This window comes from Neorhizobium galegae (assembly GCF_017877055.1).
Classification (GTDB): domain Bacteria; phylum Pseudomonadota; class Alphaproteobacteria; order Rhizobiales; family Rhizobiaceae; genus Neorhizobium; species Neorhizobium galegae_D.
Map to the genome: position 1 here is coordinate 1 of NZ_JAGIPG010000006.1, position 57,671 is coordinate 57,671.

The window sequence follows — 57,671 nt, forward strand, 5'->3', positions numbered from 1 at the left end:
TGATTTCTGAAGAACGAAAGTCGTCGTCGCCAGCAGCGCCGCCGCCCTCGTTCAGTGAGCGGGTTATAGAAGGAACCCCTCTTTCAAGTCAACAGCCTTGTTTTCGATTTTTCGAGAAATCGAACAAACTTCTGTTTTTAAACGATAATCTCCGAATTTCTGGGATCCTGGGGCGTTAATATTCGTTAACTGCTCTCCTTAAGGGGCTCTTCATCGACCGTGGAACCGGTTCCCCGGTGGAAACCGTCATTCCTTCCATTCTTGTGCCGCCGCGGCAAAACATGCGATACCACAATGCCCCCGAAACTCTCTGGAAAGTGGTCCCCGTGCGCGTTCTCTCCGATGCCTTCATTCCCGAATTGCCGAACCCCTATCGCGGCAAGGTACGCGAGAACTACGATCTGCCGGACGGCAGCCGCATCATCATCGCAACCGATCGCCTCAGCGCCTTCGACCGCATCCTGACCGCGATCCCCGACAAGGGACATGTCCTGACCCAGACCGCGCGTTACTGGTTCGAGGCGACAAAGGACATCTGCCCCAACCATGTGATCGCCTATCCGGACCCGAATGTGGTGATCGGCAAGCGGCTCGACATCCTGCCCGTCGAGATCGTCGTGCGCGGTTATCTCGCCGGCACGACCGGCACGTCGCTGCTCACCCTCTATAAGAAGGGAGAGCGGACCATGTACGGGCTCGATCTTCCCGATGGCCTCAAGGACAACGAAATCCTGCCCGCACCGGTGATCACCCCGACCAGCAAGGCCTTCGACGGCGGCCACGACGAACCCCTGACACCGAGAGAGATTGTCGAGCAGGGACTTCTGACCGCCGAACAATGGACAACCCTCTCCCGTTATGCGCTCGCGCTTTTTGCGCGCGGCCAGGAGCTGGCGGCGAAACGCGGCCTGATCCTCGTCGACACCAAATACGAATTCGGCACGGATGCCGACGGCACTATCATTCTCGCCGACGAGATCCACACGCCGGACAGCAGCCGCTACTGGATCGCCGACAGCTACGACGAGGCCTTCCGAAACGGCACGCGGCCGAAGAGTTTCGACAAGGATTTCATCCGCGCCTGGGTGGTCGAGCGCTGCGACCCCTATAAGGATGAGATCCCGGCGATCCCGGCCGAGCTCGTCGAGGAGACCGCCAAGGTCTATCGCACGGCCTACGAGACGATCACCGGCGAGACTTTCGTGCCCGATACCCGCGGCGCGACCGTGCTCGACCGTATCCGCCAAAATCTGGCACCCTATTTCAGCACACGTTGAACAATTGGCCGGGAAAACCGGTCCGGCATTATGGCGAGGACAAAGTGCGCAGACCGAGACGCAAGGCGGAAGAAACGCGGGAAGATATCCTCAACACGGCTGAATCTCTGTTCCGTGAACGGGGGATCGCCAAATGCTCGATCGCCGACATCGCCCACGCACTGCATATGTCGCCCGCCAACATCTTCAAGCACTTTCATTCCAAGGCCTCGCTGGCGGATGCGATCTGCGACCGGCATATCAGCCGCATGATTGGCCGGTTCGAAACGCTCGACGAGCCGGCACCGGCGCCCGAGCGGCTGACAATCTTCGTTCGCAAGCTGATGGAGGCGCATCTCCAGGATCTTCGCGACACTCCCTTCCTGTTCGAGATGATCTTCCTGATGTCGGAGGCGGATCTTCCGAGCGGCCAGCATTACAAGCAGCTGATCGAGAACCTGTTCACCGATCTCATCCGGCAAGGGGTTGAGAGCGGCGTCTACCAATGTCCGGACCCGCAGGCGATCAGCCCGCACGTGGCGGCCGCCTTTGCCGGCGTGCTCCATCCGGTCCTTCTGGCCAAGACCGACGAGGCGGAATTGCACGATCGTTGCGATGGCCTTGCCAGACTTGTGAATGCTGCGCTGCAAAATCCCCTTGCAAAGTGACGATTATATATTTACGTCACTTTCCTGACTGCGACCCAGCCGTGGAATATTTGGTTAATCTCCATTTCGACCACCACTGTTGCGACCGCTTGAGACGGGCTAGTCTCCCGACTTGCGCCCCGGCACATCTTGTCTGTCGTGGCGATTACCCAGACGCTTGCTTGGATGACGCCATGACCGGACGCAAACTGATACTCTCCCTGCTCCTTTCCGCAGCGCTCGCTGCCTGCAGCGATTCGGGCCAGACGCCGGCAGGCAACGGTGCGGCAGGCGGCGCTCCGCAGCGTCCGCCGCAGCCGGTCAGCGTGGTGATCATGAAGAAGTCCGAGCAGCCGATCACGGCTGTCCTTCCTGGCCGGGCTACACCATTCCAGATCGCCGACATCCGCCCGCGCGTCACCGGGGAGATCAATCAGATCGCCTTCAAACAGGGCAACGAGGTCAAGGCCGGAGACCTTCTCTACAAGATCGAGGACAGCACCTATGCAGCCGAGGTCGCCCAGGCGAAGGCGACCGTCTCGAAGGCGCAAGCCAGCATTCCGAGCGCCCAGGCGAACCTTTCCCGCTATGAGCGGCTGGTCAACAGCGGTGCGACGCAGATCGAATATGAGAGTGCGCGGGTGACCCTTCTCCAGGCACAGGCGGATGTCGAACAGGCGAATGCCGCGCTCAACGCCGCCCAGATCAATCTGGACCTGACCGAGATCCGCGCGCCCTTCGACGGCGTCACGTCGATCTCCAATGTCAGCATCGGCAATATCGTCACCGCCAACCAGACGACGGCGCTGACGACGCTCCGCCGCCTCGATCCGATCTACATCGACCTGATCGATTCCAGCACGAACCTACTGGAACTGCGCTCGGCCATGGCCTCCGGCCGCTTGAGCGGCGATCCGCGCAAGGCGGATATCAGGCTGACCCTGGAAGACGGAACGGACTACCCCCTGACCGGCAAGCTCGACATGGCCGATATGGCCGTCAGTGAAACGACCGGCACCTACCAGATCCGCGCGCTCTTCGATAACCCCGAGGACATGATCCTGCCGGGCACCTATGTGCGCGCCACCGTCACCCTCGGCAACGAGAGCGGCTATCTGATCCCTCAGCGCGCCGCGACGCGCAATGCCCGCGGCGAGCTTTCCGCCAAGTTTGTCACAACCGACGGCAAGGTGGAGACCCGCATCTTCCCGACCAGCAGCGTCTCCGGCAACAGCTGGCTTGTCACCCAGGGTGTAACCGACGGCGATCGCCTGGTCGTCGACGGCTTCCAGTGGATCGCCGATGGCGCCACTGTCCAGCCGGTCGAGGCGACGGTTGACGACAAGGGTTTCGTCGTCGAGGCGCCGAAACCGGCCGCGGCAAAGCCGTGAAGGTCCCGGCAGAAACGATCATGACGAAACGCGGCAAGGAATAATCTGAATGGCCAAGTTCTTTATCCGGCGACCGGTCTTCGCCTGGGTCATCGCGATCGTCATCATGCTCGGCGGCGCGCTCGCCATCGCGACGCTCTCGATTTCGCAATATCCCGACATCGCGCCGACCACGGTCAGGATAACGGCAAGCTACAACGGTGCAAGCGCCGAGACCGTCGAGAAATCGGTGACGACGATCATCGAGGACGGCATGACCGGCCTCGACGACCTCACCTATATGACGTCGTCCTCCTCGACCGGCCGCGCGACAGTCACGCTGACCTTCGGCAGCAGCGTCCTTCCGGACATTGCCCAGGTGCAGGTGCAGAACAAGCTGCAGCTCGTGCAATCCCAGCTGCCCGACGTGGTTCAGCAGGCGGGCATCGAGGTTTCCCGGTCGACATCGAGCATCCTGATGGTCGGCGCCCTGGTTTCGACGGACAAGAAGCGAAGCTCCGTGGATCTCGGCGACCTGTTTTCCACGCAGATCGAGGATCAGGTCAAGCGCCTGGAAGGCGTCGGCAGCATCGACATCTTCGGGTCCGGCTACGCGATGCGTGTCTGGCTCGATCCCTACAAGCTTCAGAAATACCAGCTGACGCCCGCGGATGTGACGTCCGCGATCCAGTCCCAGAACACGCAGGTTTCCGTTGGCGCCCTGGGTGGCCTTCCGGCCAAGGCGGAGCAACAGCTGACGGTCACCATGACCGCGCAAAGCCAGCTGACGACGGTGGACGATTTCGAGCGGATCATCCTGAAGGTTGAACAGGACGGCGCGACTGTGCGCCTCAGCGATGTCGCCCGCGTCGAGATCGGTGAAGAGAGTTATGGCGGCGGTTCCCGCCAGAACGGTCTGCCGTCCACGGGTTTCGCGGTGAACCTCGCGACCGGCGCCAATGCTCTCGACACCGCCGCACGCGTCAGGGAAGCGCTGACCGCCATTGGACCCCATCTTCCGGATGGTGTGGAGATCACCTATCCCTACGACACGACGCCCTTTGTGCAGCTTTCGATCGAGAAGGTCGTCCACACGCTCATTGAAGCGATCATCCTGGTTTTCGTCGTCCTGCTCATCTTCCTGCAAAATCTGCGTGCAACGCTGATCCCGATGATTGCGGTGCCCGTCGTCCTGCTCGGCACGTTCGGGGTGCTGGCGATAACCGGCTATTCCATCAACACACTGACGATGTTCGCGATGGTTCTGGCCATCGGCCTTCTCGTCGACGATGCCATCGTCGTCGTCGAAAACGTCGAACGCATCATGGACGAAGAGGGGCTGAGCCCGCTCGAAGCGACCGAAAAATCCATGGGCGAGATCACCGGCGCCATCATCGGTATCGCGCTCGTCCTGACGGCCGTGTTCATCCCGATGGCCTTTTTCGGCGGCTCGACCGGCATCATCTACCGGCAGTTCTCGATTACCATCGTATCGGCCATGCTGCTCTCGGCACTGGTCGCCATCGTGCTGACGCCGGCGCTTTGCGCCACCATGCTGAAGCCGATCGATCACCACAAGAAACGTCGCGGCATCGGCGCCCTGTTCAATCGTGGTTTCGACCGCTCGACCCGGGGTTATGTCAGCACCATCGGATATCTTCTGAAGCGCCCGTTCCGTGTGATGCTGGTGTTCCTGCTGGTGATCGGCGGCTGCGCCTGGCTTTTCACGAAGCTTCCGAATTCGTTCCTTCCGCAGGAAGACCAGGGCGTTCTGCTGACCATTATCCAGACGCCCGTCGGCGCCACCACGCCGCGCACCGACGAGGCGGTCAAGAAGGTCGAGGCCTATTTCCTCGAAAAGGAAAAGGACAATGTGGATGCCGTGTTCGGCGTCCTCGGCTTCAGCTTCAGCGGAAGCGGCCAGAACAACGCGATCGTCTTCACCAAGCTCAAGGATTTCGCCGAGCGAACCAGGCCGGAGCAGTCCGCCGCAGCCATCGTCCGGCGGGCGAGCGGGTATTTCTTCAGCATCCGCGATGCGCAGGTCTTCGCGCTTCTGCCGCCGGCCATCCAGGGGCTGGGCACGTCGAGCGGCTTCTCCATGTATCTGGTGGACAGCGGCAACAACGGCAACGCGGCGCTGACCACGGCATCGCAGCAGCTCATTCAGGCCGGCACCGGCAATCCGAACATCAGTTCGCTGCGCAGCAGCACCCAGCGATCCGAAACCCAGCTCAAGATCCTGCTCGACCAGGAAAAGCTGGGCGCGATGGGGGTCGATCTCGCCTCCGTCAACTCGATGCTGGCCACCATCTTCGCCGGGCGCGACGTCAACGACTTCACCCTCAACAACGAGCTGAAGCCGGTCTATGTCCAGGGCGATGCGCCCTACCGCATGCAGCCGGACGACCTGAAGCACTGGTTCGCCCGTAACAATAGCGGCGAGATGGTTCCCTTCTCTGCCTTCAGCACCGCCCAGTGGATCAATGGCACGCCCCAACTTGCCCGCTTCAACGGCACCAGCGCCATTCCGTTCGACGGAGCGGCCGGTCCGGGAGTGAGTACCGGCCAGGCGATGGACGAGATGCAGAGGCTGACGGCCGCACTGCCGGGCGGCTACTCGGTGGCCTGGCAGGGTATTTCATATCAGGAACGGCTGTCCGGCTCCCAGGCGCCGATGCTTTATGGACTGTCGGTCCTGATTGTCTTCCTCTGCCTTGCGGCACTCTATGAAAGCTGGTCGATCCCGTTCTCAGTCATATTGGCGGTCCCGATCGGCGTTCTCGGCGCGCTTACAGCAGCGTATTTCTTCGGCCAGGCAAACGACGTCTACTTCAAGGTCGGGCTTCTGACGACGATCGGCCTCGCGGCGAAGAACGCCATTCTGATCGTCGAATTCGCCAAGGAACGTCAGGCCGGCGGGATGAAAATGATCGAGGCAACCCTTGAGGCTGCACGCCTGCGCCTAAGGCCGATCGTCATGACATCACTCGCTTTCATCCTCGGCGTCGTGCCGCTGGCGATCGCTACCGGCGCCGGATCGGCCGCTCAGAACGCCATCGGCACCGGGGTGCTGGGTGGTATGCTTTCTGCAACACTTCTCGGAATTTTCTTCGTTCCGTCCTTCTTTGTTGTCGTTAGACGGTTATCAAAGCGTGAAAAAGAGTAGGATGGTGATTACGTTCGTTAACGTATTCGACCTTTAATGCCGTCAGAAGCTGTACGAATCGCTGCTGGCGGGACAATCGGAAGAGGCATGAGTGCTGACCTTCCACGCGTTGTAGGGCACTGGGACAGAAAAATGTTATCCATTCGTGTTGTTGCTCCTCTCACTATGCTGCTGCTTTCGGGCTGCGTCGTCGGTCCAGATCACAAGGCGCCGGAAATTGCTCTTCCGGGTAAATTTGCCGAAGCCGGCAAGACCAGCAACGGCGATGTTTCGCAGGTTGCCTGGTGGACCGCATTTAATGACAGCCGTCTGAACGGCTATGTAAATCAGGGGATCGGCCAGAACCTCGATATCCTCCAGGCCATGGAGCGGATCACGTCCGCCCAGGCCAACGTTACCGTCGCCGGCGCGGGAGCTCTCCCGTCCCTCGATCTCTCGGCCGCCAGCACGACCACCGGCACTCGTACCGACCCGGGTTCGTTCTCGCGGACGACCGTGTCGGCGGGTACTGCCGATGCGTCTTGGTTCCTTGATCTTTTCGGCCTCTACAGGCGTTCCAAGGAAAGTGCGCTCGCAAGCCTCGATGCTGCCTATGCCAGCGAGGACGTCGCACGTCTCTCGTTCCTGTCTCAGGTGGTCGCGGCTTATATCGACGTACGCTACTTCCAGGAGCGCATTGCGATTGCTCACCGGAACCTCGATTCGCGACGTGAAACGCTGAGCCTCACCAAGCTCCAGCTGGATGCCGGCGCTGCTTCTCGTCTCGATGTCGTCCAGTCGGAAGGCTTGGTGAACTCGACGATCGCAGAAATCCCGGGCCTGGAGACGAGTTTCCGGGGCGCGGCGCATCGTGTCGCCACGCTTCTCGCCATGCCTGCATCGACGCTCGTTCCTGAACTGCAGAGAGGTGCCCGCCAGCCGGTCGCCCGCTTCAGCACCAAGGCCGGCATTCCGGCGGACCTGATCCGCAACCGTCCGGACATCCGTGCCGCGGAACGCCAACTCGCATCGGCCGTCGCGCAAATCGGCGTCGCCGAGGCCCAGCTCTATCCGGCAATTACGCTCGGCGGCTCCATTTCTCCGAGATACAACGCCATTGCCGGCAGCCTCGATACCCGGGCCCTGACCTGGTCTTTCGGGCCACAGCTGAGCTTGCCGATCTTCGACGGCGGTCGCCTGCGCGGCAACGTCAAGATCGCCGAATCCAGCGCCCGCGGGCAGTATCTTGCCTGGAAGCAGACGGTTCTGAACGCAGTCGAAGAAGTGGAAAATGCGCTGGCCGCAGTTTCCCGCGACAGCCGCACGGTCTCCTCTCTTCAGGCAACCGTGAAGTCCTACGAAGAAGCTCTGCAGCTTGGCACCGCAAGCTATCGTGACGGCGCTTCTTCGCTGCTCGACGTTCTCGACGCTCAGCGCGAGGTCTCGACCGCTCAGTCGAACCTCGCAGCCGCCGTGCGCCAGATGGCGCTGGACTACGTCTCGCTCAACGTGGCGGTCGGCGGCGGTTACGCCTTCGGCAAGACCGATACCAAGGTCGCGTCGGTGGTCGTCAAAAAGTAGCCTCCGCCCCAAACATAACGACAATAAAAAACCTCCGGAGCCAGCGCTTCGGAGGTTTTTTCATGCCGGGAGAAAGCCGGGAACGATCAGTTGCTGATCAGTTCTTGGCGCGCTCCACGTAGGAATTGTCTTCGGTGGCGATCACCACGCGGGTGCCTGCATCGATATGCGGCGGAACCGCGGTGCGGATGCCGTTCGACAGCATGGCCGGCTTGTAGGACGAGGAAGCCGTCTGGCCCTTGACGACCGGTTCGGTCTCGACGATCTCGAGGGTCACATGGCGCGGCAGCTGAAGAGCCAGTGCAATGCCTTCATGCATGGAGAGGACGCAGGTCATGCCTTCCTGCAGATAGGCCTTCTGGTCGCCCATCGTATCCGCGTCCACCACGACCTGGTCGTAGTTTTCAGGGTTCATGAAGTGGAAACCTTCGCCATCCTCATAGAGGAACTGATGGTTGACATCCTCGACGAAGGCACGCTCGACCTGTTCGGTCGTCCGCCAGCGTTCGGACACCTTCACGCCGTCGACGATGCGGCGCATATTGACCTGCGTGACAGGCGTGCCCTTGCCAGGATGAAAGTTCTCGGCGGTGAGAACGACGTAAAGCTTGCCGTCCACATCGATGACGTTGCCCTTGCGGACGGAAGAGGCGATGACCTTGACCATAGGATTCCTTGTGTAGCGAACCGGCTTGTAACTGCCGAAAATGCGTCGTAGAGGACCGGGCGATAACCGGCCCGAAGGACGGATCGTCTGTTTTCCGGCCGGAACTACTCTAAAACCGCGCAAAGTGGAAGCCTTGCCGGGGAGAACCGGCGAAGAAAGCCGCAAATGAGCTCGTCGCGACCTGCCATATCCCGCTCGCCCTGGTGGACGCCGGCAAACCATGCCGACCGCCGACCCCTCCTGAAGGGTCGCAATGCGGTCCAAACAGCGTTGCGCGGTTTCTTTGGCGAGCACGATTTCATCGAGGTGGATACGGCGACGCTGCAGGTTTCCCCCGGCAACGAGACACATCTGCATGCTTTCGCAACGGAAGTGATCGCCATCGACGGTGGCAGGGCGCCGCTCTACCTGCACACATCGCCGGAATTCGCCGCCAAGAAACTGCTGGCCGCCGGCGAGAAGCGTATCTTCACCTTCGCGCATGTCTACCGCAACCGGGAACGCGGGCCTCTGCACCATCCGGAATTCACCATGCTCGAATGGTACCGCGTCGGCGAGAACTACGAACGGCTGATGGCCGATTGCGCCGACATGCTGGCGCTGGCCGCCGAAACCACCAGGACCAGACGCTTTGCCTTCCGCGATATGGAAGTCGATCCGTTCGCCGAACCGGAACGCCTGACGCTCGCCGAAGCCTTCGACCGGTTCGCCGGCATCGACCTGCTCGCCTCCGTCGCCACGAACGGCGATACCGACCGGGACCTGCTGGCGGCCGGCCTGAAAAAGGCCGTTATCCGCTTTGCCGAAGACGACACCTGGGCTGATCTGTTCAGCAAGGTGCTGGTCGAAAAGGTCGAGCCGTATCTCGGCAAGGACCGGGCGACGATCCTGCACGAATATCCGGTTTGCGAAGCCGCGCTCGCCCGGCCCTCCGCCCGCGACCCGCGCGTCGCCGAACGTTTCGAGCTTTATGCTTGCGGCGTCGAGCTTGCGAATGCCTTTGGCGAACTGACCGACGCCGACGAACAGCGCCGCCGTTTCAACCATGAAATGGCGGAAAAGGCCCGCATCTACGGCGAACGTTATCCGCTCGATGAAGATTTTCTCGACGCGCTTTCGATCATGCCCGACGCAAGCGGCGCGGCACTCGGCTTCGACCGGCTCGCCATGCTGGCAACGGGCGCGACGCGCATCGAACAGGTGATGTGGGCACCGGTCGCGGAGGTATTTTCGTGACGACGGCCCGCTCTCTGAAAACCCCGGAAGAGCTGGAGGCTGCCGACCTGATCGAGCCCGAAATGCTCGGCGGCATTCGCGCAGTCGCAGACCGCTACGCGATCACGCTGACGCCGACCGTGGTTTCGCTCATCGACAGAACTGATCAAAACGATCCGATCGCCCGGCAGTTCGTGCCCGATCGGAACGAATTGCTGACGACACCGGAAGAACGTGCCGACCCGATTGGCGATCAGGCCCACAGCCCGGTCAAAGGCGTCGTTCATCGCTATCCGGATCGCGTGCTCTTGAAGGCCGTGCATATTTGCCCTGTCTATTGCCGCTTCTGCTTCCGCCGCGAAATGGTCGGCCCCCAGGGCGACGGCACGCTGTCGCCCGAAGAGTTGGCCGCGGCGCTTGCCTATATCCGCGAACACACCGAAATCTGGGAAGTGATCCTGACCGGCGGCGACCCGCTGGTCCTCTCCCCGCGGCGGCTGGCAGCGATCATGCGCGGCCTTGCGGAGATCCCGCATGTAAAGATCGTCCGCTTTCACACCCGCGTGCCGGTGGTCGAGCCGGACCTCGTCGACGAGGCGATGATCGCGGCGCTGAAGGAAAGCCGCAAGGTCGTCTATGTGGCGCTGCATGCCAACCATCCGCGCGAAATGACGCAAGCCGCCCGAACCGCCTGCGGCCGGCTGATCGACGCCGGCTTTCCGATGGTGAGCCAGACGGTGCTTCTGCGCGGCATCAACGACGATCCCGCCGTGCTCGGCGATCTGATGAAGGCCTTTGTCGAAACCCGCGTGAAACCCTATTACCTTCATCACCCAGACCTCGCGCCCGGAACCAGCCATTTCCGGCTCGACATCGCCGAGGGCCAGAAGATCGCCGCGGCCCTGCGCGGCACCATTTCCGGCCTCTGCCAGCCGACCTACGTCCTGGATATTCCCGGCGGCCACGGCAAGGCCGTGATCGGCGAAAGCGCGGTACGGAGCGAAGGCGGCTGTTATTCGATCAGCGATTTCCGCGGCGGGCAACATATCTATCCACCGAAATGACAGGCCCGCTCCGCCCGCAAGCCCTTAGGCCGCCACGGCCCTCAGTGCCGTCACATCGCGGCGTGGCGGGGTGCCGAACATGCGGGCATATTCGCGACTGAACTGCGACGGGCTCTCATAACCGACCAGAAACGCCGCCGTTTCCACATTTGCCGCTTCGGCGACCATCAGCCGACGCGCCTCCAGGAGGCGAAGCTGCTTTTGGTATTGCAGCGGCGTCATCGACGTGATCGCCTTGAATTTCCGGTGGAAGGCAGACGGGCTCAAGCCGGCCTCGTCCGCCAGATCCTCGATGCGCGCGGGCTCGGCGAAATGATCGCGCAGGCTGTGAATGACGCTGACGATGCGATGGCTGTGGTCGTTGCCAAGCGCCATCCGCACCACATCGCCGCCATGCGGACCAGTGAGCAGCCAGTAGGAAATCTCCCGCATGATCGCCGGACGAAGCAGCGGGATCGCTGCCGGCGTATCGAGCAGCCGCACCAGACGCAGCGCGCACTCGGCAAGCGGGCCGTCAAAATTGCTGACGAAGACGCCGGATGACACGTCGCCGCTCGCCTCCGGCAACGCGGGCAAGGCCTCCATCACTTCGCGCATGATGCCGAGATCGAATTCGATGATCAGGCCGAGATAGGGCTCGGTCGGGCTCGCTTCTGCGACGCGGCCGAAGGCCGGCATTTCGACGCTGACCACCAGCGCCTGACCCGCCCGGTAATCCACACGGCGGTCGCCGAACACCGCCCATTTCGCCCCCTGCAGAACCACGCAGAGCGCCGGCTTGAAGATCAGATGATCCGGTCGCTTTTCATGGTCCGATCGCAGAATGGTCAGCCCCTCGATCGCGGTCGCGAACGGGCTCCTACCGGTTTGCACATCCGTGAACCGTCTGACGGTCTCGAGCAAAGCTGCCGACATGTCGTGCTCCCCAAGGTTCGAGACCTCAAGATAAGCTCGCGAGCAGGATTAGGCAAGAAGTGTGAGAGTTCCGGCATTCAAACCGCGTGGTGAGGAGGGGTACTTTGGCTCATCCAATCCAGACCAAGGAGCTTCGACATGACCACGACACCAGCAAGCAAGATCGCCATCGTCACCGGCGGCAACCGCGGCCTCGGACGCAATACCGTCCTCAATCTCGCCAGGCGCGGCACCGACGTGATCTTCACCTACAATTCCAATCAGGCGGAAGCCGAAGCCACCGCCAATGCCATAAGGGAGCTCGGACGCAAGGCGATCGCCCTGCAGCTCGACACCGGCGATACCGCGTCGTTCGACCTGTTCATCGGGCGCGTGCGGGAAGCCCTGGTCGAACTCGGCGCGGAAAAATTCGACTTTCTCGTCAACAACGCCGGGATCTCGCACCACGCCGATTTCGAAAAAACCACCGAAGCGGAGCTGGACGGCCTCTTCAACGTCCACTTCAAGGGTGTGTTCTTCCTGACCCAGAAACTGCTGCCGCTGATCCGCGATGGCGGCAGGATCGTCAACATTTCGACTGGCCTCACCCGCATCACCATCCCCGGAAGCAGCGCCTACGCCGCGATGAAGGGCGCAATCGAAATCCTGAGCCGCTATCTCGCCAAGGAACTCGGCGCACGCGGCATTGCCGTCAACACGGTAGCGCCTGGCGCCATCGCCACCGATTTCAGCGGCGGCATGGTGCGCGACAATCCGGACCTCAACCGCCGAGTCGCCGAGATGACCGCACTCGGCCGCGCCGGCGAACCGGATGACATCGGCCGGATGATCGCCTCGCTGTTGTCGGAGGATAATCGCTGGGTCAACGCCCAGCGCATCGAGGTTTCGGGGGGTATGGCGATTTGAGAAGGCTGCGCTCGAGTGCTCGGTGTGGGCTACCCCCTCACCCCGCCTCCGCTTTGCTCGGCGGACCTCTCCCCGAGGGGAGAGGATAACGGCAACGAGCGGCCCCCTCTTTTCTCGACGAGGGACCGAAGAACGGGCAAGTCACGTGGCTTGCCCTGGCAAAGGTGCCGGCAGCAACGCCCCGCGCCAAAGCCTCTCAGAGGACAAGGCTGTCATCCATTCTTCACCGGCATATAAAGGTCGCCGCCATCGCGATACTTGGCGGCCATCGCCTCCAGCCCTTCCTTCTGCGCCTCGGCGCGAATATCGTGAGAAATCCGCATCGAGCAGAACTTTGGGCCGCACATGGAGCAGAAATGCGCCACCTTGTGCGCCTCCTTCGGCAAGGTCTCATCGTGGAAGGAACGCGCCGTTTCCGGATCGAGCGAGAGGTTGAACTGGTCCTCCCAGCGGAACTCGAAGCGGGCGCGCGACAGCGCATCGTCGCGAACCTGTGCCGCCGGATGGCCCTTGGCGAGATCGGCGGCATGCGCCGCGATCTTGTAGGTGATGACCCCCACCTTGACGTCGTTGCGGTCCGGAAGGCCGAGATGTTCCTTGGGCGTTACGTAGCAGAGCATGGCGGTGCCGAACCAGCCGATCATGGCAGCGCCGATGCCCGACGTGATGTGGTCGTAGCCCGGCGCGATATCGGTGGTCAGCGGCCCGAGCGTATAGAACGGCGCCTCGCCGCAGACGGCCAGCTGCTTGTCCATGTTGGCCTTGATCTTGTGCATCGGCACATGGCCGGGGCCTTCGATCATCACCTGGCAATCCTTCGCCCAGGCGACTTTCGTCAGCTCGCCGAGCGTTTCCAGCTCCGCGAACTGCGCCGCATCGTTGGCATCGGCGATCGATCCCGGGCGCAGGCCGTCGCCGAGCGAGAACGACACATCGTAGGCGCGGCAGATATCGCAGATCTCCTCGAAATGCTCGTAGAGAAAACTCTCCCTGTGGTGATGCAGACACCACTTCGCCATGATCGAGCCGCCGCGGGAAACGATGCCGGTGACGCGGTTGACGGTCAGCGGGATATAGGAAAGCCGCACGCCCGCGTGGATGGTGAAATAGTCGACGCCCTGCTCGGCCTGCTCGATCAGCGTGTCGCGATAGACCTCCCAGGTGAGGTCCTCGGCAATGCCGTTCACCTTTTCGAGCGCCTGGTAGAGGGGCACGGTGCCGATCGGCACCGGCGAATTGCGGATGATCCATTCCCGGATATTGTGGATGTTGCGGCCGGTCGACAGATCCATGACGGTATCGGCGCCCCAGCGGATCGCCCACACCATCTTCTCAACCTCCTCCGCCATCGAGGAGGTGACGGCCGAATTGCCGATATTGGCGTTGATCTTCACCAGGAAATTCCGGCCGATGATCATCGGTTCGGATTCGGGATGGTTGATATTGGCGGGAATGATCGCCCGGCCTTCCGCGACTTCCCGGCGGACGAATTCCGGCGTCACGAAATCCGGGACATGGGCGCCGAAACTCTCGCCATCGCGGATGAGCGGCTCCTTGGCCGCCTGACGGCCGAGGTTTTCACGGATGGCGATGAATTCCATCTCCGGCGTGATGATGCCGGCCCGCGCGTAGGCGAGCTGGGTGACGGCTCTGCCCGCCTTCGCCTTGAACGGCTGGTTGCGGACCGGGAATTCCGGCGTCAGGTGGCTCCCGGACACGAAGCCGTTGTCCTCAGGCCTGACGATACGGCCCTCATAGGCCTCGACATCGCCGCGGGCAACAATCCAGCTTTCGCGCAGGCGTGGCAGGCCGGCATCGATGCTGATCGCCGTGCCTTCGGCGGTATAGGGACCGGATGAATCGTAGACGGTGACCGGCGGTTCGCCGGAGGTCGGATGCAGCGCGATCTGACGCATCGGCACGCGGATGTCCGGATGGATCGTTCCTGCTTTCAGGACCTTCGTGGAAGCGGGAAGCGGGCCGGTGGTGACGACCGGCGTGAGTTTGGGTGTGACGATATTCATGGCTCGAGGCTCCAAGGTTTGACGTTTGGAGACCCAGTTCCAGTGTTGGAATGATGGAAAAACACCTCGGAATTCGAAGGACGGTTTCCCGTCCTCGCTACCGCAGCGCCCGCACCGTCCCTACGCCAGTATGAACTGGATCAGGTTCAACGGGTCACTGCGCCTCGGCCGGCCAAAGCCGATCCGACCAGCAGTATCTCAGCCCCTTGACGGGACCCCCCTGGTGAATGGCGCCATCAGAAACCCGCGGGCCGTTCATGTCAAGCCGGCCCGTGCCGATGTCGATCGATCGGATTTTACGGAATCCCGCAGCCCTAACTTCACGACGTTTATTACCGGAATCTTATGCTTTCCTGCGTAATAAGGTCTCCAGCGATGAATGCAGAATTCGAACGATCCGGAGATGTCGAGATGAACGAGACCATTCGCGAATTGCTGACACGGGTAGGCGGCCTTCCGGTCGCAGTGACTGAGCTGGAAGACGGCGCCGATCTTTATGCGGCCGGCCTCTCCTCCTTTGCATCGGTGCAACTGATGCTGGGCCTTGAAGAGGCCTTCGACATTGAGTTTCCGGATAGCCTTTTGAACCGCAAGTCCTTCGCCAGCATAGCTGCGATCGAGCAGACGGTTTCGCATATCCTGAAAGCGCACGAGGCCGCTTGAGATGAGCCTCCCCGCCTATGCCGCCGACATGAGCCTGAGCGCCCGCGCTCACCGCGTGGCAGCCGTTGCGGCTGAATTTGCTGACCACGTCGACCGTGACGGCCGCTTCCCGCGCGAGGCGGTCGATGCCATGAAGGTAGAGCGCCTGATCGGCATCCAGATTCCGTCCGCGTTCGGCGGCGAGGGTGCCTCGATCGCCGAGATCGCCGAGGTCTGCTCCATTCTGGGACAGGCCTGCGCCGCAAGCGCTATGGTTTTCGCCATGCACCAGATCAAGGTTTCGAGCCTCGTGGAACACGGTGGCGACAGTGAATGGCACAAGGACTTCATGCGCGAACTTGCCGGCCGCCAGCTTCTCGTCGCCTCCGCGACGACCGAGGGCGGCATCGGCGGCAACATGCGCAACTCGATCTGCGCGATCGAGGTCGAGGGCGACACCTGCCGCCTGACGAAGGATGCTACGGTGATTTCCTACGGTGCCCATGCCGATGCGATCATGGTCACTTCGCGCTCCAACGAGAAGGCCGCCCCGACCGATCAGGTCATGACCGTTTTCAAACAGGGCCAGTATACCCTCCAGAAAACCGTCGACTGGGATACGCTCGGCATGCGTGGCACCTGCTCCGACGGTTTCCTCTTCCAGGGCGAAGCGCCGTCCGTCCAGATCTTTCCGAAGCCGTTCGCCGAGATTGCGGCGCAGTCGATGCTCGCCACTTCGCATCTCCTCTGGAGCGCGGTCTGGTACGGCATCGCCGCCGATGCAGTGCTGCGCGCCCAGGCTTTTGTGCGCGCCGCGGCCCGCAAGGCCGGCGGCACTCAGCCGCCCGGCGCGCTGAGACTCGCCGAAGCCTCGAACCTGCTGCAGCTCCTCAAGGGCAACATCCTCTCGGGCCTTAAGCTCTATGCGGATGCCAGACTCGATCACGACCGGCTGTCGTCCATGGCCTTTTCGATCGCCATGAACAACGTCAAGCTCGCCTCCTCCGAGACGATCCTGACCATCATCAACCAGGCGATGATCATCTGCGGCATCATGGGCTACAAGAACGGTACGCCCTACAGCCTCGGCCGGCATCTGCGCGACGCGCACTCGGCCCAGCTGATGATCTCCAACGACCGCATCCTCGGCAATACGTCGACCATGCTGCTCGTTCAGAAACCGGACACCAGCCTGCTCGGCTGACGCCCCCATCACTTCAGATGTAATTTTTTGATAAGAATGAGGTGAAGCCATGGATATTCAAGTTTCCTTTCTCGACCGCCTGTTCGATGCAGGCCTGCTGATCGAGACCGGCGTCGACGGACTGTATGGCCGCAGCGGCCAGTTCGAAGACGTCATCGCGGCCTTCGAGCGGTTGATCGACAAGGTCGGCGGTGCCGACGGCGCCGAGGCCATGCGCTTCCCGCCGGGCATGAACCGCGCCTTCTTCGAGACCAGCGGCTACATGAAGAGCTTTCCGCAGCTCGCCGGTACGATCCACTCGTTCTGCGGCAACGAACTCGACCACATGAGCCTCCTGAAATGCATGGAAGTGGGCGAGGAGGACTGGACCAAGGGCCAGGAGGCGACCGACATCGTTCTGACGCCGGCCGCCTGCTATCCGCTCTATCCGACCGTCGCGCGCCGCGGCAACCTGCCCGCCGGCGGCGGTCTCTTCGACCTGCAGAGCTACTGCTTCCGTCACGAACCTTCCAAGGATCCGGCCCGCCAGCAGCTGTTCCGCATGCGCGAATATGTCTGCATGGGTACCGAACAACATGTCACCGATTTCCGTCAGTTGTGGATGGACCGCGGCGTCGAGATGATGAAGTCGGTTGGCCTCAAGGTGACCATCGACATCGCCAACGACCCGTTCTTCGGGCGCGCCGGCAAGATGCTGGTCAACAACCAGCGCGACCAGAACCTGAAGTTCGAACTGCTGATCCCGATCACCTCTGTCGCCAAGCCCACCGCCTGCATGAGCTTCAACTATCATCAGGACAGTTTCGGTCTGAAATGGGGGCTCAACCTGGAGGATGGCGGCGTCGCTCACACGGCCTGCGTCGGTTTCGGCCTTGAACGTATCGCGCTTGCGCTCTTCCACACCCACGGTCTGGACGTAAAAGAGTGGCCGGACTCCGTCCGCGCTACGCTCTGGGGCTGATCCAATGACCGCGGTATTTCCGGCGCTCGATCCGGCGAACTACAAGGCTCATGCGCTGCATTCGGCCGAGCGCATGTGGCCGGAGACGAATTGTTACGTCGATCTGTGGATAGAAGTGCTTTCGGCACAGGGCCTGCCGCCGGAAGCCATGCTCGGCTTCACCCTGACCCAGGATTTCGAAGGCGACCAGTTCACCTTCTTCAAGGTGCCGCTCGAAGACCTCGAGACCCTGTTCGGCATCCGCGTGACCGAACTGGCGATCTTCGACCGGCCGGAATGGCATGTTGCGGAGCAGATCCGTCGCGGCCGGCTGACGTTGCTCGAACTCGACAGCTTTTATCTGCCAGATACACGCGGCGTCGCCTATCGCCAGGAACACGGCAAGACGACAGTCGCGATCAACCGGCTGGACCTCGAACGCCGCGAGCTCGACTATTTCCACAATGGCGGCTTCTTCACCCTTTCCGGCGAAGATTTCGACGGCCTGTTCCAGCTGAACGCAGGTCCGGACGCGCTGCCCTTCCTGCCCTATACCGAATTCGCCAAGTACCCCGCCACCTATCCGGACGCCAGCGACATTCGCGAAACCGCCTGGAAGCTGCTCCGGCACCATTTTGCCCGGCGGCCGGGGGACAATCCGATCCGTGCGTTTGCGAAGGTCTTCCCGGCGCAGGTGGAGCGGATCGCCGACAGGGACTTCGGCTTCTTCCACAAATACGCGTTCAACACGCTGCGGCAGGTCGGTGCCAATTTCGAGCTGCTGGCGAGCCATCTCGCCTGGCTGAACCACAAGGCATTCGCCCAGTCTGAACAACAGGCGCTGAGGATTTCGGAAGTAGCGAAATCCACCCAGTTCCAGCTTGCCCGGGCCCTTACCCGCAAGAAGTTCGAACCGCTGGCAACAGCGCTCGATCCGGCCGCCGAGGCCTGGGACCTGCTGATGGGAGACCTGGCCTCGACGCTGACCCAAGCCCGCGAGGCCGCGTGAGCCTTCTTATCCCTATCGGATCAAAGACCAGCCTTCTTGCCGAAGGCTGGTCTCTGGCATTGACGGAGCCCGGCGCCTACACGCTGCCGTCCGACCTTCCTACGGACCTGGAATGCCTCCCGGCCATCGTGCCCGGCACGGTCGCCGCCGCGCTGGAAGCCGCCGGCCGCTTCGACCGCGACAATCCCGAGCCGCTGATCGACAGGGATGCCTGGTATCGCTGCCCGCTTGCCGGTGAAGCGCCCGGGCCGGCGATCCTGCGGTTTGCCGGGCTTGCGACTGTGACCGAGGTGTTTCTCGGCGAGACACTGATCCTGTCCTCGGCAGGCATGTTCGAGAGCCACGATGTCGCGGTGGAACTGACCGGCACCGAAACACTGTCGATCTGCTTCCGAGCCCTGAAACCGCATCTGGAAAAGGCCGGGCCTCGTGCTCGCTGGCGGCCGCGGCTGATGAACCAGCAGGGCCTCCGCCTGATCCGCACCACGACACTCGGCTCCATGCCGGGATGGTGTCCCGAGGTTCATGCGGTGGGACCCTGGCGGCCGGTCTCGGTAATCAGGCCGCCTGCCTCGTCCAGCCCCGCGAGCCACCTTCTCCCGGCGAGGGAGTTCGCGGTTTCGGCCACGCTCGATGAAAGAGGATCAGGCCTCCTTAAAGTCAGTTTTGCCTTTGACGGACCGCCTCGGGATTTGCGGCTCGTCTGCAACGGCACCGAGGCGCGTTTTGCGAACGACGGCGAGCGATATTCCGCCGAGCTTCGCCTGCCGGCCATAAAACCCTGGTGGCCGCATACCCATGGCGAACCGGCGCTTTACGACGTGATACTTCAGGTCGACGGCGAAGGATTCCCGCTCGTCCGGACCGGCTTCCGCAGCCTGAAAGTCGATCGCGGCGCAGACGGCGACGATTTCGCGGTGATCGTCAACGGCGAGAAGATATTCTGCCGCGGCGCCGTCTGGACCTCCGCCGACATCATCAAGCTGCCGGGCGATCGCGCCGGCTACGAGCCGTGGCTCAGGCTTGCGAGAGACGCGGGCATGAACATGATCCGCATTCCGGGTATCGCTACCTATGAAAGCCCCGAATTTTTTGCGCTCTGCGATGAACTCGGCCTCCTGGTCTGGCAGGATCTTATGTTCGCCAACTTCGATTATCCGGTGGCCGATCCGGATTTCGTGATTCACGTGAAAACGGAAGTCGGGCAATTCCTGGCGGCGACGCAAGCCTCGCCGTCGCTGGCGGTGCTTTGCGGCGGCAGCGAAATCTACCAGCAAGGCGCCATGCTGGGCCTGCCGGAGCGCATCTGGAAAGGTCCGCTCTGCGAGGAAACCCTTCCTGCCTTGGCAGCCGATTGCCGGCCGGACCTGCCCTATGTTGCGAACTCGCCTTCCGGCGGCGCATTGCCTTTCTACCCGAATGCCGGCGTTGCTCACTATTACGGCGTCGGCGCCTACAAGCGACCACTCGAGGATGCACGGCGGGCGAACATTCGTTTTGCAGCCGAGTGCCTGGCATTTTCAAATCTCTCCGATTCGGAAACGCTTGTCGGCGGCAAGTCCGGAATTCCCCGTGATGCTGGAGTAGACTGGGATTTCGAGGACGTTCGCGATCATTACCTCGGCAAGCTCTACGGTGTCGATCCGCAGACGCTGCGTTCACAGCAGCCGGAACGATATCTGGCCCTCTCCCGCGCCGTGACCGGAGAGGTGATGGAAGCGGCCTTTGCCGAATGGCGCCGGCCCGGCTCGACTTGCAACGGTGCGCTTACCTTCACCTTTCAGGATGTCATGCCCGGTCCCGGCTGGGGCGTAGTCGATGTCGACCGCACGCCGAAACCTGCCTGGTTCGCGCTGAAGCGCGCCTTCCGGCCGGTCCAGATACTCTTTGCCGACGAGGGCACCAACGGGCTGGATATCCACCTTCTCAACGAAACGCCTGCCGACCTGCCGCTCGTTCTGGAACTCGCCTGCCTGCGGGACGGCAGGATGGCGGTGGTTTCAGGCCGCCGAGACCTGACGCTTGTTTCTCGCAGCAGCGAGAGTATCGCCTCGACCGATCTGTTCGGCGCCTTCTTCGACACGAACTACGCCTACCGTTTCGGCCCGCCCTCTCATGACGTGACGATGGCGCGGCTGAAACATGCGCAAACCCGGGAAATCCTGGCCGAGGCTTTCCATTTCCCGCTCGGGCGTGCCCACGCCATGCATGATGCCGAGATCACGGTTTCAGTCGTCGAGAGTGGGGCAGAGTTCTGGCTGGAGCTTTCGAGCGATGGCTTCGCCCAGTCGATCAGCATCGAATGCGCCGATTACCGCGCATCGGACAACGGATTCCATCTGGCGCCCGGTGCAATCAGGCGCATTCGCCTTGCCGCGCTCTCCAAAGCCGCCGGCAGACCCCAAGGCACGATCCGCTCACTCTGCGGCGACCGAACCACCCGCTTTTGAATAGACGTCTTCTTCCAGAGGAAAGCGGAAAGCCATTTCCCTCAACGCCTCGAGATAGACCTTGCGGGCATGCTCCGGCGTCAGGTTGTGATCGGCATCCGGAATGATTTCCGGCGACACGTTTGGAAAACGAGCCAGGCCCGCCCCATCGTGGCCGAAATAGAAATCGTATTGCTCGAGACCGAGGTCGTTCTCGCTGTAGATCAGCGAGATGGGGGTGCCGCGCTGATGGAGGGTGCGGAAAGCACCGTAGATCGCCCGCCCCTCCGGCAGGAAACCGCGGAAGGCGTGCAGGACTTTGCCCTTGATCCGGTTGCCTATACTTTTGGCGATATTGCGGACCGCGGCGACGGTATTGACCTCACCCCTCAGGATGCGCTTGAAGGTTTCGGCCCGCAAGGCCCGCTTGCGGTAGTCCCGCAGGCTGCGCGCGCCGTTGACGATCATGTCCTCGACGGAGCGGCCGGGGCGCCAGCGGAAGACCGCCGGATTGACCGAGACATTGCCGGCGATGCGCGGTTCGACGAGCGATGCCTGGAGGCCGAGATAGGCGCCACTGCAGCGGCCGGCGGTAACGACCGGTGTCAGGCGGCGGGTTTCGAGAAAATCGATCGCTTCCGAGACGTCGGCATTCTGGTCCGAATGATAGAGAACCTGATCCGGCCGGCCAGGCACCGGCGGGCTGTCGCCGACATTGGCGGTATCGAAACGCAGTGACGGAATGCCCGAACGCGCAAGCGCGCGCGCCAGGGCCACGGTCGCGCGGCCCCAGCCGGCATGCCGGTCATAAGCCGATGTCAGGAAAAGCACCGTCGCGCCGGCGCGGCCGTGCGACGGCTCGCAGAGAACCCCCGAAAGCCGGCTGTTGACACCGAAGCGGACCGGCGTTTCGGTAAAACCGTCGCCGGCAAGAGGCACAGCAGGCCCTGGGGAACGTGTTGATGCGGAAGCCGGTTCGGACGGCAGTGCCGCGATCCAGTTCGCCAGATTATCGGCGACTGGCAGCGGCATTTTGACGATCACCGGGTTGGAGACGAGCTTGTCGTAACCTTCGAAAGCCTGTTCATCCACATCCGCGCCAAGCGCCCGCAGCCGCGCGGCAAACTCCTTGTCAGACGGCCGGTCGGCCCGTCCGACGACCAGAACGCGCGGCGCGACCTGTCGATCGACCGTCAGCAAATTGACCTTGCGAACCTCGTCGGCGATTTGGCCGGGCATGGTGAGCGAAGCGATCGACACCCCGGATTTGTCGCGCTGCTCGTCGGCCAGTCCCAGATTTTCGTCTACCACCTTGGACCAGACTGCGAGCTCGCGGATATGCAGGCGACCGGAAACGACGGGCGCCAGATAGGCGATGGCGGCGAGGCCCTCGAGCCTCTCGGCAGCCGTAGTCGCGACGACGGCACCCAGGCCTTGGGAGACAAGAACGATCCGGTCGCAACCGGAAAGCGCCTTGAGGTGCGTGGCTGCGGATACGACGCTGTCGGACCAGACCGAAAGCCCGCCCCCGAAGTCGAGGTCGTCAAGAGCATCGCCGGTACTGGGATAATCGAACCGCAGGCTGGCGATGCCGCGATCGGCAAGCTTTTCCGAAATGATGCGCCAGAATTTGCGCGTGCACATCTCCTCCAGTCCCCACGGGCTGGCAAACAGCACAGCAACGCCGGACGGCGTAGTTCCCGCCGACGACGGCGTGAAAAGCCCAACGGTGCCGTCGAACGTCAACGGTTCAGAAGCCGAGCGTTGAGGCAGGGGCGAGGTTTCCCCGGCGGCCGGGGATTTATGTCGAGCGTCCGTCATGGTCCTGCCGGCAAGTTTTCAATCACTGCACCAGCAATACCTCCGGCCTTGCTTCCAAGCGCTTAATTTGTCAGGCGCAATTTTACCAATAGCAGGTGGATTGTTCCGAAAAGACGCGGGAGAGAACCTGCATCTGCGGCAAGTCTATGGGCTCCTGTCCAGGCCGTGCCCGGTAGGAGCACGAGATTGGCGACTCCCGTCTGGCGGATCGCCCGATCGCGCTGTTGGCGGCGGAAAGCCAGTCTTCGGCCGAAATGTCGTAAGGCTCGTTCATCAGGCCGAAGGCGATCCCGTCGACGCCGGCAACGGCTGCGGCGACCCGGCGCCAGAAATCGGCAAAGGCGCTTTGCGGTACTGTTTCGGAGCCTATCGGCTGAGCAGGCGGTCTTTGCCTCGGCCACGACGGCCAACGACACTAGGACGCCCAGCGAACGCGAGACGCCGCGGCTTCAAGCCTTCCTCCAGAGTAAGCCACGACCTGCCACCATAACCTTTAGCAGATGCGAATCGTTGCCCGATACGGCTTCCGCGGCGGTGATGCGCGCACCGACGGCGCAAAGGGAACGGAATTTTGGGTGACTGGCTTTAAGGTCACGAGGTAAGAAACTCGCATAAACGGCAAACAAGGCGGGCTGTACACATTTCAGGATCGAAGCCAGGGGTCGGAGGGCATTTTCCTGCCCTATAGGCAGCTGGATATTGTCCAACGCCAAGTTTATGTATACACGGAATGGCCGACCGATGGCAGAGGAGGGAGAACTTATGAAGAGCTATGTCCTGACCGTATCCTGTAAGACGACGCGCGGCATTGTCGCCGCGATTTCCGGCTTTCTGGCGGACAAGGGTTGCAACATCATCGACTCATCGCAATTCGATGACCTCGACACGGGCAAGTTCTTCATGCGCGTCAGCTTCCTCTCCGAAGAAGGCGCCGAACGTCCGGTACTGCTCGAAGGCTTCAAGCCGATCGCCGACCGGTTCGAGATGGAATGGGAGATATTCGACACCGAAGAGCGCATGAAGGTGCTCCTGATGGTGTCACGCTTCGGCCATTGCCTGAACGACCTGCTCTACCGCTGGAAGATCGGCGCGCTGCCGATCAACATCGTCGGCGTCGTCTCCAACCACTTCGATTACCAGAAACTCGTGGTCAACAACGACATCCCTTTCCACCACATCAAGGTGACGAAGGAAAACAAGCCGCAGGCCGAAGCCCAGCTTCTCGATCTGGTCGAGCAGAGCGGCACCGAACTCATCGTGCTGGCCCGCTACATGCAGGTCCTGTCCGACAGTCTCTGCAAGAGGATGTCCGGCAAGATCATCAACATCCACCACTCCTTCCTGCCGAGCTTCAAGGGCGCCAATCCCTACAAGCAAGCCTATACGCGCGGTGTGAAGCTGATCGGGGCGACGGCCCATTACGTTACCGCCGATCTCGACGAAGGTCCGATCCTTGAGCAGGACACGGTGCGTATCACCCATGCCCAGAGCGCCGACGACTATGTTTCGCTCGGCCGCGACGTCGAAAGCCAGGTCCTGGCGCGCGCCATCCACGCCCATATCCATCACCGCACCTTCATCAACGGCAACCGCACCGTCGTCTTCCCGCCGAGCCCCGGTTCCTACGCTTCTGAGCGCATGGGCTGAAGCTCATCCGAAGTCGGTAAAAAGGCCTATGGACGCAGGCTGTTAACGCTCTATCCTCTTCGGAAGCGCCCTTCCGGAGAGGTTCATGTCCGACGTCCTGCCAGAACTCATCGAGCCTCCTGCAAATGACCTGTCGATCGACGCGATCGAGGACGTTCTACGCGACCACTACGGGCTTTCCGGACAGATCTTCCCGATTGAGGGTCGGCAAAACCCTTACTTCCTGATCGACAACGGCCACATGCGCTACCTGCTCAAGGTGGCGCCTGTCGAAGGACCTGTCGAGGAGATAGAGGCTGAACACGCCTTGATGCGCCATATTCTGCGCAGCCCGGACGGGCCGCGGGTTCCTGAGCCGGTGCCGACAAAGGATGGCGGCGACACCCTCGTCCTGCCACTCGGCGGCGAGGAGCGTCGCATCCGGCTCCTCACCTTTCTCGACGGCACGGCTCCGCCGAGTGACGAAAAGCTGCCGGACCAGACCCTGGCAGCCTTCGGGGCGATCTCCGCAGCACTTGCAAAAAGCCTGCTGGATTTCGATCATCCGGTGCTGCAGCGGGAGCCGGAAGGCGACCTGCGCAAGGCCGGCCCGCAGACTGTCGCGCTTCTGTCCGCCGTCGCCGACCAGGAAATCCGCGACGTCATCGCCAAGGCGATGGTGACGGCGCTCCGGCGCATCCAGCCGCTCGGCCCGAGCCTCAGGATCGCCGCCGCGCATCAGAACATCAACGGCGAAACCGTCGTCGGTGAGGATACGGACGGCACATGGCTGCCGACCGGCGTGACGGACTTCACGGGCATCGCCAACGGCTGGCTGGTCGCCGGTTTCGCCAATACCTGCGCCTATCTGCTCGCCGACCGCGACGGCGATCCTTTCGCGCTGCTGCCGGCGATCCGCGCCTATCATGACATCCATCCGTTCACCCTGAACGAGCTCGAGGCGCTGTGGCCGCTTGTCGTTGCCCGCACCGGCATTCTCGCCGCCGAAGCCGAAAGCCGCCAGACCGGGTTACCCGATGACCCGAAAGCCAGGGAAGACGCGGAGAAACGCCGCGCCGTACTGAACGCCGCAACGACCGTTTCGCCGGCGCAGGTGTTTGCGGCCATCCTGGATGCGACGGGCATGGAAAAACCGTTGCCGGAGATCGGCCGCCTCCTGCCCGATATCGCCCCGGACACCTTCCGGCTGGTGGATTTGAGCGTCACCAGTCCGCTTCTTTACGGCGGAAACTGGACGGATGCCGACAACGACTGGAAGCTGCTTGCCCACATCGCCCGGGAGACCGGCCGCGCCAGCACCCGCTACGGCGAATACCGGCTTTCGAAAGGCAGCATCGACCCGCAGCAGGAACCGGAAAGTTTCGCGCTTCACATCGATGCCTGCATACCCGCCCGGATGCCGGCGGTGGCGCCCTTTGCGGGTACGCTGAAAACCGCCGGCCCCCGCCTCGTCCTTGTCGGCCGCGACCTGACCCTGCATGTCGAAGGCCTCGAATGCGCGATTGCCGAAGAGACCGAGCTCGCCGCGGGCGACCCCCTTGGTGTCATCGCGGGGACCGAAAATTCCGTCGGCGGCCTGCGCCTCAGGTTTTGCCTCGATCCGGATCTCGTGCCGCCGCTCTTCTGCAAGCCCGCCGAGGTGGGCACGTGGTCGAGATTATACCCTTCGCCGTCGGCGCTGCTTGGTATCGACGCGAATGCCCCGGCTCCGAGATATCCCGACCAGCCCGTCCGCGGCTGGAAGGAATACCTCTTCGATGCGACGGGCCGCACCTCGCTCGATTTCGCGGGCCAAGCGCCGCTGATCGGCCACGGACATCCGCGCCTTGCTGCCGCGGCCTACCGCCAGACCATCCTACTCGACCGCGTCGGGGCCTGCCCATCAGAATCGGAAGAGGCTCTGCGGGCGCAATTGGCCGAGCTTGCGCCCGAAGGGCTAAGCCATGTCCTTTTTGTCGCCGGCCGCGCGGAGGCGCTGGACCTCGCCTTCAGGCTTGCCCGCAGCCATACCAACAAGCGTGGCATCATCGGCCTGCCGGGGCTGCGGATGGTCCGGCGGGATCCGGATTTCTTCGCTGTCCCGTCTGTCGGCACCGCTGCGGATATGATCCACGATCTCGACGATGTCGCGGCCGTGCTGGCGGAGGGTTATGGCGAGGCCGCGAACCTGGACGAGCCCTTGACGGAGCTTCGGCAAAAGGCGGGCCTGCTGATCGTCGACGAAACCGGAACGAGCTATGGCCGCCTCGGCCATCACACCTGGGCGTTTTCGCACAGAGGGCTTGCCCCGGACATCGTGTTTGCGGACGGGCCGGACGGCGGCGCTCTGTCGTTTCTCATGACACGGCCCGAGATTGCAGCAAACCTCCCCTCGGACCAACAGCCGCCGGCGATGTGTCCCGTCAGGGCCGCCTCCGCTCTCGTGGCGCTCGACGTCATCCGGGAGGAGCAAATGCGCGAAAATACGCGCGAGATCGGCAACCATCTGAAGACACGGCTCGAAAGCCTGGGCGAGCGTCTTCCTGCGATCACCGCCGTGTCGGGGAGCGGGCTGTTCCTCGTCATCGATCTCGCCGACACGGCTGCGGACCTCGGCAAACGGCTGCAACCGGGCATTGTCGCGGATATCAGCACGCCCAAACGCCTCGTTCTGCGTCCGCCGCTATGCCTCAGCCGCAAAAGCGCCGACGGGTTGGTGGACCGGATCGAAATGCTGCTTTCGGAAATTTGAACTGGCCGATCCGGTCCTTGCCGGAAATTTTCCACCGTCGATCCTTGCTTGGGTGGAAAAGCCACCTATCTTTGGGCTGACGGGCGGTGACCAAGAATCGCGAATGAAATTTCACAATTCGGCCTTCTTCCTGTCATCAGTCGGAAAAAAATTCTAGGTAGACTGATTTTCGTTGATCATTTTGTAGGATTCGCCTACAGATGATTTCCGTTCGGCCTGCTGAGTCTGGCTGATTTTCGCGCAACACCATGAAGGGAGAGTGACATGTTAAAATTCGTCCGCGTCGCCGCCTTTGGTGAGGCCGCGTTCAAAATGAATGGCACGGATCGCCGCTCCCTTCCGTGCTGTCGAATGTAACGCTTCAGTTCAATCGTTCCTGAAAATTTTCATTCGCCAGAGCTGCGTCGCAAGCAGCCAAAGCGGGAGTCTGCCATGCAGAAGCAAGTAATCGAATTCGGCGGCGAGCCCGTCGGTATTGTCATTCCTGACGCGGACCGGCTGAAGTTCATCGCCGTGAAATTCCATGTCATCGATCTGGACGAACAGCGTTTCGGCTCTGCCGACGAGGTACGTCTTGCGATCCGCGAGCTGGTTCGCTCGCGCAACAGCGCCTCGGCGGCGCATGTCTGATATTTTTTAAATTCAATTCCAAAAGCCGCCCGCGTGGCGGCTTTTTTATTGCGCTCAGAACGCGGTGAAGGTCATCGTCGTCAGCGAACGTTCGATGCCCGGGATGGACGCGATCTTCTCGTTCACGAAGCGGCCGATCTCGTCGTTGTCCTTGATATAGACCTTCAACAACAGATCCCAGTCACCGCTGGTCGAATAGAGTTCGGACGCGAGCTCGGTCTTGTAGATGGCGTCGGCAACCTCGTAGGTCTTGCCGGGCTTGCAGCGGAGCTGGACGAAAATAGGTTTCATGGACGTCTTCCCGTCGGTCGGATCGCCTTCGCGATCATGATGGACATGCCCGACTATTGGCCGATGCGGCCGCCGTTCGCAAGCGTATCCTGGTGAATCTCTTGCCCGTGGATTTCCTGGGTGATCCAGTCCCGGAAGGCGGCAAGCGGCGGATAGGTGGCCCGGTCGGGCGGATAGGCGAGATGGTATTGCCCGGTCTCCATCCTCTCGGCCTCGACGGCTGGCACCAGCAGGCCCTGTTCCAGCTCCCGGCCGATCAGGAACCGCGGCAGCAGGGCGGCCCCCAGTCCGGCGGTTGCCGCCTCCACCATCGTGATGAACTGGTCGAACAGCATGCCGTGCAGTGCGTCGAAGACGATCCGGTTCTTCGAAAACCACAATTCCCATGCATCCGGCCGCGTATTGAGATGCAGAAGCGGAGCCCGAAGCACATCCGCCGGTGTTTGAAGACCATGCTTGGCCTTGAAGGCCGGACTGCAGGCCGGCACGACTTCCTCATCCATGAGAAAGGTAAGCGTGGCACCCGGCCAGCGGGCAGAGCCGAAATGAATGGCGGCATCCAGCGTATCGAATCGGAAGTCGAAAGGCTCGAGCCGCGTGATCAGATTTACCACCATGCCGGGATGCGCATCGAGAAATCGCCCGATCCGCGGCGTCAGCCATCGCGTGCCAAAAAATGGCAGGACCGCAAGGTTCAGCGTGCCGCCGGAAGGATTGGCCCTGAGATTGAGCGACGCATGTGAAATACGCCTGAGCGCTTCGCGCACCTCGCGGGCATAACCGTCGCCGGCAAGCGTCAGCCGGATCGTCTGTCGCTCGCGTAAAAACAGAGCCACGCCAAGCTGTCTTTCGAGCGCCGAAATCTGCCGGCTCACGGCGCTCTGGGTCAGGCCGAGCTCGTTTGCCGCGGCGGTGACGCTGCCGGTACGCGCCGCCGCCTCGAAGGCCGAGAGAAGCGAGAATGATGGAAGGAAGCGCCGGGGTGGCAGCATGTCATTCCTCCGGCGAATGACCTGTTGAGAACATGTCGATATTCATCGATAACTACTCCCTGTAAAGAGTTGGCGATCAACACTCCCGGACAATCATCATGCTGAACGATCCCCGCTCTCACGGCCTCTGGGAAAAGACCGCCCCCGCCCCGCCGCTCACCACCCGGCTGGAGGAGGCGATATCTGCCGATGTTGTGATTGTCGGCGGCGGCTACACGGGCCTTTCGGCGGCCCTGCACCTTGCAGAGGCCGGAACGGATGTCGTACTGCTCGAAGCCGCGGAGATCGGCTTCGGCGGCGCCGGCCGCAATGTCGGCCTGATCAATGCCGGCATGTGGGTGATGCCGGACGATTTCCCGAAGGAACTCGGTCCCATCTACGGCGACCGCCTGCTCGAACTGCTCGGCAACGGCCCTGCCCTGGTCCGCGAACTGATCGAAAAACACGCCATCGCCTGCGAACTGGAAAAGAGTGGCACGCTGCATTGCGCCGTTGGTCCGGAAGGGCTGACGGAACTGGAGGAGCGCGCTCGCCAATGGCAGAAGCGCGGCGCGCCGGTGACCTTGCTCGATGCCGCCGAGACGGAAAGGCGTGTTGGTTCCAGTGCCTATGCCGGATCGCTGCTCGACATGCGCGCCGGCACGTTGCAGCCGCTCGCCTATGCCCGCGGCCTCGCCCATGCGGCGGTGAAGGCCGGCGCCAGGCTCCATACCGGCAGCCCGGTGACCGGCACGGATGACGTCAACGGCCGGAAGGTCGTCAGGACGGGCTACGGCGAAGTGACCGCCGATTGGATCATCGTCGCAACCGACGCCTACAGCACGGGCCCCTGGGAGCAGGTGCGCCGCGAACAGGTCTATCTGCCCTATTTCAACCTTGCCACCACGCCGCTCGGCGACAACCTGCGCCGTTCGATCCTGCCCGGCCGCGAAGGCTGCTGGGACACCAAGGACATCCTCTCCTCCTTCCGCATGGACCAGGCCGGCCGGCTCGTCTTCGGTTCGGTCGGCGCGTTGCGCGGCACCGGAACGGGGATCCACAAGAGCTGGGCGCGGCGCTCGCTGAAGCGGCTCTTTCCGCAGCTCGGAGACGTGGAATTCGAGGCCGAATGGTATGGTCAGATCGGCATGACCGACAATGCGCTTCCGCGTTTTCACAAATTCGGCCGCAACGTGCTCGGTTTTTCCGGTTACAATGGTCGCGGCATCGCGCCGGGCACGACATTCGGTAAACTGCTGGCACGCCATATCCTCGGCGAGGTTTCGGAAACCGACCTCCCGCTGCCGCTGACCGAGGTTCAGGAACCCGGCTTCCGCGCCGTAAAGGAAGCCTATTATGAAGCGGGCGCGCAGATCGCCCATTTCACCGGCGAACGGTTCTGATTGTAAAACCGCCGCCGATTTGTAGATTGACGCAAAATTCGACATCCGGAGACTGATATGACGCTCGCCACTCTCGACCTCGCCGCTGAGGTGAAAACCATTCTGAGCGATCTCGGCGTCAAAGCCGAAAGCTATACCGGCGGCACGCTCGCCGTCCGTTCGCCGATCACCGGCCTGGAAATCGGCAGACTGCCGGAAGAAACCATTGCCAGTGCCGCGAAGGCGATCGATGCCGCTCATGCGGCCTTCCTCGAATGGCGTCTGGTCCCGGCCCCGAAGCGCGGCGAACTGATCCGCCTGCTCGGCGAGGAACTGCGCGCGGCCAAGACCGCACTCGGGAGGCTGGTGTCGATCGAAGTCGGCAAGGTCACCTCCGAAGGCCTCGGCGAAGTGCAGGAAATGATCGACATCTGCGATTTCGCCGTCGGCCTTTCCCGCCAGCTCTACGGCCTGACGATCGCCACCGAGCGGTCCGAACACCGGATGATGGAAACCTGGCATCCGCTCGGCGCGATCGGCATCATTTCCGCCTTCAACTTCCCGGTCGCCGTCTGGTCCTGGAATGCGGCGCTCGCCATCGTCTGCGGCAATTCCACCGTCTGGAAGCCGTCGGAAAAGACGCCGCTGACCGCGCTCGCCACCCAGGCGATCTTCGAAAAGGCGCTTGCCCGTTTCGTCGCCGACGGCGGAAAGGCGCCGAAGAACCTCTCGACCCTTCTGATCGGCGGCCGCGACATCGGCGAAGTCCTGGTCGATCACGACAAGATCCCGCTCGTCTCCGCAACCGGCTCGACGGCAATGGGCCGGGCCGTCGGCCCGCGGCTTGCGTCGCGCTTTGCCCGCTCGCTGCTGGAACTCGGCGGCAACAATGCCGCGATCGTCGCGCCGACCGCCGATCTCGACCTGACGCTGCGCGGCGTCGCCTTCGCCGCCATGGGCACGGCCGGCCAGCGCTGCACCTCGTTGCGCCGCCTCTTCGTGCATGACAGCGTATACGAAACGCTGGTGCCCCGCCTCGCCAAGGCCTACCAGTCCGTGACGATCGGCAGCCCGCTCGAAACCGGCAATCTCGTCGGCCCGCTGATCGACAAGGCCGCCTATGACAAGATGCAGAAGGCGCTGGAAGCGGCCAAGGCCGAAGGCGGCAAGGTGACCGGCGGCGAACGTGTTCACCAAGACGAGGCGGCAGACGCCTATTACGTCCGCCCGGCGATCGTCGAGATGCCGGCCCAGACCGGTCCGGTCAAGGACGAGACCTTCGCCCCGATCCTCTACGTGATGAAATATTCGAGCTTCGACGAGGCGCTCGCCCTGCACAACGACGTACCGCAGGGCCTTTCCTCCTCGATCTTCACCAACGACATGCGCGAGGCGGAAACCTTCGTCTCCGCCCGTGGCTCCGATTGCGGCATCGCCAACGTCAATATCGGCCCTTCGGGCGCCGAAATCGGCGGCGCGTTCGGTGGCGAGAAGGAAACCGGCGGCGGCCGCGAATCCGGCTCCGACGCATGGAGGGTCTATATGCGCCGCGCCACCAATACGCTGAACTACGGCCGCACCCTGCCGCTCGCGCAGGGCGTCAAGTTCGACATCGAATAATCGATGGCCGCTACGCTGAACCTGCTGACCGATATCGGTGGCGTGGCCGTCGGCCACGCCACCGATCTTGCCTTGGGTTCGGGCGTCACGGCTATTGTCTTCGACGAACCGGCGATCGCTTCCGGCTCCGTGCTCGGCGGTGCGCCGGGCGGGCGGGATACGGCTCTGCTCGATCCTTCTATGACTGTACAGACCGTCGATGCCTTCGTTCTGTCGGGGGGCTCGGCCTTTGGGCTGGATGCGGCCGGCGGCGTGCAGTCGGGCCTGCGCGAGATCGGCCGCGGTTTCCAGGTCGGCAGCGTCCGCGTGCCGATCGTGCCGCAGGCGATCCTGATGGACCTGCTGAACGGCGGAAACAAGGACTGGGGCCTGCATTCGCCCTATCGCGACATGGGCTATCAAGCCTTCAAGGCGGCCGCCAAGGGTCCGTTCGCGCTCGGAACCATAGGAGCCGGCACGGGCGCCACGACCGCGACGTTCAAGGGCGGCATCGGCTCGGCAAGCGCCAAGTCATCTTCCGGTCATTGGGTTGCGGCGCTCGTAGCCGCCAATGCGCTGGGTTCGGCGACAATCGGCGAAGGCCCGCATTTCTGGGCGGCTCCCTTTGAGGAAAAGAAGGAATTCGGCGGTCTTGGACTCCCTCCGACTTTCGACAATCGCATGCGCCTGAAGGGCCGCAACGTGACCTCAACGACCATAGGCGTCATCGTCACCGATGCCGTGCTGGCCAAGGCGCAGGCACACCGGCTCTCCATCCTCGCTCATGACGGCCTCGCCCGGGCGATCCTGCCGGCCCACCTGCCGTTCGACGGCGACACGATCTTTTCGGCGGCGACCGGTGCTAAACCGTTAAACGACCCGTCGGATTTCATGGAGATCTGCCATCTGACGACGCTGGTGACCGCCCGCGCCGTGGCCCGCGGTGTCTATGAGGCGGCGGCTTTGCCCGTTGCAAATGCCCAGATCGCCTGGCGCGACAAATTCACTTCCCCGGCTCAATAGTTTTCAAGGCTTCTTCGAGCCGTGGCCAGTCGCTCTTGCCGGGAAGGCCGATCCTCAGATCATCGGGTCGTTCCTCGAACCGGCGCACCAGAATTCCCTGTTCCCCGAGGTGCCGGAAAACCGCCTGCGCCCGCGGATCGCGGATGAACCGGAAGAGCGATGTTCCGCCTACGACAGGTATTCCGGCAGCACCGAGCAGAGCATCCAGCCGCGCCGCCTCCTCTTTCAGCTTCAGCCGCATCGCATTCTGCCATTTGGTATCGCCGAGCGCCTCATTTGCCACGTGCAATGCCGGGCCGGACACTGCCCACGGGCCGAGCCGGTTCTCGATCCGCGCGATCGTTTGCGGATGCGAAATCACGAAGCCAAGCCGCAGGCCAGCCATGCCGTAGAACTTGCCGAAGGACCGCAGCACCACCAACCCGCCGGCATCCACCGCATCGGTGACGCTCGATGCTTCCGAGACGTCCATGAACGCCTCGTCCACGACCAACAGCCCGCCTTTCGCGCGCATGATTGCGGCAAGCGCCAAGAGATCGGCACGCGGGACGATACGTCCGGTCGGGTTGTTGGGATTGACGATGACAGCGAGGTCCGCTTCCGCCAGCCGATCCAGATCGTCGGTTTCGGTGACTTCCAAACCGGAAAGCCGCGCCGCGCGGGCATGCTCCGCATAGGTGGGCGAAAGAACCGCAGCGCGGCCTTTCCGGGCGACCAGATCGGCGACCATCGGCAGCAGGATCTGTGTCCCAGGCCCCGCCGCGACATGTGCCGCCGATGGCGCGCCGTAGGCAGCAGCGGCAAGGGCCTTCAGCCTTTCCGCCGATGCGACGTCAGGCAGTCGCGTGAAAGCATTGCCGGGCAGCGGCGAATGCGGATAGGAATACGGGCTGATACCGGTGGAAAGATCGACCCAGGGTTCCGGCGCATGTGGAAACAGCGCCCGGGCACGGGAAAGATTGCCGCCGTGCTGTATCGGATCACCAATTTCGTCGCCAATCTCAGGGCCTGCCAACTTCATGTTCCTTCTCGCATTTTTCGCCCTGATCACGGAGCGCATCTTCGGTTATCCGGACTGGCTGTTCCGGCGCATCGGCCATCCGGTCACCTGGATCGGCGCATTGATATCCCGGCTCGACCGCGATCTGAACCGCGAAAGCGACGACTTCTCCACGCGCAAGCGAAAGGGCGTGTACGCGCTTCTGGCACTTCTCGGCATCACAACCCTGCTCGGCCTGGTGATCGAATACGACCTGATGATGCTCCCCTTCGGGCCAATCCTGCTGGTTCTGATCGCCGCCAGCCTCCCCGCTCAGAAAAGCCTCGAAACCCATGTCGAAGCCGTCGCGACGGCGCTGCGAGACGGAGGGCTGTTGGCCGGGCGCAAGGCCGTTTCCAAAATCGTCGGGCGCGATCCCGAAAAACTCGATGAAGCCGCCGTCTGCCGCGCGGCGATCGAGAGTCTTGCCGAGAATTTTTCGGACGGCGTCGTGGCGCCAGCCTTCTGGATGGGGATCTTCGGGCTGGCCGGTGGCGTCGGTTACAAGGCGGCCAATACCGCCGACAGCATGATCGGCCACAAGCTGCCGCGATACGAAGCCTTCGGCTGGGCGGCGGCGCGTTTCGACGACCTCATCAACCTGCCCGCCTCGCGCCTGAGCGCTCTGCTTTTCGCGGTTGCAGCGGGTTTTATCGATGGCGCCTCGCCCGGAAACGCGGTCCGCGCCGTCAGGCGGGATGCTCGTCATCACCGTTCGCCGAATGCCGGCTGGCCCGAAGCGGCGATGGCCGGCGCGCTCGGCATTGCGCTCGCCGGACCGCGCAGTTATGGCGGCCGGATGATCGAGGCGCGTTTCATGGGCGAAGGTGGCCGCTCCGAACTCAACCACCACGACATCCGCCGCGCGCTGAAGCTCGCCCGCATCGCCGACGCGCTGCTGATCGGCCTCTTCGGCCTGATGGCGTGGATCATCTGGCAAGTTTGAGCAGCCCATCCAGATCGAGATGCTTTTCCATATGTGCGGCGAGGCGATCGAGCACCGCGTCAACGCCGGCCTCGTAGTCCAGGCCCGACACGGATCCCCCGAGCCGCGTCAGCCAGGCCGACCGCTGCCGGTCGTCCGAGAACAGTCCATGCAGATAGGTGCCCCAGACCCGGCCATCCGCCGATATCGCACCTTCCGGGTTACCGCCGATCACCGAGAACGGTCGCCCGCAATCGGCGCCTGTGGTTCGGCCGATATGCATTTCATATCCGGACAGGGAGATTCCGTCGAAACTCTCGCCCGCAACGGCCTCCAGCCGTTTATCGCCCGCAAGAACCGTCTCGACATCCAGCAGGCCAAGCCCCTCGATCGAGCCGGGCGGCCCTTCCGTCCCTTCCGGATCGGAAATCGTCTTGCCGAGCATCTGGTATCCGCCGCAGAGACCGAGCACCCGCCCGCCGCGGCGGACATGCGCGGCGATATCCACGTCGAAGCCGGCCTCCTTCAGCGCAGCCAGGTCGGATATCGTCGCCTTCGAACCGGTGAGCAGCACGAGATCGCAATCGCCGGGGATCACCTGCCCCGGCCGGACCCGGATCAGATCGACATCCGGCTCGGCTTCCAGCGGATCGAGATCGTCGAAATTGGAGATATGCGGCAGGATCGGCACCGCGATCCTGATCTTCGCACCCACCTTCCGCACCGAAGGCGCGTTGAGGCCGAGCGCATCTTCCGCCGGCAGCCGGGCCGCATCGGCAAAATGCGGCAGCAGCCCGATCGGCTGCCAGCCGGTGAGATCCCCGATTATCCGCATGCCCTCGGCAAACAAGCTAGGATCGCCGCGAAACCGGTTGACGATGAAGCCCCGGATCATCACCGCATCCTCGGCGTCGAGGACGAGCTTGGTCCCGGCAAGGCTTGCGATAACCCCGCCGCGGTCGATATCGCCGATCAGCACCACCGGCACGTCGGCGGCCCGGGCAAACCCCATATTGGCGATGTCGTTATGGCGAAGATTGATTTCCGATGCGCTGCCGGCGCCTTCGACCAGGACGAGATCGGCCTGGTTGCGGAGGATTTCGAAACTTTCCAGGACCCGCGGCATCAGTGTCCGTTTCAGGATCTGATACTCGGCGGCCTTGGCATTGCCTTCGACCCTACCTTGCACCACCACCTGCGCGCCGACCTCGCTCTGCGGCTTCAAGAGCACCGGGTTCATATGGACGCTGAGCGGCACCCCCGCTGCCCGCGCCTGCAGCGCCTGCGCCCGTCCGATCTCGCCGCCAACCGCTGTGACCGCCGCATTGTTCGACATGTTCTGCGGCTTGAACGGCAGTATCCTCAGGCCGCGCAACGTGAAAGCGCGGGCAAGCCCGGCTACGACCAGCGACTTGCCCACATCCGAGCCCGTTCCCTGAAACATCAGCGCCCGAGCGGGCTTGACCGCAACCATCGCTTAAAACTCGATGCCGGCCTGGGCCTTCACGCCCGCCTTGAAGTGATGCTTGACCAGCGACATCTCGGTCACCATGTCGGCGGCCTCGATCAGCGCCGGCTTGGCGTTGCGGCCGGTAACGACCACATGCAGATCCGGCCGCCGCGCCTGGAGCGCCGCGACGATCTTGTCGAGATCGAGATAGTCATAACGAAGCGCGATGTTGAGTTCGTCGAGGATGACGAGCCCGATCGTTTCGTCCGCCATCAGTTCGAGTGCCTTTTCCCAGGCCTTTTCGGCCGCGGCGACGTCGCGCTTCAGGTCCTGGGTTTCCCAGGTAAAACCCTCGCCCATCGTGTGCCAGACGATGCGGTCACCGAAGACGGCAAGCGCCGGCTGCTCCCCGGTGGACCAGGCACCCTTGATGAACTGCACGACTCCGACCCGGCGATCGTTGCCGAGCATGCGCAGCGCCAGGCCGAAGGCGGCTGTGGATTTGCCCTTGCCAGGGCCGGTATGGACGATGAGAAGACCCTTTTCCTGGGTCTTCTCGGCCACTTCGGCATCCTGCACCGCCTTGCGGTTCGCCATCTTGGTGCGATGGCGCTCGGCTGCGGCCTCGTCGATCTCTTTCATCGAGAAGCAAGTTTCGCCGGAGATCCGGCAGAAACTTCCTCGCCGGCCCGGAATCTTTCGCGGGTGACCCCGGCAAGCGCGCCGAGCACGGCCCAGAACACCAGGTTGGTGGCATAGACCGCGTTGACGAAGCGGGCATGGAGATCCATCGGAACCGCAGTTTCATGGCTGGGCGGCAGCGGCGCGCCGACGAGATGCGGAGCGATCAGCAGCACGACCGCCAGTGCGGCGAACACGGCCGAGCGCGTGTAGACGAGCAGACCGAGGCCGAGCGCGGTGCAGACGGCCGTCGAGACCCACCAGATCTGGCGCGGTCCGAGCTCGGCAGCCGGCATGCCGGGCAGTTCCGGCGGCAGGCCAAGGCCCGGCGCAAGGATGACGGCGAGGAAGCCGGCAATGCCGAACATCAGGCCGCCGCGCCAACCCTTGAAGCCCCCGAACGCTTCCGAAGCGGCGATCAGGACGAGGGCGAAGCCGATGCCGGACAGCATGTCTGCGGCGAGCGTATAGATGAAGCGCTCGAAGCCATCGGCCGGAGCCCAGGCTTCGTCATCATGGTGGTGGTCGGCAGCAGGTGCCGCCGCACCGGCCGCTGCGGGCGCCGCGTCATGGCTATGAGCGGCCTCACCGCCGGCATTTTCAAAAACTTCCGCCTGCAGGATCAGCGGCACCGTGGAGAAGCTCTGCATCACGGTGAGCAGCAGCCCGGACAAAAGCCCGGCGATCACCGCCGTGAAGACGATGTTACGAAACAACGACATTGGGGAGAACTCCTCAGTGGCAGGGGAAGGCGAGCGAGTGGCGCGTGTCATGCGCGGCATTGTGGACGACTTCCAGATGCGAGAAGCCGACAAAGCCGACGATGAACAGGCCGAGCAAGGCCGTCATGCTGAGGGGAATGATCTTCGAAGCGGAAATGCCGACTGCAGTTGCGGCAGAATTCTGTACCATGGTCTCGTCCTTTCGCCCTCCACCCGAGGGCCGTTCACGTTCTTTGCCGCCTCTGGCAGGTCTCCTGGCTCGCGGATCGGACGCCTTCTCCCGCCTTCCCGGTTTCCCAGTGGCTTGACGGCCGAACGGCCGTTTTGGGCAAAGACTTTCCGCTTACAGTTGCGGGGGCAGCCGCGGGTTGGACGGCAGAATTCCGTCGCACCGCATTCCCTCTAAAACCCTTTCGGGCACCATAGGCGCTGTCACTATAGACGAATTCGGCGGCACGGCAATCGCCTTTGCGACGCATTGACATGGGCCAGCGACCGGGCTTAGTTGAAAGGAGATGGTCCCTTTCCGGCAACGGGGAGGGCTAAGAGAGAATGCGGTGCGATCCCTTTTTCAGGATCAATGCCGCGGCTGCCCCCGCAACTGTAGGCGGCGAGCCATTGCCGAGAAGCCACTGGGAAACCGGGAAGGCAGGCAAATGGCGACGACCCGCGAGCCAGGAGACCTGCCGTCCATTTAATTTCGCTTCACCGGGCGGGGTGCTCCGGAGGAAGTTTCTCGATCATCGCAGGCGGTTTCGGCCTTCTGCTCCGCGCCCCGATTTTTTCGACCCCTGCGGGAATGCGGCTGACCGATGAGTGACCACCAACCAGACGACCCGGCGATCACCGACCTGGCAGACGTGACGATTTTCGTCTGCACCAATTGCCGCGATGCGTCCGATGGCGAAATCCGGCCGGGCATCGCGCTGATCGCGGCGCTGCGCGAAGCGGCCGTCGGCAAGCCGCTGGTGGTCAAGCCGGTCACCTGCCTTGCCAATTGCGAAAAAAGCCCGAGTGCCGCCTTCAATCACAAGAGCGGTTGGTCCTATGTCTTCGGCCATCTTTCGCTCGACAATGTCGAGGACATCGTCACCGGTGCGATGATGCTGGCCGAGGACGAACGCGGTTTCCTTCCCCTTCGCGGCCGTCCCACCTGCCTGCGCGGCAAGGGCATGACGGCCCGCATCCCACCCTTTCATCACCATGAGGACATGCCATCATGAGCGTTTCGTTCGACCGCGTTCCCTGCACCGTCGTCACCGGGTTTCTGGGAGCCGGCAAGACCACGCTGATCCGCAACCTGATCGAAAACCTGAAAGGCAAGCGGCTGGCGATCATCGTCAACGAATTCGGCGATGTCGGCATCGACGGCGACGTGCTGAAGGGCTGCGGCATCGAAAGCTGCCCGGAAGACAATATCATCGAACTTGCGAACGGCTGCATCTGCTGCACCGTGGCCGACGATTTCGTGCCGGCGATCGACCGGATCCTGGCCATAGAGCCGCGCGTCGACCACATCCTCATCGAGACTTCCGGCCTCGCGCTGCCGAAGCCCCTCGTCCAGGCTTTCCAGTGGCCTGACGTGAAGGCACGTGTGACGGTTGATGGCGTCATCGCGGTGGTGGACGGGCTCGCGCTCGCCGAAGGCCGCGTCGCCGACGACCACGAGGCGCTCGAAGCGCAGCGCCAGGCGGACGGTTCGATCGACCATGACGATCCGGTCGAGGAAGTGTTCGAGGACCAGGTGGCCTGCGCCGACATGATCGTGCTCACCAAGAGCGATCTTCTGGATGCGGCCGGCCTCGCGACCGCCAGGGATCGCGTCGCTGCACATCTGCCACGCGCCGTAAAAATCGTCTCGGCCGCCAATGGCGCCATCGATCCGGCGGTGCTGATCGGCCTCGGCCTCGCCGTCGAGGACGACATCGAGAACCGCAAGACCCATCACGACGACGAACTGGACCACGATCACGACGATTTCGACAGCTTTGTCGTCGATCTGGATGCAGTAACCGATGCCGAACAGCTTGCCGCCCGCATCTCCGCGACGGCGGAAGCAGAGAACGTATTGCGTATAAAAGGCTTCGTTGAAGTCGCGAACAAGCCGATGCGCCTGCAGGTTCAGGCGGTAGGATCGCGCGTGAACCATTATTTCGACCGCGCCTGGGCACCCGGCGAAGCGCGGACAAGCCGCCTTGTGGTAATCGGCGAAAAAGGCATCGACCGCGCCGCGATCGAAAGGATGTTGGCCGCATAAGAAGGCCCGAGGGAAGGATGCACATACTCGCCACCACATCGTCGTCGCTCGACGACCTCATCGAACCGGTCGACCTCGATCAGTCGCCGGCCGACGTGGTGGTGCTGTCCTTTTCCGGCAGCGATCTGAACGGCATTTCCGCGGCCTGGAGTCCGGATTTGCCGAGCCTCCAGCTCACCAGCCTGTCCGATCTCCGCCACCCCATGTCGGTCGATCTGTGGATCGAAAAGACGGCCGCCCATGCCAAGATCATCCTCGTGCGCATTCTCGGCGGCTATGACCGCTGGTCCTACGGCGTTGAGGAACTTTCGCGGCTGGCACGCTCCAGGAAGATCGCGCTGGCGCTGCTGCCCGGCGAATGCAGCATCCGCGACGAACGGCTCACCGCGGCCTCGACGATTTCGGAAAATCAGCTCGCCGGCATTCTGGCCTGCTTCCGCGAAGGCGGGCCGGACAATATGCGGCTTCTGGCGAGACTGCTGACCACGCTGGCCGAGGGAAGAGCGGAATCTCTGCCTCAGGCGGCACCGATGCCGAAGGCCGGCTACTACAAGCCGGGAACGGGTATCGTCGAAGACGATGACCTTCTTGCCGGCCTTGCGCCGGATGCGCCACGTCTGCCGATCCTGTTCTACCGGTCCATGCTGCTGGCCAATGATGCCGCACCGATCGACTCGCTGTTCGAAGCGCTGGCGAAACGCGGCTTCGCTCCCCTGCCGATCTTCGTTTCCGGCCTGAAGGATGCCGACGCCGTCGCCTTCGTCGAACAGGCGATCTCGGATCTCAAGCCTGCGGCGATCCTTTCGACCACCGCCTTTGCCAGCGGCACGGACGAGAACGGCGAAACGATCTTCGACCGCAGCGGCGTGCCGGTCTTCCAGATCGTCGTCGCCACCACGCGGCGCGAAGGCTGGGCAGAAAACCGGCGCGGCCTCAACCCCGCCGACCTCGCCATGCATGTCGTCCTGCCGGAACTCGACGGGCGTATTCTAGCCGGCGCGATCTCGTTCAAGGCAGGGGACAATTCCGCGTACCTCGTCAACCAGCCGGAACCGGATCGGGTCGAACAGGTCGCCGAACGCATTGCCGCTTTCCTTCGCTTGAAAGCCGCGCCGCGCGCCGAGCGCAAGATCGTGATCCTGATGCCGGACTACCCGAGCGCACCGGGGCGCACCGGATATGCGGTCGGTCTGGACGTGCCGCAAAGCGTACTCGGGATGATGCGCGAACTATCCGTAGCCGGCTACAATGTTTCGGATATTCCAGAGACCCCGCGTGACCTTCTCGATCACCTGAGTGCAAAATCCGCCACCCATGCGCTCGCAGCCTACAGCTCCGTGCCTGTGGCGGAGGCGGCTTGGGGTGCCCCGGAAACCGATGAAGACCTGGAAGACGGCGCTTTCCGTTTCCGCGCCGCAACCTTCGGCAATATCACCGTCGCGCTCGCCCCCGATCGCGGCCGCAATGCCGATCGCCGCGCCGACTACCATAGCCCCGACCTGCCCCCCCGCCACGCGCTGATCGCGTTTGGCCAATGGATGCGCAAGACGCTGGACGCCCATGCGATCATCCATGTCGGCGCACATGGCACGCTTGAATGGCTGCCGGGCAAGACCGTGGCTTTGTCGAAGGACTGCTTCCCGGAGATCGTCACCGGCGGACTGCCGGTCATCTATCCCTTCATCGTTTCCAATCCGGGCGAGGCCGCGGTCGCCAAGCGGCGGATCGCCGCCGTCACCATCGGCCATCTGCCGCCGGTTCTGGCCGGTGCCGGTCTTTCCGACGAACAGAAGAAGCTGGAACTGCTGGTCGATGAATATGCGCAGGCCGACGGGCTCGATCGCCGCCGCCGCGACCGGCTGGCCAAGCTGATCGTCGAGACCGCGCGCGATACCGGCCTGGCGGGCGAGGCCGGCGTTTCGAACAATGACGATCCGGATACGGCGCTGACCCGCATCGACGCCTTTCTCTGCGATCTCAAGGACTTTTCGATCAAGGACGGCCAGCATATCTTCGGACAGGCTGCGCCCGGCGACGACCCATTGCGGATCCGCAGCGCCGAAACCGAACGCCAGGCCCTGCTCGACGCACTGGACGGCAACCACATCCGCCCGGGCCCGTCCGGTGCCCCCGCCCGCGGCCGCCGCGACGTGATGCCGACCGGGCGCAATCTCTTTGCCAGCGACCCGCGCACGCTGCCGACGCCGACGGCCTTCGAACTCGGCAAACGTGCCGCCGACGAAATCCTGCGGCGTTATCTGCAGGACCATGGCGACTGGCCGAAAAGCCTCGTCTTCGATCTCTGGGGCAGTGCCTCCCTGCGCAGCGGCGGCGAAGAAGTCGCCCAAGTTCTGGCACTGATGGGCGCAAGGCCGGCTCAGGACATGGCAACCGGCCGTGTCACTGGCATCGAAGTCCTGCCGCCCGCAGCGCTTGGCCGCCCGCGCGTCGATGTGACGCTGAGGATTTCGGGCCTGTTCCGCGACATGTTTCCGGCTCTCATCGCCTTGCTCGACGCCGCGATGCGCGCCATTGCCAGCCGCGAGGAAGCGCCGGGCGACAATCCTCTGGCCGAAGAGGCACAAACGCTCGGGCATGTACCCTCACGCATCTTCGGCTCGGCACCGGGCACCTATGGCTCCGGCATCGAGGAAAAGCTCGCCGACGGCACTTGGGGCGAACGCGAGGAGCTGGGCCGCCTCTATCTCGATGCGACGAGCCATGCCTTTGGCGGCGCGGAAGGCGATGCGAGCCACGTGCCCGGCCAGTTCGCGAACCGCATCGGGACGGCCGACCTGCTTGTCCATACCGGCGACGATCCGGGCCGCGACCTGCTGGACGGATCAGCTGATGTCGCCTTCGTCGGCGGATTTGCGGCGGCCGTCGCAGCACTCGGCGGCAAGGCGGATGTGATCGCGCTTGACACGACCGATCCGCAAAAACCCCGCGCCCGCTCGATTTCCGAAGCCGTGACCCGCGTGGTGCGCGCCCGCGCCGTCAACCCCCGCTTCATCGCCGGCCAGATGCGCCACGGCCCGCGCGGCGCCGCCGAACTGGTGGAGACGGTCGACCGGCTGATCGGTTTTGCCGAGACCACCCATGCCATCCCGCAATCGCTGATCGAGGCGACCTACGACGCCTATCTCGGCGACGACAAGGTCCGCGAGTTCCTGCAGAGCCAGAACCCCGAAGGCGCGCGCTTCATGGCTGAGCGGTTCCGCTCCGCGCTTCGCCGCGGCCTCTGGCATCCCCGCCGCAACGCCGTGGATGCCGAGCTCGAAATGCTCACCCGGGAGAAGGTGGCATGACGGCACTCTCCCTCAATCGAAGCACGCTGGACATGCGCCGCGGCGTCTGCCCCGCCCTGTCGGCCCCGATGATGACCGGCGACGGGCTTCTCGCCCGCGTGGCGCTGACCGACGCGATCACCCCGGTCCAACTGACAGAACTCTGCCGGCTGGCACGGCGCCACGGCAACGGCGTTCTCGATATTTCCGCCCGCGGCAACCTGCAGATCCGGGGACTGAGCGAGGCCTCGGCTCCCGTTCTCGACGCCGATGTCCGCGCACTGAACTTGCCGCTTCGCGATGGCCTGGCCGTTGAAACGCCGCCCTTGGCCGGGATCGACCGGACCGAGATCGCCGACCCGCGCCCGATAGCCGAGGCAATCCGCCAGGGCGCACGTGAGATTATCGGCCTCGCCCCCAAAATGTCGGTGGTGGTGGATGGTGGCGGACAGCTCCGGCTTTCCGACCTACTGGCCGATATCCGGCTCGTTGCCGTTTCCACCGGGGAAGGCACGCGCTGGACATTGCTTCTGGGCGGTACGGAAACAACCAGCCGCATTTTCAATGTTTTACGTGAAACAGATGCGATCTCGACGACGCTGGAACTGCTTCGCAAGCTTGCAGTGATGGGGACCAGGGCACGCGGCCGCGACCTCGCGGTCGGACTGTCGAAAAACGACGGCGTCAACCACGCGGCCTCGCCTTTCGGCACCTTCCACCTTTCCAATAACCTTTTTGCAGCAGGCATCGGCCCGGCCTTCGGTCAGGCGGGTGCCGAGGACCTGATCGCCCTTTGCGACGAGGCCGAACGGCTGGGAATACAGTCGCTGAAACCGGCCTTCGATCATTCGCTCCTGTTTTTCGGCCCTCAAACCGCCTGCGAAGCGCTGACCGCTTTTGCCCGCAGCAACGGCTTCGTCGCCTCGCCGAGCGATCCGCGTTCGGCCATTGCCGCTTGTCCTGGAAGTCCCGCCTGCAGTTCCGCGACCGTCGCCACCCATGAACTCGGCGCCAAAGCGGCGGAAGAGTGTGGGGACCTGCTCGACGGTTCGTTCAAGCTGCACGTGACCGGCTGCCCCAAGGGCTGCGCCCACCCGCAGCCGTCGGCGCTTGCACTCTGCGGCACGACCGCCGGTCTTTCGCTCATCGCCCAGGGAAAAGCGTCCGACGAGCCCTTTGCCTCGGTCGCTTTTGCCGATACCAACAACTCCCTTCGCCGCATCGCCGATCTCGTCCGTAACGAACGGCAGGCCGGCGAAAATTCCGCAGCCTGCCTCGCCCGTCTGGGACCGCGCCGACTTGCTGCAGCCGTTATGTCAGGACGACCATGAACAGTTACGATTACATCCGCGAAGGCGACGCGATCTACGAAAAATCCTTTGCTATCATCCGCGTGGAAGCGGACCTCTCGCCCTTCTCGTCAGAGCAGGCCGATATCGCGGTGCGCATGATCCATGCCTGCGGACTGGTCGAGGCGGCTCAGCATTTCCGGTTTTCCAAGGATTTCGTGGCCCAGGCGCGCGGCGCGCTTCATGCCGGCAAGCCGATCTATTGCGATGCCGAGATGGTGGCGCATGGCATTACCCGCGCCCGCCTGCCGGCCCACAACCAGGTGATCTGCACGCTGCGCGACGGCCGCACGATCGAGCTGGCAAAGACAATCGGCAACACCCGCTCGGCTGCCGCGCTGGATCTGTGGGACGAGATGGAAGGCGCAGTCGTCGCGATCGGCAATGCGCCGACCGCGCTGTTCCGCCTGCTCGAAATGCTGGATGCCGGTGCGCCGCGTCCTGCCGCGATTATCGGCATGCCGGTCGGTTTCGTCGGCGCTGCGGAATCCAAGGAGGCGCTGATGGAAGCGACGCTCGGCATTCCCTACGCGATCGTTCGCGGCCGCATGGGCGGCTCGGCGATGACGGCTGCCTGCGTCAACGCGCTGGCGAGGGCAGGACTGTGAACGCCGCACTCCTCAAGGGCAAGCTCACGGGCGTCGGCACCGGACCCGGCGACCCCGAACTGCTGACGCTGAAGGCGGTACGCGCCATCCACGAAGCGGATGTGATCGCCTTCTTCTGCAAGAGAGGCTCGAGCGGCAACGGCCGCGCCATCGTCGAGGCGCATATCCGTCCGGGCACGCTCGAACTGCCGCTGGTCTATCCGGTCACGGTCGAGACACATAAGGACGAGGCCGATTATCGCGGCCCGATCGCCGATTTCTTCGATCGCTCCGCAGACGACATCGCCACGCTCCTCGATGCCGGCAAGAATGTCGCCGTGCTGAGCGAGGGCGACCCGCTGTTCTACGGATCCTACATGCACCTGCATGTGCGGCTCGCCAACCGCTACCAGGCGGAAGTCGTCGCCGGCGTCACTGCCATGTCCGGCTGCTGGTCGATGACCGGGATGCCGCTCGTCCAGGGTGACGATATTTTGAGCGTGCTGCCGGGAACCTTGTCCGAGGAGAAACTCGCGGAGCGGCTTGGAAATACCGACGGGGCGGTGATCATGAAAGTCGGCCGCAACCTGCCAAAAATCCGCCGGGCGCTGGCCTCCGTCGGCAAACTGTCCGGGGCGCTTTATGTCGAGCGCGGCACGATGGCGAACGGCGCAGCGCAGCGTCTGGAAGAGCGCGACGAGAGTCCGGCTCCCTATTTCTCGATTGTCCTCGTGCCCGGCTGGAAGACGCGGCCATGACAATGGGTTCGTTGACCGTCGTTGGCCTCGGCCCCGGCAATCCGGACCAGATGACGCCGGAAGCCGCCGCCGCAGTGACTGCGGCTGAGGATTTTTTCGGCTACTTTCCGTATATCGACCGTTTGAATCTGCGCCCCGACCAGCGGCGCCACGCATCCGATAACCGGGAGGAACTGGCCCGCGCCCGCGCCGCGCTCGAAATGGCGGCGGGCGGAGGCAAGGTCTGTGTCGTCTCGGGCGGCGACCCCGGCGTGTTCGCCATGGCCGCCGCGGTCTGCGAGGCGATCGACGAAGGTCCGGCCTTATGGCGCGAAATCGATTTTTTGGTCGTTCCCGGCATCACCGCCATGCTGGCAGTCGCGGCAAAGGCCGGCGCACCGCTCGGTCATGATTTCTGCGCCATCTCGCTTTCGAACAATCTGAAGCCCTGGGATGTGATCGAGAAACGCCTGATCGCCGCGGCGACGGCCGGGTTCGTGATGGCCTTCTACAATCCGATCAGCAAGGCGCGCCCGCATCAGCTCGGCGAGGCCTTTAACATTCTGCGCGCACATCTGCCCGGCACCGTGCCCGTGATCTTCGGCAGAGCGGCCAGCCGGCCGGATGAGGATATCCGTGTCGTGCCGTTGTCAGAGGCGAGAAGCGATATGGCGGATATGGCGACCTGCGTCATCGTCGGCACGGCCGAGACCCGGCTGATCGCGCGGCAGAACCAGCGGCCGATCGTCTATTCCCCGCGTTATTTCAGGGGCACTGGCGCATGATCGAGCCAGGCGAGCATCTCCTGCACGGTCTCGACGGACGGCACATCCGGCAGGTCCGGACGCCTGATCAGAATGACGTCGATACCGAGGTCGCGCGCAGCGGCGATCTTGCCGTAGCTCGCCGGCCCGCCGCTGTTCTTGGCGACGATCGCCTCGATGCCGTGGTCGCGCAGAAGCCGGGCCTCGTCCGCCTGTTCGAAGGGGCCGCGCGCGGTCAGATAGACCGCGTTCGGAACCGCCAGCGGCGGTTCGACCGGATCGACGCTGCGGACCAGATAGGCGTACTGCGGCGCGGCTTCGAAGGGCAGAAGCTCCTGCCGCCCGAGCGTCAGGAATGCTTTTCGGGGGGCTTTTCCCAGGGCATTGACCGCATCGGCAACGCTCTCCACCTCAATCCAGCGATCACCGGGCTGCCGCAGCCAGGGCGAGCGTCGCAAGGCGACCAGCGGAATGCCGGAAACCTCGGCGGCTTTGGCCGCATTGCGGGAAATCTGCGCCGCATAGGGATGCGTCGCGTCGATCAGGATCGAGACGTCTTTTTGCCGGAGGTAAGCGGCAAGCCCCCCTGCGCCGCCGAAACCGCCGACACGCACGGGCACGGGCTGCTCGGCCGGCGCGCGGGTGCGGCCGGCAAGCGACAGCTCGACGGTAAACCGTGGATCGCCGGCGAGCTTTCCGGCCAGCGCGCGGGCTTCCGCCGTGCCGCCGAGAATGAGGATGGAACGTTGCACGATGCCTCCTGAATCAGAGCGGAAACCTTTAAACCAAAGCCGCTGGCTGTCCATCGTCGGCATCGGCGAGGATGGAGTTGCGGGCCTCGGCGAAAATGCCCGCGCAGCAATCGTTTTTGCTTCCGTGGTCTTCGGCGGCAGGCGGCATCTGGAACTGGCAGCCTCCGTAATCTCCGGCGAAGCCCGGCCGTGGCCGACCCCGTTTGACGCGGCGATGCGCGATGTCGTGGCACTGCGTGGTCAGAAGGTCTGCGTGCTGGCCTCCGGCGACCCCTTCTTCTTCGGCGTCGGCGTCACGCTGTCCCGCCATGTCGCGCCTGAAGAATATACCGCCTATCCTGCCCCCTCGGCCTTTTCGCTGGCCGCCTCACGGCTTGGCTGGCCACTGCAGGACATCGAAACGGTGTCATTGCACGGCCGGCCACTCGAACTCATTCGCCCGTCGCTTCATCCGGGTCGGCGGATCATCGCGCTGACATCCGATGAGAACGGGCCGGCGGCGCTGGCGGAGCTTTTGTCCCGCACCGGTTTCGGGCCGTCTCGGATAACCGTCCTGGAATCTCTGGGCGGCGCGGCGGAACGCATCCGTTCGCAGCAGGCAGATGAGTTCGCGCTACCGGATATCGATGTGCTGAATGTCGTCGCCATCGACGTAAAGGCCGAAGCTGGGGCCTTTGTCCTTCCGCGGGCATTCGGGCTGGACGACACGCTGTTCGAGCACGACGGCCAGATCACCAAGCGTGAAATCCGGGCGCTAACGCTCTCGGCACTGGCTCCGCACCGCGGCGAACTGTTGTGGGATATCGGCGCCGGCTCGGGCTCGATCGGCATCGAATGGATGCTCGCCGATCCATCCCTGAAGGCCATTGCGATCGAAACCAGTCGGGAACGGGCAGCACGGATCGGACGGAATGCCTCGGCATTCGGTGTGCCAGGCCTGCGCATCGTCGAAGGCGAGGCGCCGGGAGCTCTGGCCGGCCTGCCGCAGCCGGATGCAATCTTTATCGGCGGCGGCGGCAGCGAGCCCGGGGTTTTCGATCAGGCTCTGGAAGCGCTGAAGCCTGGTGGACGGCTGGTCGCCAATGCCGTGACGCTGGAAATGGAAACGGTCCTCCTGGCAGCGCATGCGAAACTCGGCGGCGAACTGATCCGCATGGAGGTTTCGCGCGCAGCGCCGATCGGCAGCATGTCGGGCTGGAAACCTGCCATGCCGGTTACCCAATGGAGCTGGACGAAACCCGGAGCGAGGCCATGATTGCCGCAGGCCTCGGCTGTCGCAAGGGGACATCTGCCGAAGCGCTGCTTTCGGCACTGGCAGCCGCCTGCGCTGAAGCCAATATTTCGCCTGATTCCGTGTCCGTTCTGGCAACCGGCGAGATCAAGCGGCATGAGCCGGGAATGATCGAGCTTGCGGAACAGCTGCGCCTGCCCTTGCAGATTCTTGATGAGGCGGCGCTGAAGCAGGTAGAAGGCCGCACCAGAACAGTTTCGAAACACAGCCTCGCGCAAACCGCCACGCCGAGCCTTTCCGAAGCCGCGGCACTTGCGGCCGCCGGCGAAGCTTCGGAACTCGTCGTGGCGCGGCTGATCGCCGATGGCGCCACCTGCGCGCTGGCACGCTCGAAGGACCATTCATGACCGTGCATTTCATCGGCGCCGGACCGGGCGCCGCCGACCTCATCACCGTGCGCGGCCGCGATATTCTCGCCCGCTCGCCGGTCTGCCTTTATGCCGGCTCGATCATGCCGAAGGAACTGCTCGACTATTGCCCGAGGGACGCACGGATCGTCGATACCGGCTCTCTGTCGCTGGACGATATCGAGGCGGAATACGTGTCGGCACATCGTGCCGGCAAGGATGTCGCGCGGCTGCATTCCGGCGATCTTTCCGTCTGGAGCGCGGTTGCGGAACAGATCCGCCGGCTGGAAAAACACGGCATCGACTATACCCTCACTCCCGGCGTGCCCTCCTTTGCCGCCGCCGCGGCAGCTCTGCGGCGAGAGCTGACCATTCCGGAAGTGGCGCAGAGCCTGATCCTCACCCGGGTTTCCGGCCGCGCGTCGAAAATGCCGGAGGGCGAGACGCTGGCGGCCTTCGGTGCGACCGGCGCGACGCTCGCAATCCACCTCGCCATCCACGCGCTCGACCGAATCGTCGCGGAACTGACGCCGTTTTATGGCGCCGATTGCCCCGTCGCGATCGTTGTGCGCGCCTCCTGGCCGGAAGAAAGGATCATCCGCGGCACACTTGCCGATATCGAAGCGAAGCTGGCGGCGGAACCCGCGGAACGCACGGCGCTGATCTTCGTCGGCAAGGGCCTGGGCGCTGCCGATTTCGTCGAGAGCCAGCTCTACAATACCGATTACGTGCGCCGCTTCCGGCCCGGCTGGCCTCAGGCCGGCGATAAGGATTCCGAATGATCGGACGGCGTAAACGCGGTCCGGCCGACCAACCGGCCTTCGCGATCGTAGACCAGGATTTCCAGCGCGATCTGCGGATCCCTGAGCGCCTTGGCGGCAGTCTTCCAGGCGAGCCCCGCGATCCGGTCGCCCAATGCCAGGCCGTTTTCCCCAGCGAGCGCGAATGCCTGCGACACGGCGTTCGCAGCGGCAATCTGCGCCATAAGCTCGTCGCTCGCCCCGGCCTCCCCCGCCAGCTTGGCGAGAGCTTCGAGATCGGCCAGCCCGCGCTTGGAATGCACGTCGAGCATGCCCTGCGCGAGCTTGGTCATCTTGGCGACGCCGCCGGCGATCGTGACCTTCGGCACCGGGTGGTCGCGCAGATATTTCAGCATGCCGCCGACGAAATCGCCCATGTCGATCAGCGCGATCTCATGCAGCCCATGATGCGCCTGCACCGCCTTTTCGGAGGTATTACCGGTGGCGCCCGCTACATGGGTGAGTCCGGCGGCACGCGCGACATCGATGCCGCGCCAGATGGAATGGATCCAGGCCGAACAGGAAAAGGGTATGACGATCCCCGTCGTGCCGAGGATCGAGATGCCGCCCAGGATCCCAAGCCGGCCGTTCAGCGTCTTCTCGGCAATTTTTTCACCGTCGGCGACGGAAATCTCGACCTCGAAATCAGTCTCGTCGCCGGCGACTTCCGCAATCGCCTGTGCGATCATCTTGCGCGGCACCGGATTGATGGCGGGTTCACCGACGGGCAGAGGCAGGCCGGCACGGGTGACGGTGCCGACGCCTTCGCCGGCCTTGAAAATGATGCCGCTGCCGGCCGCGCTGCGCCGCACGGTGCTCTTGATCAGCGCGCCGTGCGTGACGTCGGGGTCATCGCCGGCATCCTTGACGATCCCGGCTCTCGCAAATCCCTCGCCGGTCTCTTCGACGGCAAGCGCGAAGGATGGCGTCTGCCCGCCGGGCAACGTCACCTCGATCAGGTCTGGAAATTTTCCGGCAAGGAGCGCAAGACAGGCCGCCTTGCTCGCCGCCGCCGCGCAGGTTCCCGTGGTCCAGCCACGACGCAGGTTCTTGCCATCCGCTTCCATGGCCGTTTCTATAGCCCGACCGGGGCCGAGCGTCACCGGTCAAAGGTCCGCATATGAATGAAAGCTTAGAATCCATCGTCGCAGCACCCGTCTTCGAGCCCGGCCATGTCTGGCTCGCCGGCGCCGGCCCCGGTCATCCGCGTTACCTGACGCTGGAAGTCGCCGATGCGATCGGCAAGGCTGACATGATCGTCCATGATGCACTGGTCTCCGAGGGCGTGCTTTCGCTCGCGAAAACCGCCGAGCTTATCTTCGTCGGAAAACGCGGCGGAAAGCCGTCTGTCGCCCAGGATGACATTACCGGCCTGCTGATCGAGCTCGCCCGCAAGGGCAGGCGGGTCCTGCGTCTGAAGGGCGGCGATCCCTTCGTGTTCGGACGCGGCGGCGAGGAAGCAGAAGCACTTGCCAAGGAAAACATCCCGTTCCGCATCCTGCCGGGCATGACCTCGGCGCTGGCAGCTCTCGCTTCGGCCAATATCCCCGCGACGATGCGGGGAATGAGCCGGGCGATCACCCTTGCCACCGGCCATGCGGCGGGAAGTCCCGGCGATCTGGACTGGAAGGCGCTGGCGAAAACCGGCGAGCCGATCGTGGTCTATATGGGCGTCAGCACGATCAGCACCATCGCCAGGCTGCTGATCGAAGGCGGGCTGTCGCCGGACACGCCGGTCGCGGTGCTGATGGCGGCAACGACGCCGGACGAACGCTCGCTGACCGCAACGCTCGCAACCGTCGAGGCGGAAGTTGAGCGGCAGAAATTCGCCGCGCCCGCTCTGATCGTCATCGGCCGGATCGTTTCGATGCAGGCCGTGCTGACGGGCGGCAAACCATGACGGCTCGCGCACTCATCATCGGTGCGCCGCGCTCCGGCTCCGGCAAGACCAGCGTCACGATCGGCCTCTTGCGCGCCTTTGCCCGTCGCGGCGTCAAAGTGCGCGGCATCAAGACCGGACCGGACTATATCGATCCCGGTTTCCACGAGGCTGCGACGCATCTGCCGGGCCTCAACCTCGACAGCTGGGCAATGGCGCCGGATCTGCTCCGGCATCTGGCGCGCGGCCAGGCGGAAGACGCCGAACTGCTTTTGATCGAAAGCGCCATGGGCTTGTTCGACGGCATCGTCAGCGAAGAGAACCGTTCCGGCGCCGCCTCCGACCTCGCTCGGCTGTTCCGCCTGCCCGTGCTGCTGGTGCTGGATGTCTCCGGCCAATCGCAGACGGCCGGCGTGATCGCCTATGGTTTTGCCCATTACGACCCGACCGTGAAGATCGCCGCCTGTATCCTCAATCGAGCCGGCAGCGAACGGCACAAGAAGCTTTGCGGCGATGCGATCCAGGCGGCCGGAATTCCCGTTGTCGGCACCGTCCTGCGCGACCCCTCCCTTATCCTGCCCGAACGGCATCTCGGCCTCGTCCAGGCGAGTGAGCATCCGGAAATGGACGCACATATCGAGCGGCTGGCTGATGCCATGGAAGCCTCGCTGGACCTCGATGCGATCTTTGCCGCTGCAAAACCGTTCAATATTCCCGGCGGCTCGACGGAAAAATCTCTGCGGCCGCCGGGCCAGCGCATCGCTTTGGCGCAGGATGCCGCCTTCACCTTCCTCTACCCGCATCTGATGCGCGAATGGCGTTCCGCCGGGGCGGAGATCGTTCCCTTCTCGCCATTGAGCGACGAGTCGCCACCGGCCGACTGCGACACCTGCTGGCTACCGGGCGGGTACCCCGAACTGCACGCGGGAAGGCTTGCAGCTGCCGAAAAATTCAAGTCCGGCCTCGCCCGGTTTGCGGAAACGAAACCGGTTCACGGCGAGTGCGGCGGTTACATGGTTCTCGGCGAAACGCTGGAGGATGCCGACGGCGTGACGCACGTCATGGCCGGGCTCCTCTCCCACCGCACCAGTTTTGCCAAACGCAAGATGAACCTCGGTTACCGCCAAGCGGAACTTGTCCAGGACGGCCCGCTCGGCCGGAAGGGCGATACGATCCGCGGGCATGAATTCCATTATGCCAGCGTGGTTTCTCCCGGCACCGACGAAGCTTTCGCAACGATCGCGGATGGCGGCGGCAGGATGATCGGCCCGACAGGCGGCAGGCGCGCCCTGGTCAGCGGCGCCTTTTTCCACGCGATCGCCCGCGGCTAACCGGCGGACGCTGAAAGTGCGCTGACCGCCGCGACCGCCCGTTCGGCGTCCCCCTCCGAAATAATCGGATAGGCCGCAAATCCTTCTTGCGCGTCCCTCGCCAGCTTCTAGTCTACGCCGCTTCGGGGCTCGGCTCCTCCCAAACTCTTGGTTTCGAACAGCAAGGTGTTCCAGTGACGGATTTCGAAAAGACCCGCTCGCTCTTCTATCTCCCGGAAGGCGTGATCTATCTCGACGGCAATTCGCTCGGACCGCTGCCGCTCGCCGCGAAAGAGCGCGTCGCCAAATTGATGACCGACGAATGGGGCGAGCTGCTGATCAAGGGCTGGAACAAGGCCGGCTGGATGATGATGCCGCGGCGGGTCGGAGACCGGGTCGGCAAGCTGATCGGTGCCGCGGAAGGTACCGTGGTGATGGGCGACACCCTGTCGATCAAGGTCTACCAGGCGCTCGCCTCGGCATTGGAACTGGTGCCGGAACGCAAGGTCGTGCTCTCCGACAGCGGCAACTTTCCATCCGATCTCTATATGGCGCAGGGCCTGATCGGCTCGCTCGGCAAGGGCCATGAGCTGAAGATCGCCGAGCCGGAAGAGGTCGAAGCCGCGATCGACGAAACCGTCGCCGTGGTCATGCTGACGGAAGTGGACTATCGTACCGGTCGTCTGCACGACATGAAGGCGCTGACCAAAAAGGCGCATGCCGTCGGCGCGATCACCGTCTGGGATCTTGCCCATACGGCCGGTGCCCTGCCGGTCGATCTTTCCGGCGCGGACGCGGATTTCGCGGTCGGCTGCACCTACAAGTACCTGAACGGGGGGCCGGGCGCCCCGGCCTTCATCTATGTGGCGCCGCGCCATGCGGACAAGGTCCGGCCGGCGCTTTCCGGTTGGCTGGGGCACGAACAGCCCTTCGCCTTCGATCTCGGTTATCGGCCGGGCAGCGGTATCGACCGCATGCGGGTCGGCACGCCGCCGATTATCGGGCTTGCGGCGCTCGACGCCGCACTCGATGCCTGGGAAGGCGTCGACATGGCGGACCTGCGGCGGCAGTCGATAAACCTCTGCGATCTGTTCGTCGCGGAAGTCGAAAAGCGCTGCCCGATGCTGAAGCTCGGCTCCCCGCGGGATGGCATGAAGCGCGGCAGCCAGATTTCCTTCCTGCACGAGGAAGGATACGCGATCATGCAGGCGCTGATCGCTCGCGGCGTGATCGGCGATTTCCGCGCTCCGAACGCCATCCGTTTCGGCTTCACACCGCTCTATATCGGCGAGGCCGAGGTATTGGGCGCAGTGGACATTCTCGAAGACATCATGACCAATCGCCTCTGGGACACCGCCGAATATAGGCAGCGGGCGCTGGTGACCTGATCGGATGACGGAAGAACGGCCCACATCCGCCAGAAAGCTCTCCAAGGTCGTGCCCTACCGGCTCGCGCGCAGCAACGCGGAAATGATGAAGCTCGTCAGCCTCCTTTGCGAAGCCAACGGTTTCAAGCTGAACATCTGGAGGGTCATGTCCGCGATCGGTACCTATCGATCGATCTCGCCGATGGAAATCGGCAAGCTCACCACCATCGACAAGGCGATGGTGTCGCGCGCGATCCGCGAACTGGTCGACCGCGACCTGATCGACCGCCGGGCCGACGCACGTGATGCGCGATGGGCCCAGATCCAGCTGACGGCAGCGGGAACGGCGGTCTACGAAAAGATGGTGGCCGGCATCGACTCCCTCGAGAAACACATGTTCGGCGATCTGCCGCCCGAAAAGACCGCAGCATTCATGGAAATGCTGGAACTGATCGAACGTCGCGCCAGGTTGGCGCGCGATATGGTGGAGTTGAACGGCAAGGCCGGATTGACGCGGCTGCTGGGGCGCGATGCCGAGTAGGGCTTCTGGACGCCTGCCGCGTTTCGTAAGGTTTACATAACCATTATCAGAATTGTTTACAAAGAAACAATCTCCCTGTAAACAAATGACAGGGCGGGAGGAGATCGCCCGCTTTTGTCCTGGGAGGATCCTATGAAGAACCGGTTTTTTGCTGGAATGGCACCCGTTGCCGTCCTGTCCTTGTCCCTATTTGCAAGCTCTGCCCTGGCTGACGTGACGATTGGCGTGACCATATCGTCGACCGGCCCTGGTGCGGCGCTCGGCATTCCGCTGAAGAATTCCGTCGAGTTGTGGCCGGCCGAAGTGGGCGGCGAAAAGCTAAAGGTCATCGTTCTGGATGACGCCGGCGACCCCTCGGTTGCCACCACCAATGCCCGCCGTTTCGTCAACGACGACAAGGTCGACGTCATCGTCGGTTCCGCGCTGACGCCTGCTTCGATCGCTGTCGCCGGTGTTGCCGGCGAGACCAGCACGCCGCACCTCTCCTGCTCGCCGGTTCCGCCGAACATTTCCAAGGGCAAGTGGACCTTTGTGATGCCGCAGGATGCCGGCCTGATCGCCAGGAACCTGTTTGCCAAGATGAAGGCCGACGGCATCAAGACGGTCGGTTATATCGGCTTCTCGGACAGCTACGGCGACCTGTGGATGGGCCAGTTCAAGGCGATGGGCGAACAATATGGCCTGAAGGTCGTCGCCGACGAGCGTTATGCCCGTCCCGACACCTCCGTTTCCGGCCAGGTGCTGAAACTCGTGGCCGCCCGTCCGGATGCCGTCTTCGTCGGCGCCTCCGGCACCGGTGCCGCACTGCCGCAGATCGGTCTGCGCGAACGCGGCTTCACCGGCAAGATCTACCAGACCCATGGCGCCGTGACTTTCGACTTCCTGCGCATCGCCGGCAAGGCTGCCGACAACACGATCTTCGCCTCCGGCCCGGCCATGGCGCCGGAAGCCCTGCCGGATACCGCCGAAACCAAGCCGGAAGGCATGGCCTATGTCACGGCCTATGAAAAGAAGTTCGGTCCCGGCACCCGCACCCAGTTCGGCCCGCATATCAACGATGCCATGGCCATCCTGAAAAAGGCCATCCCGGTCGCGCTCAAGAAGGCAAAGCCCGGCACGCCGGAATTCCGCGCAGCTCTGCGTGACGCCATCGAGACCGGCGGCCCGTTCCCGGCAAGCCAAGGCGTCTTCAACTTCAAGGCCGACGATCACCTTGGCCTCGACGACCGCGCCGTCGTGCTGTTCACGGCCAAGAACGGCAAGTTCGAGATCACCAAGTAATCCGGCGAATAAACGAGGCCCGGCGTCGGCGCCGGGCCTTTTTGCAGCGTCTTTTCTGTTATCGGGGGAAATTCCTTGGACGCGATGATTGCGACCTTCCTGATCCAGGATGGTGTCACCAATGGCGCGATCTATGCGCTCCTCGGCCTGGCGCTGGTCCTGCTCTTTTCGGTCACGCGGGTGATCTTCATCCCCCAGGGCGAATTCGTCGCCTATGGTGCGCTGACGCTGGCGCTTCTCGACGGCGGGAAGGTGCCCGCCACCACCTCGCTTCTCGTCTGTTTCGGCGCGGTTGCTTTCCTGTTCGACCTCTGGAGCATGCGCCGCGGCACCGATATCCGCGCCTTTCTGCGCAGCCTCGCGCTCAACCTGGTGCTCCCCGGCGTGATCTACGGCATCACGATCGTGCTTGCGCCGCTCGACCTTCCGTCCGTTGCGAAGGCCCTGCTCACCATTCTGATCATCACGCCCATGGGCGTCTACGTCTACCGGATCGCCTACCGGCCGCTCGCAGATGCGTCCGTGCTTGTCCTGTTGATCGCCTCGGTTGGCGTGCATCTCGCCATGATGGGGCTTGGCCTCGTCTTCTTCGGCGCGGAGGGCCTGCGCGCCGAGCCGCTCGCCGACGACAACTACACGATCGGAGCCTTGATGGTGAGCGCCCAGAGCCTCTGCATCTACGGAGCGACGATCGCGATCATCGTCGGCCTCTACATGTTCTTCGAGCGGACCCTGCTCGGCAAGGCGCTGCGTGCGACCGCCGTCAACCGGCTCGGCGCCCGGCTGGTCGGCGTGCGCACCCATCTGACCGGCGTCACCGCCTTCACGCTGGCAGCCGCCATCGGTGCCGTTTCCGGTGTGCTGATCGGCCCGATCACCACGATCTATTACGACACCGGTTTCCTGATCGGCCTCAAGGGCTTCGTGGCGGCGATCATCGGCGGGCTCGCGAGCTTCCCGATCACCGCGATCGCGGCGATCGGCGTTGGCCTGGTCGAATCCTTCTCCTCCTTCTTCGCCAGCAGCTACAAGGAGGTCATTGTCTTCGGGCTCATCATTCCCGTTCTGATCTGGCTGTCGCTGAGCGGCGGCTTCCACGAGGAGGAGTGAGCCATGAAGATCGAACGCTTGCTTCCCGGCCTCGCCGGCATCGTTTTCCTGGCGATCATTCCTCTCCTGCCGGTGCCGCCCTT

General features: G+C 63.4%; 51 protein-coding genes and 3 riboswitches (1 of these 54 running past the window's edge). Of the genes, 37 read left to right on the forward strand and 14 right to left on the reverse strand.

The genetic code is table 11. The annotated features are described in order from the left end of the window. Positions 1–326 precede the first annotated feature (326 nt). From J2857_RS28265 to J2857_RS28285, 5 genes are all read left to right on the forward strand, one after another. Positions 327–1,277 carry a phosphoribosylaminoimidazolesuccinocarboxamide synthase gene (locus tag J2857_RS28265; protein WP_210013405.1) on the forward strand — a complete coding sequence of 317 codons (951 nt, stop codon included), beginning with the start codon at positions 327–329 and terminating at the stop codon, positions 1,275–1,277. Positions 1,278–1,321: 44 nt separating this feature from the next. Continuing rightward, positions 1,322–1,924, forward strand: coding sequence for a TetR family transcriptional regulator (locus J2857_RS28270; RefSeq protein WP_210013406.1), 603 nt, complete (start codon positions 1,322–1,324; stop codon positions 1,922–1,924). A 173-nt stretch (positions 1,925–2,097) separates the two neighbouring features. Continuing rightward, positions 2,098–3,294, forward strand: coding sequence for an efflux RND transporter periplasmic adaptor subunit (locus J2857_RS28275; RefSeq protein WP_210013407.1), 1,197 nt, complete (start codon positions 2,098–2,100; stop codon positions 3,292–3,294). Positions 3,295–3,343: 49 nt separating this feature from the next. Continuing rightward, a complete protein-coding gene (locus J2857_RS28280) occupies positions 3,344–6,442 on the forward strand; it encodes an efflux RND transporter permease subunit (RefSeq protein ID WP_210013408.1) in 3,099 nt (1,032 codons plus the stop codon). Between the two features lie 132 nt (positions 6,443–6,574). Continuing rightward, positions 6,575–8,002, forward strand: coding sequence for an efflux transporter outer membrane subunit (locus J2857_RS28285; protein WP_210013409.1), 1,428 nt, complete (start codon positions 6,575–6,577; stop codon positions 8,000–8,002). A gap of 97 nt (positions 8,003–8,099) precedes the next feature. Here J2857_RS28285 and efp read toward each other — a convergent pair whose 3' ends face one another. Continuing rightward, the gene (gene efp, locus J2857_RS28290) at positions 8,100–8,669 is read right to left on the reverse strand and encodes an elongation factor P (RefSeq protein WP_037087579.1); all 570 of its coding nucleotides are present in this window, start codon (positions 8,667–8,669) and stop codon (positions 8,100–8,102) included. A gap of 165 nt (positions 8,670–8,834) precedes the next feature. Between efp and epmA the strand changes: the two genes are divergently transcribed. Together epmA and J2857_RS28300 are read left to right on the forward strand one after the other, a co-directional pair. After that, positions 8,835–9,905: an EF-P lysine aminoacylase EpmA gene (epmA, locus tag J2857_RS28295; protein ID WP_210013410.1), complete on the forward strand. Its 1,071-nt coding sequence runs from the start codon at positions 8,835–8,837 to the stop codon at positions 9,903–9,905. Next, positions 9,902–10,948, forward strand: coding sequence for a lysine-2,3-aminomutase-like protein (locus J2857_RS28300; RefSeq protein ID WP_210013411.1), 1,047 nt, complete (start codon positions 9,902–9,904; stop codon positions 10,946–10,948). Before epmA ends, J2857_RS28300 begins: the two co-directional genes overlap by 4 nt. A 24-nt stretch (positions 10,949–10,972) precedes the next feature. On the opposite strand, the gene J2857_RS28305 is transcribed toward J2857_RS28300, so the two are convergent. Then, on the reverse strand, positions 10,973–11,863 hold the full coding sequence (locus tag J2857_RS28305) for an AraC family transcriptional regulator (protein ID WP_210013412.1): 891 nt from the start codon (positions 11,861–11,863) through the stop codon (positions 10,973–10,975). 138 nt (positions 11,864–12,001) lie between these two features. Between J2857_RS28305 and J2857_RS28310 the strand changes: the two genes are divergently transcribed. Then, a complete protein-coding gene (locus J2857_RS28310) occupies positions 12,002–12,769 on the forward strand; it encodes an SDR family NAD(P)-dependent oxidoreductase (protein ID WP_210013413.1) in 768 nt (255 codons plus the stop codon). A 212-nt stretch (positions 12,770–12,981) separates the two neighbouring features. Here the strand turns inward: J2857_RS28310 and thiC are convergent, their stop codons facing one another. Then, positions 12,982–14,793, reverse strand: coding sequence for a phosphomethylpyrimidine synthase ThiC (gene thiC, locus J2857_RS28315; RefSeq protein WP_210013414.1), 1,812 nt, complete (start codon positions 14,791–14,793; stop codon positions 12,982–12,984). Between the two features lie 99 nt (positions 14,794–14,892). Then, positions 14,893–15,025: riboswitch (TPP riboswitch) on the reverse strand. Positions 15,026–15,204: 179 nt separating this feature from the next. Here thiC and J2857_RS28320 point away from each other — a divergent pair. From J2857_RS28320 to J2857_RS28340, 5 genes are read left to right on the forward strand one after another with little or no spacing between them, the layout of a single operon-like run. After that, a complete protein-coding gene (locus J2857_RS28320) occupies positions 15,205–15,456 on the forward strand; it encodes an acyl carrier protein (protein ID WP_210013415.1) in 252 nt (83 codons plus the stop codon). 1 nt (position 15,457) lies between these two features. Continuing rightward, positions 15,458–16,639 (forward strand): acyl-CoA dehydrogenase family protein, encoded by a 1,182-nt coding sequence (locus J2857_RS28325; protein ID WP_210013416.1) that lies wholly within the window; start codon positions 15,458–15,460, stop codon positions 16,637–16,639. Between the two features lie 49 nt (positions 16,640–16,688). Further along, entirely contained in the window at positions 16,689–17,600 is a 912-nt protein-coding gene (locus tag J2857_RS28330; protein ID WP_210013417.1) for an amino acid--[acyl-carrier-protein] ligase, read from the forward strand. A 4-nt stretch (positions 17,601–17,604) separates the two neighbouring features. Further along, entirely contained in the window at positions 17,605–18,588 is a 984-nt protein-coding gene (locus J2857_RS28335; protein WP_210013418.1) for a DUF1839 family protein, read from the forward strand. After that, complete coding sequence (locus J2857_RS28340; RefSeq protein WP_210013419.1) at positions 18,585–21,038, forward strand: glycoside hydrolase family 2 protein; 2,454 nt, start codon at positions 18,585–18,587, stop codon at positions 21,036–21,038. The genes J2857_RS28335 and J2857_RS28340 overlap by 4 nt, the downstream gene beginning before the upstream one ends. Here the strand turns inward: J2857_RS28340 and J2857_RS28345 are convergent. Further along, positions 21,006–22,661 carry an alpha/beta hydrolase gene (locus J2857_RS28345; RefSeq protein ID WP_245363962.1) on the reverse strand — a complete coding sequence of 552 codons (1,656 nt, stop codon included), beginning with the start codon at positions 22,659–22,661 and terminating at the stop codon, positions 21,006–21,008. The two genes, J2857_RS28340 and J2857_RS28345, sit on opposite strands and share 33 nt — an antisense overlap. Before the next feature lie 259 nt (positions 22,662–22,920). After that, positions 22,921–23,208 carry a hypothetical protein gene (locus tag J2857_RS31155; protein ID WP_373426859.1) on the reverse strand — a complete coding sequence of 96 codons (288 nt, stop codon included), beginning with the start codon at positions 23,206–23,208 and terminating at the stop codon, positions 22,921–22,923. Between the two features lie 392 nt (positions 23,209–23,600). Between J2857_RS31155 and purU the strand changes: the two genes are divergently transcribed. From purU to J2857_RS28360, 3 genes are all read left to right on the forward strand, one after another. Then, positions 23,601–24,485, forward strand: a complete 885-nt coding sequence (gene purU, locus J2857_RS28350) for a formyltetrahydrofolate deformylase (protein ID WP_210013421.1) — start codon at positions 23,601–23,603, stop codon at positions 24,483–24,485. An 85-nt stretch (positions 24,486–24,570) separates the two neighbouring features. Then, positions 24,571–27,216, forward strand: a complete 2,646-nt coding sequence (locus J2857_RS28355) for an aminotransferase class III-fold pyridoxal phosphate-dependent enzyme (RefSeq protein WP_210013422.1) — start codon at positions 24,571–24,573, stop codon at positions 27,214–27,216. A gap of 432 nt (positions 27,217–27,648) precedes the next feature. Beyond that, the gene (locus tag J2857_RS28360; RefSeq protein WP_007765631.1) at positions 27,649–27,846 is read left to right on the forward strand and encodes a hypothetical protein; all 198 of its coding nucleotides are present in this window, start codon (positions 27,649–27,651) and stop codon (positions 27,844–27,846) included. 54 nt (positions 27,847–27,900) lie between these two features. Here the strand turns inward: J2857_RS28360 and J2857_RS28365 are convergent, their stop codons facing one another. Both J2857_RS28365 and J2857_RS28370 read right to left on the reverse strand, forming a co-directional pair. Next, positions 27,901–28,137 carry an Lrp/AsnC ligand binding domain-containing protein gene (locus J2857_RS28365; protein WP_007765628.1) on the reverse strand — a complete coding sequence of 79 codons (237 nt, stop codon included), beginning with the start codon at positions 28,135–28,137 and terminating at the stop codon, positions 27,901–27,903. A 53-nt stretch (positions 28,138–28,190) separates the two neighbouring features. Then, positions 28,191–29,129, reverse strand: coding sequence for a LysR family transcriptional regulator (locus tag J2857_RS28370; protein WP_210013423.1), 939 nt, complete (start codon positions 29,127–29,129; stop codon positions 28,191–28,193). A 98-nt stretch (positions 29,130–29,227) separates the two neighbouring features. On the opposite strand from J2857_RS28370, the gene J2857_RS28375 reads away from it, so the two are divergent. From J2857_RS28375 to J2857_RS28385, 3 genes are read left to right on the forward strand one after another with little or no spacing between them, the layout of a single operon-like run. After that, positions 29,228–30,511, forward strand: a complete 1,284-nt coding sequence (locus J2857_RS28375) for an NAD(P)/FAD-dependent oxidoreductase (protein ID WP_210013424.1) — start codon at positions 29,228–29,230, stop codon at positions 30,509–30,511. 57 nt (positions 30,512–30,568) lie between these two features. After that, positions 30,569–32,110: an L-piperidine-6-carboxylate dehydrogenase gene (amaB, locus tag J2857_RS28380; RefSeq protein ID WP_210013425.1), complete on the forward strand. Its 1,542-nt coding sequence runs from the start codon at positions 30,569–30,571 to the stop codon at positions 32,108–32,110. Positions 32,111–32,113: 3 nt separating this feature from the next. After that, positions 32,114–33,112: a P1 family peptidase gene (locus J2857_RS28385; RefSeq protein WP_210013426.1), complete on the forward strand. Its 999-nt coding sequence runs from the start codon at positions 32,114–32,116 to the stop codon at positions 33,110–33,112. On the opposite strand, the gene cobD is transcribed toward J2857_RS28385, so the two are convergent. Continuing rightward, positions 33,093–34,133 carry a threonine-phosphate decarboxylase CobD gene (gene cobD, locus J2857_RS28390; protein ID WP_210013427.1) on the reverse strand — a complete coding sequence of 347 codons (1,041 nt, stop codon included), beginning with the start codon at positions 34,131–34,133 and terminating at the stop codon, positions 33,093–33,095. The genes J2857_RS28385 and cobD overlap by 20 nt on opposite strands. On the opposite strand from cobD, the gene cbiB reads away from it, so the two are divergent. Continuing rightward, a complete protein-coding gene (cbiB, locus tag J2857_RS28395) occupies positions 34,132–35,097 on the forward strand; it encodes an adenosylcobinamide-phosphate synthase CbiB (RefSeq protein ID WP_210013428.1) in 966 nt (321 codons plus the stop codon). The genes cobD and cbiB overlap by 2 nt on opposite strands. Here the strand turns inward: cbiB and J2857_RS28400 are convergent. From J2857_RS28400 to J2857_RS28415, 4 genes are read right to left on the reverse strand one after another with little or no spacing between them, the layout of a single operon-like run. Next, positions 35,081–36,550 carry a cobyric acid synthase gene (locus J2857_RS28400; RefSeq protein WP_210013429.1) on the reverse strand — a complete coding sequence of 490 codons (1,470 nt, stop codon included), beginning with the start codon at positions 36,548–36,550 and terminating at the stop codon, positions 35,081–35,083. The genes cbiB and J2857_RS28400 overlap by 17 nt on opposite strands. Positions 36,551–36,553: 3 nt before the next feature. Continuing rightward, positions 36,554–37,168 (reverse strand): cob(I)yrinic acid a,c-diamide adenosyltransferase, encoded by a 615-nt coding sequence (gene cobO, locus J2857_RS28405; protein ID WP_210013430.1) that lies wholly within the window; start codon positions 37,166–37,168, stop codon positions 36,554–36,556. Continuing rightward, a complete protein-coding gene (locus J2857_RS28410) occupies positions 37,165–37,929 on the reverse strand; it encodes a CbtA family protein (RefSeq protein ID WP_210013431.1) in 765 nt (254 codons plus the stop codon). The genes cobO and J2857_RS28410 overlap by 4 nt, the downstream gene beginning before the upstream one ends. Positions 37,930–37,942: 13 nt before the next feature. Next, entirely contained in the window at positions 37,943–38,119 is a 177-nt protein-coding gene (locus J2857_RS28415; protein ID WP_210013432.1) for a CbtB domain-containing protein, read from the reverse strand. A gap of 37 nt (positions 38,120–38,156) precedes the next feature. Beyond that, positions 38,157–38,369: riboswitch (cobalamin riboswitch) on the reverse strand. A gap of 59 nt (positions 38,370–38,428) precedes the next feature. Then, a riboswitch (cobalamin riboswitch) is annotated at positions 38,429–38,634 on the forward strand. Between the two features lie 107 nt (positions 38,635–38,741). Between J2857_RS28415 and J2857_RS28420 the strand changes: the two genes are divergently transcribed. From J2857_RS28420 to J2857_RS28450, 7 genes are read left to right on the forward strand one after another with little or no spacing between them, the layout of a single operon-like run. After that, positions 38,742–39,152, forward strand: a complete 411-nt coding sequence (locus J2857_RS28420) for a DUF1636 family protein (RefSeq protein WP_210013433.1) — start codon at positions 38,742–38,744, stop codon at positions 39,150–39,152. Beyond that, positions 39,149–40,186, forward strand: a complete 1,038-nt coding sequence (gene cobW / locus J2857_RS28425; protein WP_210013434.1) for a cobalamin biosynthesis protein CobW — start codon at positions 39,149–39,151, stop codon at positions 40,184–40,186. Before J2857_RS28420 ends, cobW begins: the two co-directional genes overlap by 4 nt. Positions 40,187–40,203: 17 nt before the next feature. Then, positions 40,204–43,494 carry a cobaltochelatase subunit CobN gene (gene cobN, locus J2857_RS28430; protein WP_210013435.1) on the forward strand — a complete coding sequence of 1,097 codons (3,291 nt, stop codon included), beginning with the start codon at positions 40,204–40,206 and terminating at the stop codon, positions 43,492–43,494. After that, positions 43,491–44,804: a precorrin-3B synthase gene (gene cobG, locus J2857_RS28435; protein WP_245363964.1), complete on the forward strand. Its 1,314-nt coding sequence runs from the start codon at positions 43,491–43,493 to the stop codon at positions 44,802–44,804. Before cobN ends, cobG begins: the two co-directional genes overlap by 4 nt. Then, positions 44,801–45,430 (forward strand): precorrin-8X methylmutase, encoded by a 630-nt coding sequence (locus tag J2857_RS28440; protein ID WP_210013436.1) that lies wholly within the window; start codon positions 44,801–44,803, stop codon positions 45,428–45,430. Before cobG ends, J2857_RS28440 begins: the two co-directional genes overlap by 4 nt. Then, positions 45,427–46,167, forward strand: a complete 741-nt coding sequence (locus J2857_RS28445; protein WP_037087544.1) for a precorrin-2 C(20)-methyltransferase — start codon at positions 45,427–45,429, stop codon at positions 46,165–46,167. Before J2857_RS28440 ends, J2857_RS28445 begins: the two co-directional genes overlap by 4 nt. Beyond that, on the forward strand, positions 46,164–46,931 hold the full coding sequence (locus tag J2857_RS28450) for a precorrin-3B C(17)-methyltransferase (protein ID WP_210013437.1): 768 nt from the start codon (positions 46,164–46,166) through the stop codon (positions 46,929–46,931). Before J2857_RS28445 ends, J2857_RS28450 begins: the two co-directional genes overlap by 4 nt. Here the strand turns inward: J2857_RS28450 and J2857_RS28455 are convergent. Beyond that, positions 46,907–47,662 (reverse strand): cobalt-precorrin-6A reductase, encoded by a 756-nt coding sequence (locus J2857_RS28455; RefSeq protein ID WP_210013438.1) that lies wholly within the window; start codon positions 47,660–47,662, stop codon positions 46,907–46,909. The genes J2857_RS28450 and J2857_RS28455 overlap by 25 nt on opposite strands. 1 nt (position 47,663) lies before the next feature. Here J2857_RS28455 and cbiE point away from each other — a divergent pair, with 1 nt between their 5' ends. From cbiE to cobM, 3 genes are read left to right on the forward strand one after another with little or no spacing between them, the layout of a single operon-like run. Next, positions 47,664–48,917 carry a precorrin-6y C5,15-methyltransferase (decarboxylating) subunit CbiE gene (gene cbiE, locus J2857_RS28460; protein WP_210013439.1) on the forward strand — a complete coding sequence of 418 codons (1,254 nt, stop codon included), beginning with the start codon at positions 47,664–47,666 and terminating at the stop codon, positions 48,915–48,917. Next, on the forward strand, positions 48,914–49,300 hold the full coding sequence (locus tag J2857_RS28465) for a cobalamin biosynthesis protein (protein WP_210013440.1): 387 nt from the start codon (positions 48,914–48,916) through the stop codon (positions 49,298–49,300). Before cbiE ends, J2857_RS28465 begins: the two co-directional genes overlap by 4 nt. Further along, complete coding sequence (gene cobM / locus J2857_RS28470) at positions 49,297–50,082, forward strand: precorrin-4 C(11)-methyltransferase (RefSeq protein ID WP_210013441.1); 786 nt, start codon at positions 49,297–49,299, stop codon at positions 50,080–50,082. The genes J2857_RS28465 and cobM overlap by 4 nt, the downstream gene beginning before the upstream one ends. On the opposite strand, the gene J2857_RS28475 is transcribed toward cobM, so the two are convergent. Further along, complete coding sequence (locus J2857_RS28475) at positions 50,055–51,167, reverse strand: cobalt-precorrin-5B (C(1))-methyltransferase (protein ID WP_210013442.1); 1,113 nt, start codon at positions 51,165–51,167, stop codon at positions 50,055–50,057. The two genes, cobM and J2857_RS28475, sit on opposite strands and share 28 nt — an antisense overlap. Positions 51,168–51,220: 53 nt before the next feature. Between J2857_RS28475 and cobA the strand changes: the two genes are divergently transcribed. From cobA to J2857_RS28510, 7 genes are all read left to right on the forward strand, one after another. Further along, positions 51,221–52,000, forward strand: a complete 780-nt coding sequence (cobA, locus tag J2857_RS28480) for a uroporphyrinogen-III C-methyltransferase (RefSeq protein WP_210013443.1) — start codon at positions 51,221–51,223, stop codon at positions 51,998–52,000. Beyond that, positions 51,997–53,310 carry a cobyrinate a,c-diamide synthase gene (locus tag J2857_RS28485; RefSeq protein ID WP_210013444.1) on the forward strand — a complete coding sequence of 438 codons (1,314 nt, stop codon included), beginning with the start codon at positions 51,997–51,999 and terminating at the stop codon, positions 53,308–53,310. The genes cobA and J2857_RS28485 overlap by 4 nt, the downstream gene beginning before the upstream one ends. Positions 53,311–53,483: 173 nt before the next feature. Continuing rightward, positions 53,484–54,677, forward strand: a complete 1,194-nt coding sequence (kynU, locus tag J2857_RS28490) for a kynureninase (RefSeq protein ID WP_210013445.1) — start codon at positions 53,484–53,486, stop codon at positions 54,675–54,677. A gap of 4 nt (positions 54,678–54,681) precedes the next feature. Further along, positions 54,682–55,197 (forward strand): MarR family winged helix-turn-helix transcriptional regulator, encoded by a 516-nt coding sequence (locus J2857_RS28495; protein WP_210013446.1) that lies wholly within the window; start codon positions 54,682–54,684, stop codon positions 55,195–55,197. A 132-nt stretch (positions 55,198–55,329) separates the two neighbouring features. Further along, complete coding sequence (locus J2857_RS28500; RefSeq protein WP_210013447.1) at positions 55,330–56,478, forward strand: ABC transporter substrate-binding protein; 1,149 nt, start codon at positions 55,330–55,332, stop codon at positions 56,476–56,478. A gap of 75 nt (positions 56,479–56,553) precedes the next feature. After that, the gene (locus J2857_RS28505) at positions 56,554–57,588 is read left to right on the forward strand and encodes a branched-chain amino acid ABC transporter permease (protein WP_373426857.1); all 1,035 of its coding nucleotides are present in this window, start codon (positions 56,554–56,556) and stop codon (positions 57,586–57,588) included. Positions 57,589–57,591: 3 nt separating this feature from the next. Next, positions 57,592–57,671, forward strand: partial view of a branched-chain amino acid ABC transporter ATP-binding protein/permease gene (locus J2857_RS28510; protein WP_210013448.1) — the 5' portion only. 1,690 nt of this gene lie beyond the right edge of the window; only the first 80 of its 1,770 coding nucleotides appear in the window; its start codon is at positions 57,592–57,594; its stop codon lies off the right edge, out of view.

Coding starts and splice junctions, on each gene's coding strand:
- purU (WP_210013421.1), top strand. CDS start 23,601: ATGAAGAGCTATGTCCTGACCGTATCCTGTAAGACGACGCGCGGCATT.
- J2857_RS28385 (WP_210013426.1), top strand. CDS start 32,114: ATGGCCGCTACGCTGAACCTGCTGACCGATATCGGTGGCGTGGCCGTC.
- J2857_RS28275 (WP_210013407.1), top strand. CDS start 2,098: ATGACCGGACGCAAACTGATACTCTCCCTGCTCCTTTCCGCAGCGCTC.
- thiC (WP_210013414.1), bottom strand. CDS start 14,793: ATGAATATCGTCACACCCAAACTCACGCCGGTCGTCACCACCGGCCCG.
- J2857_RS28410 (WP_210013431.1), bottom strand. CDS start 37,929: ATGTCGTTGTTTCGTAACATCGTCTTCACGGCGGTGATCGCCGGGCTT.
- cobW (WP_210013434.1), top strand. CDS start 39,149: ATGAGCGTTTCGTTCGACCGCGTTCCCTGCACCGTCGTCACCGGGTTT.
- J2857_RS28280 (WP_210013408.1), top strand. CDS start 3,344: ATGGCCAAGTTCTTTATCCGGCGACCGGTCTTCGCCTGGGTCATCGCG.
- J2857_RS28495 (WP_210013446.1), top strand. CDS start 54,682: ATGACGGAAGAACGGCCCACATCCGCCAGAAAGCTCTCCAAGGTCGTG.
- J2857_RS28330 (WP_210013417.1), top strand. CDS start 16,689: ATGGATATTCAAGTTTCCTTTCTCGACCGCCTGTTCGATGCAGGCCTG.
- J2857_RS28420 (WP_210013433.1), top strand. CDS start 38,742: ATGAGTGACCACCAACCAGACGACCCGGCGATCACCGACCTGGCAGAC.
- J2857_RS28450 (WP_210013437.1), top strand. CDS start 46,164: ATGACAATGGGTTCGTTGACCGTCGTTGGCCTCGGCCCCGGCAATCCG.
- J2857_RS28465 (WP_210013440.1), top strand. CDS start 48,914: ATGATTGCCGCAGGCCTCGGCTGTCGCAAGGGGACATCTGCCGAAGCG.
- J2857_RS28285 (WP_210013409.1), top strand. CDS start 6,575: ATGTTATCCATTCGTGTTGTTGCTCCTCTCACTATGCTGCTGCTTTCG.
- J2857_RS28440 (WP_210013436.1), top strand. CDS start 44,801: ATGAACAGTTACGATTACATCCGCGAAGGCGACGCGATCTACGAAAAA.
- cbiB (WP_210013428.1), top strand. CDS start 34,132: ATGTTCCTTCTCGCATTTTTCGCCCTGATCACGGAGCGCATCTTCGGT.
- J2857_RS28345 (WP_245363962.1), bottom strand. CDS start 22,661: ATGTGCACGCGCAAATTCTGGCGCATCATTTCGGAAAAGCTTGCCGAT.
- epmA (WP_210013410.1), top strand. CDS start 8,835: ATGAGCTCGTCGCGACCTGCCATATCCCGCTCGCCCTGGTGGACGCCG.
- J2857_RS28355 (WP_210013422.1), top strand. CDS start 24,571: ATGTCCGACGTCCTGCCAGAACTCATCGAGCCTCCTGCAAATGACCTG.
- J2857_RS28475 (WP_210013442.1), bottom strand. CDS start 51,167: ATGGAAGCGGATGGCAAGAACCTGCGTCGTGGCTGGACCACGGGAACC.
- J2857_RS28500 (WP_210013447.1), top strand. CDS start 55,330: ATGAAGAACCGGTTTTTTGCTGGAATGGCACCCGTTGCCGTCCTGTCC.
- cobD (WP_210013427.1), bottom strand. CDS start 34,133: ATGAAGTTGGCAGGCCCTGAGATTGGCGACGAAATTGGTGATCCGATA.
- cobN (WP_210013435.1), top strand. CDS start 40,204: ATGCACATACTCGCCACCACATCGTCGTCGCTCGACGACCTCATCGAA.
- cbiE (WP_210013439.1), top strand. CDS start 47,664: ATGCCTCCTGAATCAGAGCGGAAACCTTTAAACCAAAGCCGCTGGCTG.
- cobM (WP_210013441.1), top strand. CDS start 49,297: ATGACCGTGCATTTCATCGGCGCCGGACCGGGCGCCGCCGACCTCATC.
- J2857_RS28370 (WP_210013423.1), bottom strand. CDS start 29,129: ATGCTGCCACCCCGGCGCTTCCTTCCATCATTCTCGCTTCTCTCGGCC.
- J2857_RS28415 (WP_210013432.1), bottom strand. CDS start 38,119: ATGGTACAGAATTCTGCCGCAACTGCAGTCGGCATTTCCGCTTCGAAG.
- efp (WP_037087579.1), bottom strand. CDS start 8,669: ATGGTCAAGGTCATCGCCTCTTCCGTCCGCAAGGGCAACGTCATCGAT.
- J2857_RS28375 (WP_210013424.1), top strand. CDS start 29,228: ATGCTGAACGATCCCCGCTCTCACGGCCTCTGGGAAAAGACCGCCCCC.
- cobA (WP_210013443.1), top strand. CDS start 51,221: ATGAATGAAAGCTTAGAATCCATCGTCGCAGCACCCGTCTTCGAGCCC.
- J2857_RS28305 (WP_210013412.1), bottom strand. CDS start 11,863: ATGTCGGCAGCTTTGCTCGAGACCGTCAGACGGTTCACGGATGTGCAA.
- cobG (WP_245363964.1), top strand. CDS start 43,491: ATGACGGCACTCTCCCTCAATCGAAGCACGCTGGACATGCGCCGCGGC.
- cobO (WP_210013430.1), bottom strand. CDS start 37,168: ATGAAAGAGATCGACGAGGCCGCAGCCGAGCGCCATCGCACCAAGATG.
- J2857_RS28485 (WP_210013444.1), top strand. CDS start 51,997: ATGACGGCTCGCGCACTCATCATCGGTGCGCCGCGCTCCGGCTCCGGC.
- J2857_RS28400 (WP_210013429.1), bottom strand. CDS start 36,550: ATGGTTGCGGTCAAGCCCGCTCGGGCGCTGATGTTTCAGGGAACGGGC.
- J2857_RS28360 (WP_007765631.1), top strand. CDS start 27,649: ATGCAGAAGCAAGTAATCGAATTCGGCGGCGAGCCCGTCGGTATTGTC.
- J2857_RS28365 (WP_007765628.1), bottom strand. CDS start 28,137: ATGAAACCTATTTTCGTCCAGCTCCGCTGCAAGCCCGGCAAGACCTAC.
- J2857_RS28320 (WP_210013415.1), top strand. CDS start 15,205: ATGAACGAGACCATTCGCGAATTGCTGACACGGGTAGGCGGCCTTCCG.
- J2857_RS28335 (WP_210013418.1), top strand. CDS start 17,605: ATGACCGCGGTATTTCCGGCGCTCGATCCGGCGAACTACAAGGCTCAT.
- amaB (WP_210013425.1), top strand. CDS start 30,569: ATGACGCTCGCCACTCTCGACCTCGCCGCTGAGGTGAAAACCATTCTG.
- J2857_RS28325 (WP_210013416.1), top strand. CDS start 15,458: ATGAGCCTCCCCGCCTATGCCGCCGACATGAGCCTGAGCGCCCGCGCT.
- J2857_RS28310 (WP_210013413.1), top strand. CDS start 12,002: ATGACCACGACACCAGCAAGCAAGATCGCCATCGTCACCGGCGGCAAC.